Below are 43,711 nucleotides of genomic sequence, written 5' to 3' on the forward strand. Positions count from 1 at the left end.
TAATTTTATTTAGTTGAATATTTTTCCATACATATGTTGATTTAGCATGTTTATTACATTCTTTTTGATTAAAAGGAGTTATTGAAGGTGTCCCTAAAGATTCTACGAACTCATTAACACAAGAAATATTATGCTTAAGAATCTCTGCATCATTATCAAATAAGAAAGTCTGATTTGTTGATCCAGAAAAGTCCCAATCTGTTTCTTGTGCGGCTTTCATTTTATTTTTTGCAGTAATTCTAATGAAACTACAATCAGGGGTATTTTTAACCCGAGGTCCATAATGGCTAGGACTTAATCCCATATTTTCCATATTTGAGATTTCTTCGCGTAGTTCGTAATCTAAAGTTGATAAGAATTCAAATTGGTCTTCTGTTCTCGGAGTAATCCATAAACGTTGTAATAATTCATAATTTTTTCTATATCCAAACCAACGCCCCATTTGCATAAGAGTATCTGCCTGGTTAGATGATCTAAGAAAATATGTTGTTGTTAATCCTTGTAGTGTTAATCCTCTAGATAAAGTTGCTCCTCCAACTACAATAAAAACAGTAGCATAATCAAGTTTTGTCTTTGTTTGGTCATTCTCTTCTGGATAAGCTAACCTTACATGAAATCCATCCTCAGTAATTCTATTATTCTTACAGTTATCAACACATAAGTGTATTCCTTTTGTATAGGTTAATTCCTGCGATTCGTCATCTAATTTTATATATGAAATACCAGTGGAAAGCATACTTTTTATTTCATTCTGTACATTATAGAAGTCTGGATAATCATGAATTTCAGAATCTGTTCTTCCATATTGTTTATATTCTGATCTAAAAATCGTTTTATCAAATTTTCTGGTTTCTACTTCCCAGATTTTTTTACAATACTTTAAAATCTCGTCTTGTGAAGTTTCATCTAACCATGCTTTTATTGCTTCTGATACATTTTTATGATGTTCTGTTTTTTGACTTGTATGAACAAGCATGCTTACTGGTTTTTTAATATTCCAAATTCTATAACAAGCCGCACTACACAAAAACCAGCACAAAGAATCTTTTAAGGAACCTGGAAGAGAAGTTGTTTTCCCATCATGCAAGTTAGTTAATTGAACAATATCATTATTTTGATTCTCAGGATTAGTATCTACTGTTCTGACAATACTTAATCCTTCCATATCTTTTCCTTCAAGACCAAAAATTTGTTGAGGTCCAAAATACTCATTTGAAACTTGTAGAGTTGTAATAAAATCTTTTGGATATAAAGATTCTCTTTCTGCTTCATTCAGAAAATTTGCATAAGGAGTGGCTGTATAACCAATGTAATTCATTGATTGATATTGATATGGTGCTTTATTATGATTTTCATCATTACCATTCACTAAGGAACAGATAAATCTATTTATTCTACTTCTTTCAGCAGCATTGATTCCTGCAGAATTGATACCAGCCTGATCGGCCTCATCATCAATTAAAAGTATTCTTAATTTCTGTTGATTACTATTATCAGACTGAAGCCATTGTATTAATTTCTTTAATCTGGCAGAATTTTTCAAACAAACATTAATATATCTTTGAGAAGAATCGTTACCTAGGTGTAAATCAGATAGTTTTTGTCCTCTTGGAGAATTCTTTTGTAAATGATCAAAACTTATCCAACATAAATTGCCAGGATTATTAAGTTCGGTAAACAATCTTTCCTGGGTTTGTTTACGTAAGTTTTCAATTGTACCAGACAAAACTATAAACATATTCCAGCCCCAATCAGCCGCCATTGCGATTAAAGCTGCCATATTTGCTGTTTTTCCAGATTGAACATTTCCTATTACAAGACCTTTGACAGCATCTTTATCAACAGTATTATTATTTAACCTATGTAGGATTTTGATTGACGTAGATTCAATATTATCAACTGAATCTTTCTTAAAACCTTTTTCCAACAAACATTTTTTATATAATTGCCAAGATGATTTTGGATCTTTTGGAATAGTTAGTGAATTGTCTTCCGTATCACTTGTAAGTATCGCTTTCGCAGGTTTTATAGAATCTTCAATATTCTTTTTTTCAGCTTCTTCTTCTAAATCTACAAGAGCATACCAGTCATCTTCCGTAATATTCCAATCATTAAATGCTTTTTGTACTTCTAAAAATTCATTTACAGCTTTTCCTTTCGGTTTATTCTTTATATCGTCGTAAGGAATACCATCTTGTCGTTGATTTCTAATCCATTCTTTGTATTTAAAATATTCAGGAGTATCGTAGCCCATTAGTAAGTCCTTAAGAAAAATTATTCTATAATTATATCACTATTTATTAATGTTTGTATATTTTTCTTTTACAGTTTTCCAAACACAAACCAATTTCTTTCCCCTCCTAGCTTCGCTTTCCCGCTCTCCCAGCTATGTTAAGCACCCTCTCCTAGCTTGCTGTTAAGGTCCCTCTTTGAAAAGTGTGTCATTTTGACCTAACTAAACTACTAGATTTTTTCTTCTCTCGTTGCTGTATATTCAGAACTAAGGGAAAGAGCTGATGATTATATTTCATATCAAATTTCTGATTAGAAATATAATCATTTTCCGCGGCTTTTTTCCTGCTATCTTTATTTCACAAGGTCGTTGGCCTTGAAAAATCCGGGACTTTGGTTTCGGAATCATCACACACAAGGAGTTTTTATGAACGATAAAAACAACAATCTTACGGACACAGTGAACGTCATGTTTCATGCCAGCTCAATGACAGACAAAACGGTTTCTTACGCTAAAGTGCAGCGCAATACGGCTCTCAGCGGGAACATCGCGACGGAAATTCTCAAGAACAACAAGGTCTTTGACAGGGAGACTCTTCTTTATGTGGCGGGGCTTTACAGGAATGCGGTTCTGAGTCTTTTGGAGTCGGGGAAGGCGGTCGAGGTTCTGGAGCTTGGAACGCTCTACCTTAAGCCAAAGAAAGGCATGAACTTGCAGAATCCGACTCTCGATGATGTGCCTGAGATGTCTCTTTCTTTCACGCCGTCGGAGCTTGCTTTGGATTCCGTGAAAAATGTCACTGTTGGGGCAGAGGTCACTTCAAGAAGCGAGCCTCTCATTGAACGCCTGTACAATGTAAGCGAGAGAGTGGAAGGAAACCTTCTTTCAGTGGGCGGAACTGTAAGAATCAAGGGGCAAAAGTTGAAGGTTGCGGGAGACTCAGAAGACACGGGCTTGTTCTTCGCTCCCTGCAACTCGGACGGCTCTTACAACAATGATATGTCCGACTGGCTTCAGGTAAAGCCGAATGAGCTTGTTGACAACAGTGCCTCTTCGATTCTGTTCAATATGCCGCAGTCAGTTGCTTCTGGAAGTTACCGTCTGATTTTGCGCACGGCGTACGGTTCGGGTTCCCGCCTGAACAAAACTGTGCGGTGCGGTGTCTATGATGATGTCGTCACTGTAGCGTAAAAAATAAGGCTGTCCGATTTTGAAGCGAGTTTGAAGTGAACTTCAGTTTGAAGGACAGCCTTTTTATTGAAATGTCACCAAGAATATCTTTCCTTACAACTTAGAATATGTATAATTATCTCAAAGGAAAGACAACATGAAAACCATTTCTGGATAAGGTGGAAGAGCTTCTGTAAAGCGGAGTTCTTTTCAATCAGTTCTCGCATTTTCTTCGCATTCCTGGCTCCGTTGCCGTTGGGGTGATTATTAAAAAACATCTGCACACGCTTTCCCTCGCTCAAAGCCTGCCTCACGACAGGAACGAATTCCTCAAGTTCCGAATCCGAGTAATCATAGCAATATCTCGCAGAACCATTGTTTTCCGCATCATGTGCGTACGCCGCTTGCGCGTCGTTTGCATGAGTGGAAGTTATTGACATTTGCGCCCCAGGCGCATGCGCATACGCCGCTTGCGCGTCGTTTGCATGAGTAGAAGTTATTGACATTTGCGCCCCAGGCGCATGCGCATACCAAGCACCCGCATTCCGACCATGCAGTCTGATATAAGCGTTCTTCCCCACGAACGTAGTCTGCAAAGTCTTACCGTCTGGCAAGTTTTTAAGTCTCGGCATATCACAGAACACAATCCCAGCTTTTCGCTCTTCCAGCCCTTCAAAAACGCTCGGCCTTACCCATTCCCTGTGGCGGAACTCAACCATGACCGGGAAGCCCTCAAAATCTTCAATCAGTTTTGCGAGATAGATTCTGTTCTCCTTCGTGTAGTGGAAGCTCTCCGGGAACTGAAAAAGAACGGCACTCAGAGCATCTTTTTCTTGTAGTGGTGTGACTGCATTTTTGAAATCATCAGCGGCAGCTTTCCAACTCGCGGAAATCTCGTGAGTCAGAAGTCGGTTCGCCTTTACGCTGAAATTGAGCCGCCCTTCACTCCGTTCCCAAAAAGAAACCAGCCTTTCGCTCGTGGGCATGTTGTAAAAAGTGTTGTTCAATTCCAGAGCATTGAAAACCGTGGAATAATATAGAAGAAAATCTTTGCGTTTGAGGTCAGCAGGGTAAAAAACGCCCTTCCATTCAGGGTAATCGTAACCGCTCGTGCCAATAAGAAGTTCGAACATGAAAATATTTTACCGTATTTTGCAGATTTTTCCTGCTATGGACTAGCCTTGATAACCTTCCACCAGCTCAAATCGCCATTTCTGCTTCACATCGGGATATTTTTCGTGGTCAACTTCGCTCAAAAACATATTTTTCTCACGAATCCAAAGCGAATTGTCACCGTAAAGCCTGCGGTACACGACATATTCTTCCTGAGTCTCCGAATGAAACGCCACATCCTCAACGAGGTAATACTTGTTCTTAAAATGCCTGTAAATTCCATGAATCTTCAAATCACGCTTTTCTGCCATTTTTTTTGCTCCTGTGGAAAGTATACCACAACTCCCACATTTGCGATATAATCACCTCATGGCAAACGGAATCGAAGACCTGCACGAAAAAAACAAAGATTCAAAACCAGTCTCAACCAAATACGACGAATGGCGTGTCTTGCAAGGCCGTGAGGATGCCCAAATGCTTCAGGAAAAATCGACAAGCTGGCAGAGCAAAAAGGACTGGAGCGAAAAATACGACAGGGCCTACGATGACTGATTCCCAAAAGTGCGAAAGCCGCACCTACTCCGTCTCACTTCTACTCGACCAGCCTTCCGCAGAAAAAATTCTTTCGGCACAAAAAGAGCTTTCCCAAGTCATCAAAAACGACCAGCTTACAAAGAATCCGCCCCCGCCCCACATCACCCTGGGCTTTTTCCACGCGACTGACGAAGATTTTCCCAAATTAAAAGCAGCTTTCGAAGATTTTGCCAGGTCAGCCGGCCACAGTTTTGAAATTAATTTCGGCCAGCCAGACTCATTTTTGGACAAAGTGATTTTTCTTCCAATCAAAGAAGATTCCAAGTCGTTCGCCCACCTAAAAGCCCTAAACGCCATCCTTCACGAAAAATTAGCGGACTTTGAAACCGGCGGCAACAGAAACTACACTCCAGAACGATTTTTCCCCCACACCGCCCTGGCAGTCAAACTCACAAAAGACCAGTTTGAAAAAGGAATGAATTGGGCACAAGGCAATATTCCTCTCGCTACAAAAATCATCGCCGTCTCTTTGGCTACGACTCACCCATACAAAGAACTTTCCCGCATCACACTATCCACCGACACGCTTTCGCTAGAGCAGCGGCACAAAAACATGTCCGCAATCCGAAGCACCGGCGGAAAACTCGAAGTCGCACTCCGCTCACAGCTTTTCAAATTCGGCTTCCGCTTCCGAAAAAACGACAAACGCCTCACCGGAAGCCCGGACATCGTTTTTCCGCATTACAAAGCCGTGATTTTCATAAACGGCTGCTTCTGGCACGCGCACGGCTGGCTTTTAGCCACAAGCACAAAAGTCAAAAAATCCCAAAAAACAGACATGATAAAATCCAGTCTCCTCGAAGAAAATGTCCTCTACTCGCTCAAATGCGAAAAGTTCCGAATGCCTAGGACAAATCCCGATTTCTGGCTGCAGAAATTTACCCGCAACCGCGAACGCGACATCCGTGACATAGAAAAGCTGCTGGAAGAAGGCTGGCGGGTCGGAGTCGTCTGGGAGTGCTCAATCACCGGCCGAGGCCGAAAGCAAAAAATCATCTCCACCGCCGAAAAAATCTCCCTCTGGCTGGAAGAAGGCCAAAGCGAGATTTTCAGGGAATTTTAGCGGGAAACGCCCAATTTCTAACACCTCTCCCCCATCTTCAAGAACGCCCCTTTATCAATCGCCGGGCTGTACAAATATCCCTGATACAGATTGACCCCGATAGATTCAAGCGCCTCCTGCTGTTCCCTGGTCTCCACGAATTCTGCGAGAACCTTGAAGCCAAGCGACTTTGACAGGTACACAATCGAGTTGATGATTTCCTTCGTGCGGACATTTCCTAAAAGTGACTTTACGAGATTTCCGTCGAGCTTAACGAGGTCGAACTGATTGTACTGAAGGTACTGAAGGCTCGTGTGCCCCATGCTGAAATCGTCGAGGGCGAAGATGAATCCCATTTCCTTAATCGAGTTCATAAGGGCTGAAGTCTGCTCCGTGGTCTCAAGTGCGGTTTCCTCAGTAATCTCAATGCAGACCGAGCCCTGCTTGAAGGGATATTTTTCCGTGAGAGACTTTAAGAACGGAAGAAGCCTCTTGTCATTCAATGAAGAGACCGTGATATTCACGCTGAGCTTAAAGCTTTCGCCGAAGACTTTCTTTAGTTCCACCGAATCCTTCACGGACTTTTCGATAATCGCCATCTCAAGGTCAAAAAGCCGTCCGCTTTCCTTCGCAAGATGAACGACCAGAGGCGGATAGACAATCCCGTACTGTGCATGATTCCACCTCAAAAGCGACTCCGCCCCGATGCATTTTCCGTGATTGTCGAACTGAGGCTGATATTTCATAAGAAGAGAACTTTCGCCCAAAGCAGGCGTTTCCACAAAGCCCATCTTCATGCTTTCTTCAAGGTCATTTGCAAGATGTTTCGCAAGCCTGCCCTCGTTTCCCTCACATTCGGTTAAGGTGACTGGTTCAGTCGTCTCCTCGCTGTGCTTCAAAATCTTCACGAGCGAATCCATCGAATTTGAGAGCCTGTTCACAAATTTCTTTTCGTAGAGAATTATAAATGGCGTGTAAATTGCGACGGAAACTGCGATATTCAAAACCTGAACGAAAATCGCCCTCACGCTTCCTGTAGCAAGGAAACCGCTCAAAAATATCGGAGTCGTCCAGTTCACCTCGCCCACGACCTGTGGCAAAAAGCCTGTCTTTGTAAAAAAATAAGTGAGCAAATAGCAGACTTCCGGGGCGATGATGAACGGCACAATCAGATAAGGATTAAAAATCACCGGAAAGCCAAACACTACCAGTTCCCCGATGTTAAAAAGAGATGGAGCAAGGGCAAGCCGGGCAAGTTTTTTAGAATTTGAAGTTCGGGCGAAAATGAAAAGCGCAATCACAAGACCGAGAGTCGTTCCGGTTCCGCCCATGAAAGAGAAAGTGTCGATGAAAGTCTTTGAGACCGTCTCGCCCGGAATGATGTCGGAGAACGTCTCCACCGCAACGCTGTCGAGAACCTTGTTTCCGTGAATGCCGATTCCCCATAATGCCGTGCTAATCAAAATGAACAAAAATCCGCTGGCATAAGAGCGCTCCATCTTCGAGAAAAGAAGTGTGACCGCCTTGATGAACAAATCCTGAATCCCCGCAACCCCAAAAATCACCGTGATAAGAAAGTTTGCAAAAAGGAAAACAAGAACCGTGCAAAGATAAGGAAGCATGAGCCCAAGAGCGGAAGTGAAAGCAGAGTCAGCCCCCTCGATAAAAAGCCCCGTCCTCTTTTTGAAAAGTAACTCGAACTTCTGATAAAGCACCGAAGCAAAAACGCCCGCTAAAAGGGAACTGAAAAGCCCCTGACTGCTAAAATCCAGAATATTGAAGCCAGAACTAAAAACCCCAGTGATGATGAAAAAACAAGTGAGAGCAGAAAGAAGACTTGAAACCCGCTCAGAAAGCCTCTGCCCGTCCTCGGTCAAAGCCGTGAAACTAAGGTTGATGGAAGCCGTCATGTAAACCGGCAGAAGCCCCAGCGTAGAAAGCTGAACCATAAAAAGCAGGTTCTGAATCGCCCCGCCCAAAAAAGTCGAGATAAACTTCTGATAAGATGGAATCGGGAAATAGACAAGCAGAACCGAAAAACTTCCGACAAGAAGCACCGGAAGCACCATCACAAGCCCGTTCCGAATCGTCCGAAAAACAAGAGTCCAAAAATAAGCAAATCGTGTTTTCATAAGAACAGTATAACGCAAGTTCTTGGATTTGTTAAAGGAAATGTTAAGAATACAAAAAAAGACCTGTACCTTAAAAAGATACAGGTCTCAAAAAAATCAGTTTACATCACCCAATCTCACCATTGAGTGCCTTTGTTGTCTTGATTTCCTTGCCGTCCGCAAGCAATTTTTTGCCGGCAATCTGAACGAATCCGTCCTTAGCCTCGATTGCGACTGAGAAGAACTCATCGCCAGAAATCTCAGCTTTTTTGACTGCGTTTACATCTGCGCCCTCAAGAACGACTTTTGTACCGGGAGCTGCCCAGGAAGCGTCAAGAACCTCAACACACTCTTTTCCGTCCTCGGTGTAGTCGCCTGCAAGAAGCATACCGTAGCTTTCGACTCCACGCATCTTTCTTGGTGCGAGGTTTGAGGCAATTACGACATGCTTTCCGAGAAGCTCTGCCTCTGTAAGATATTTTCGTAAGCCTGACTGAATTGTGCGAGGTGTTCCGCTTCCGTCGTCCATTGTCTCAATGTAAAGCTTGTCTCCGTCCGGGTTCGGTTTAATGTCAACGATTTTTGCAACTTTAAGCTCGATGTTTGCGTTGAAGAATGCAATCTGCTCTTCTGGAGTAAGTGCCGGCTTTTCTTCTTTTGGCTCAGCCTTTTTCTCAGCTTTCTTTTCTTTTTTCTGCTGAGACTTTGCTTTTTCTTCTGTGTTTTCGCCCTGTTTGCCGCTGAATTTTGCACGGAATGCGTCTACGGCCTTGTTATCAAGCGGTGTGAAGTAAACTGCTGTCTCTTTGATTGAGTCCAGGCCTTCCATTTTGCCCAAATCGCTCCATGTAAGGCTTCCTTCTTTTGCAGGAGTGCCGTAGTGAGCGTCGTAGATTGTGTGGCCAAGATAGCCTGCGACAATCTGAGAATACTGTGGCAAGTATGGCTGAATCATAATCATCAGGTCTTTGATTACATAAGCCAGGTTGTAGAGAATATTGTCAGCGACTTCCTTATTTTCTTTAACAGCTTTCCATGGCTCTGCTGCCTGGAACGCCTTGTTACAGATGTCGGAAATAGCGAAAATCTCGTGGAATGCGTCCTTTAGCTCTGCCCATTCAAGATGCTCAGTGGCCTTCTTTTCGTGCTCCAATACCTGTGCCCAGAGAGCCTCGTCCTTCTTGCCTGCCGGAATCTTTCCGCCGTAGTTTTTGTTGATGAACAAGAGAGTTCGGTTTACGAGGTTGCCCAAGTTTCCGATAAGTTCCTTGTTGTATTTTTCCTGGAAGTCCTTCCATGTGAACTGGTAGTCCTGATTTTCAGGGCGGTTGTAGTAGATGTAGAATCTCCATGCGTCTGCAGGAATTCCGCTTTCTTTTGCGTCAGAACCGAATACGCCGACTCCCTTTGACTTAGAGAATTTACCGTCCTCGTAGTTAAGGAATTCAGTTGAAGACATGTGATAGAGCTTTGTGTAGTCTTTGCCTGTTCCGATTTCAGAGCATGGGAAAACTACAGTGTGGAAAGGAATGTTGTCCTTTCCGATGAACTGGAACAAGTCAACTTTCTCGTCGAACTTTTCGCTCGACTCGCTAGGAAGCCACCATTTTTTCCAGTCGAAAGTCTCTTTACCAGCCGCTTTCATCTCATCTGCAAGTTGTTTTGTAATTGACATGTATCCGATTGGTGCGTTGAACCAGACATAGAAAACCTTGTTCTCGTATCCGGCCTTTGGAACCTGGATTCCCCATTTGAGGTCTCGTGTGATTGCGCGCTCGTTGAGACCGTCACGGATCCAAGCCTTTGTCATCTGGATGGCATTTGCGCTCCATTTGCCCTCGACGCTCGCCTTCTCCATCCATTCCTCAAGGCGCGGAGCAATTGAAGGAAGGTCGATATAAAGGTGCTTTGTCTCGCGTACTTCCGGGGTTGAGCCGCAAGTGTGGCAGCGTGGCTGTAAAAGCTGTGTCGGGTCAAGCAAAGTGCCGCATGAGTCGCACTGGTCGCCGCGGGCATCGGTTGCGCCACATTTCGGACAAGTGCCGTCAACATAGCGGTCTGCGAGGAACATATTGCATTCTGGGCAGAAAAGCTGCTTTGAAGTGTGCTCCTTGATGAAGCCGTTTTTTTCGAGGTCGTTGAAAATGCTCTGAGTGATTTCAGTACATTCCTCGTTTGAAGTGCGTCCGAATTTATCAAAAGCAATGTCGAACCACTCATAAATGTCCTTGTGGATTGCGTAGTAGTAATCGCAAAGCTCGCGCGGAGTCTTTTTCTCCTGCAAGGCCTTTGTCTCAGTTGCAGTGCCGTATTCGTCTGTGCCGCAGACATACATTGTCTCGTAGCCGCGTGAACGGCAGAATCGTGCGAAGACATCTGCGGAAAGCATCTGAATCAGGTTTCCGAGATGAGGAATATTGTTTACATAAGGAAGTGCTGATGTGATAAGTCGTTTGTTCATTTTGATATTGTTCATAAGTAGATATTATATCGAAAACAAACGACTTATACAATGAATCGAATTTAAGGAAAAATTTTAATAACCCAATGCATACAAACACAACGGACAAATTTCATCAATATGCTGACAGTCATTTGCCTGGCAGCGAGGCCGTTTTGAATTGTCATCAGTAAACAAGTCGCAGTGCTGAAGATGCATTAAATCTCCTTCCCTATACAACTCTCCGAGCAGTTTCCATGGAAGACAGCCAAGACTTGAATTTTTCAAAAGTTCCGAATTTCCGACTCGATCATCATCATACCATTTTAAAACGGCGAATTTCTTGTCTTTTACGCTTTCATAAACCGCAGGTGCAGAAACTTTGAGCGCGTCAAGCAGATTATCTCCATTTACAAAACTTCCGTCAGAATACTTAATCGGAACCTCAGCCATGTAAAATACCGTTCCATTCCGCCGGCATAATTATTCATAGATTTTATATAATAACCATCAACTCCATGCCAGCTTATGTCGCCCGTCACAAGATTTGGATCACAACCAAGTTCAGCAAATCCACGCTACGAAGGATATCGGGCCATATTAATATAGAAGAGAACTGTATCTGCAGGAACACCGCGATTTTTCATCCATGCAACAAAATCACTGAAATCCTCGTCGTTTTGCCAGTCATAGTTTTTGAAAGCTTCAATTTTTGGTGTAATCTCATCTTTTCTGCTCAGAGGAACAACGAAAATATTAAAGTTTGTGGCATAATCCGGAGCATCACGCGAAACATCAATCGAATCATCAATTTTAGCAAAAACATTCTTTATAATGTCAGGATTATCCATGTAAAAATTGCCCTGGCCTTTTCATTGTCAGTCACAGCAGTCGCCGTAATCAGTCTTGCCGCATCAGCGATTGACGAAGAGGTAGAAATAGAAAGATTTTTTGCATATCCGTCAATATCAGTGTAATCAGCACGGCTGACCGTCTGCTTCTTAGGCTGGAACTGAATTCCATTTGTCTCTGACGGAGCAGAAAAGTTAACCTGCCTGACTCCTGAAAACGACTGTGATTTTATGGAAAATTCCCCTATTTTATCATTTTCAAGAATTCCTCTTCATTTATGACTGGAATTCCGAATTTTATGGCTTTTTGATTTTTGCTGGAACCTGATGATGTGTCATTCGTGACGAGATAGCTCAAATCCTTTGTGACAGAAGATTTGCAGCTTCCTCCGGCCTTTTTGACAAGATTTTCAGCATCCGCCCTCTTCATTGAATGAAGCTCACCCGTAAAGCAGAATGACTTTCCTTCTAATATACCGCCGCCGATTTCTTCAAGAATGATTGTTCCGCCCTGAGTAAGAGAAAGCATTTCTTCCTTATTTTCGGCAAGCCCTTCAACAAAAGTTTTAGCGGTAATTTCAGCAAATCCGTAAACAGAAGCAATTTCTTCTTCAGTGGCAGAAAGCATTTTTTCAAGCGAATTGAAACCTGCATCAATGATTTTTTGAACCATCGTCTCCCCGATTCCTTCGATGTCAAATCCACCGATAAAAACGGAAAGTGCCATGCGCCGATGATTCTGTATGCTTTCGTAAACTTTTTTTGCCCCCAGCGAGTCTTTCTGACTTTCAATTGATTCCTCGTTCAAAAAGTAAGGAACCAGCTTTTCAGGCGTGAGAGCGTAAATATCTGAAATCGATTTGACTTCACCATTTTTGAAAAGTTCACGGAGCAAAGTATCACCAAAATCACGGATATCAACAACACCCACCCATTTTTGCAGCTGATGAAGCACCCGCTTTTCACATGATTTGTTCGGGCAGAAAAGGCGGCTTCCCTCATCAACAAGTTCCGAACCGCATGAGGCACACTTGTGAGGAAAAACAATTGCACTTGTTACCTGCCCTTCTTCTTCGGTCAAAACGCGCTCAATCTTCGGAATGATTTCGCCCCTCTTAACGACAACGACATGACTCCCGATTTTAACACCGAGTTCGCGCATTGTGTCGGGATTTGCCAGGCTTGCCCTCTGAACCGTGGTTCCGTTGAGCTGAACTTCATCAAAAATAGCGACCGGCGTGTAAGTGGCTCCAGATTCGCTCCACTCCACTTCACGCAAAACAGTTACGGCCTCTTCCAGAGAGAATTTGAACGCAATCTGACGGTCTGGCCTAGCACGACTCGCATCCTCCAAATCGATACGCCGCTCTTTGATTACAAGACCGTCAATGTCATAATCAAGATTCTTGCGGATTTCCATGACTTCGGCGCGATATTCGATTACATCATCAGCAGACTTGCAGATTTTTAAAGGGGAAGTGTTGAATCCGCATGATTTGAGCCAGTTGATTTTGCCCTCTTCGTCTTTGAACGGACTTTCGCCCTCGGTTGCAAGCGCATCGTAAGTCATGAGGCAGAGATTTTCGCTGCCAGTTCCGTCCTTGCGCTTCATGAGACCATTTGCGGCATTGCGACAGTTTGCCTTGTCGGAATAGAATTTTTCGTGAACCGTGTGAGTCATGATGACTTCGCCACGAATTGCCCCAGTAAAATCGATTTTGTTGTTTGATTCATCAAAAAGAGCGATTTTAACGCCCTGCATTTTGCGAGCATTTGCCGTGATGTCATCGCCGATTGTACCGTCACCGCGAGTGACCGCACGCACAAGCTCACCATGAGAATATTGCAGTTCCAAAGAAGCACCGTCAAGCTTGTACTCAACAAGATATTCGTCGTAAGCGTGAGTCTTTGCCCAAGCCAAAAACTGCTCTGGATTTGCGGCCTTTTCCTGACTTCCCATCGGCATAATATGACGGATTTTCGCAAAATTGCCAGAATCCGCCCCAACCCGCTGCAAAACAGGATTCTGCGGGTCAAGAGATTTTAGTTCATCCCAAAGTTTGTCAAATTCAGCATCGGAAATTTCACCCTCACCATTGTAATAAGAGTCCTGATATTTTTTAATCAAAGAAGCAAGCTCATCAATCCGAGCCAAATCAAACAAATCTGCCATTATTAAATCCTTTTAATTAGTATAGCACAGATTTACGGGATTGTCGCGAGGTTGGGCGTGCCCGCGACTTCCATGTCGTAACGACAACCTAAAGGTTGTCGCGGATTTTTCTCACTTTTTAGGCAATGCGACATCCATGTCGCACTTACCCGAACAATTTTCTTTCTGTGTCGAGGGCCGGGCTTTGCGGGGTTCCGTGCTAACCGCACTCCATTGCTTCGCAACGGCTTCGCCGCCCCTACAATCCCTCACGCATCGGATTTGCAGGATTCACTGTCTAATTCAACAGGATAAAATGGATAAATTTTCATTTTTTTTCGCCAGAGATTGCCGAAAAGTGACTTTTTTTCAAATCCTACTTACCCCCAAAGGAGAACCCCCGGAGTCACTGTGAACCGACCCCATAAATTAGGACACCCACGGAGGTGTAAAAATGGGGAACAATCAAAAGTACAGCATTGACTTCAAATTGCTAGTTGTAGGAAAATACAGGCAAGGTTCCTGCGGCTACAAAAAACTGGCTCGCAAATTTAATCTCGATAGAGATACTGTGCGAGCTTGGTGTTTAAGTCCAAAGCTGCAGTCTGCAACTCAGATGGGTGAGAAAAAATTAGGGATTTTAGTAAAAATAGCGTTTGAGAATAAGTCTATTACAGCTTTTCAAACATGAGTTCGGAAATTACGCGGTTGGCATCCAAGCCTTTCTGTTCAAAGCGTGTTTCCGGCCGCCATTCTTGATGCGGTGCGTAGCCTTCGTATCGGTTTTTCAAGCCTTCTGTTGCCATTAGCTGTTCCATGCCGAATTCAGCGTATGGAAGCCAGTCAGTCACAAAATAAAGATAGCCGCCTTTGACAAGTTTTTGAGTCATCAGGTCTGTACGCGGACGCTGAACAAGTCTTCGTTTGAAATGGCGTTTTTTCTGCCACGGATCCGGGAAAAAGATATGGAACGCAGAGACGCTTTCATCTGCAATTTGATTTTTGAGAACTTCAATTGCGTCATGCTCAATTATTCGAAGGTTTTTCAAGCCTTTGTCGCGGATTTCGCCAAGCAATTTTCCGACACCAGGCTTGTGCACTTCAATTCCAAGATAGTTGATTTGAGGATTGTTCTGAGCGATAATCGCAGTGGCCTTTCCCATGCCGAAACCAATTTCTATTACAACAGGATTGGTATTCCCGAAAATCTTTGCAAAATCAAGTTTTTCTTCAGTATAAGGAACGCAGAATTCATCGTGCAGTTCTTCATAAGCCGCCCTTTCGCTGGCCGTAAAATGCCCCTGTCTGAGCACAAATGTATGAATCTCGCGGTGAATTCCATCAGATTTTCGTTCTTTTGACTCGTTTTCAGTTTCCATTTTAATTTTCCGTTTTCAATTTTTCTAAGGGCATCATGCAGACGACAGAATTTCCGCCAGTAACATAACAAATTCGCTTACTGTCAGCAAGTTTATAATCCTTTAAGATGGCCGCATTCGTTGTCCAGGTCTTTTTTGCCCTTCCCATGTAAAGAAGCTCACCAGAATCATCATAAACAGCGACATTTTCATTTGCATTCGGAAGAAGTTCGCGGCAATTTTCACTTTTGGCCGTAAGAAGATCCTTGTTGTAGTGGACAGAGAATTTTATTTCATCCTGATTGCCCGCCGCATCTTTATATGTGACCGAATACAAACCGATTGGGATTTCAGCGCCTTCCGGAGCCTTGAGGTTTGCCGAATATGCATAATTCTTATTGAGCCCGCTGAAGATTCCAGGTTTCGCAACAGTCCATGAATATCCTGAAGATTCATTCGAGATTGTAAAACTTTCGGTTCGCTGAACTTCATTTGTAACCTGAAGAAAAACTGCAAGCCTTACAGAAGGATTTGATTCATTATCCGCAAAGTCAAAAACCGTGGAAACCGATGCAGAAACAACATCAGCTTCAGTCTCAGAGCATGAAAAAAACGAGAGAAGAAAAATCACATAAAGCAGACAGAGAAGCCGTAAATGAATTGATTTCATGGCCGCCTAGAAATTGAAAATCAGGTTGATAACAGTAAGATCCTGATTTGCAAACTGGTTAACGATTGATTCGAATTTGACATTGAGCTTTTTGCAGGCATCATCAAGATAAGAAAGATAGTACAAGCCCAAGTCAGTGCTGCCCTGCCCGTCAGGAATTTCGCGGTAGAAATCGATGAGGGAGCGTTTGTTTGTATCGGCAGCCATTTTGTCCTCGATGTTGGCCTTTGTTTCCTGAGTTTCGTCGTTTTTGTTCAAGACCATAATCTGAAGACGGCCCTGCTTACCGATTGCAGTTGAACCGCCACCAAGTTTCCATGAAAGAGAAACCAATTCGTGCTTACGCTTTAATTCCGCGATGATTTTTGAACGGATTTCAGGGTCAAAAAGAAGGGCATCAAGGTCATCGACCCCGTTGTAAAGAACTTTTGCTTCTTTTTTGAGGTTCTGATTTTCGGCATTGAGAGCGAGTTCCATGAGAAGGATTGAAATGTATTCTGCAACCCGCGATTTTTCCATATAAATTTGAAGAAGATGACGGATTGCAATGTTAATCTGTGAAAACCCTTCTTTATCTTTAAAGAATTTGATGATGATGTACCAGTTCATTAGGGAAAGACGGTTGAGGAATTTTTCTGTCATGAGAAGATAGATGTTGCGCTCTTCAAGAGAATATTCCTTGTTTTCCATGATTGACTTCCAGACCGGATCAAGGATTTCTTTTTTGGCCTGTCTTACGAGGGCTTCTTTTTTAGAAATCATTGCACGAAGCTGCTTGTCTTCGATTTTTGTGCGCTCATCGATAAGTTCACTAGGATTTGAACGGTTATGCTTACGGACACAATCACACTTGATTAAATCAGAAAAAAGCTGACGGTCAAACTGCTTATAAAGGATGGAATAGACAACGACCTTTGCCAAATCCATGACTTCCTGACGAACAGAAACGAATTCTGACATGGAAATCTCGATTTTGGAGATGTAGTCTACCATAATCATGTTCTGAATTGACTGGGGAGAAAAAGGATTCAAGGAAATTCCGTATTCTTCAAGATTGTCTGCAAGACGGATGCGGAGCAGCTTCTTTTTATTGCTGATAAAATGTGATGTGCCCTCCTCCGTCAAGATTACCTTCAGTGGCAAGTTCAAAATAAATTTTTTTTCTGCAGGCATGAAAATCTCCCTTTTGATGCAATAATATAATTGTACACTAAGGCACTTGAATTGTAAACTGACAAATTATATTCTTATTATAATGATTTTCCGAAAAATCGCAGTTTTCACCTTACTTTTATTTTCGGCACAGTTTCCATTTTTCTCGCAGAAAATTTTAAGGGGCAATTCCCTCTCACAGGCAGTGAGCAAAACCCTTACAGACAATGGTTTTACGGCGATTTCTCAAAATCTTTCAGACACAGGTCAGGATGAATTCGCATACAATATTCTTCTTAGTTTCGGCTCAAATACCGGCGACGGAGAAAGTTCTTTCCGAAACGAAGTAATTTTCTGTTTTACCCAGGAAGATTTTTCACTTTATCAGAACGACCTTCTTGATTTTCTTTCATACATCCGTGATTTAAAGCGTTCATGGCACGCCACTGTTCTGTTTTCAGCGCTCGACAAAAGCAGTTTTCCCGGAAGACCTGGTCTAAAAGGCTCCTATGTTTTTGCCTCTTCCGTTGACAACAACGATTCCTGTTGTGCCGTTGCCGTTACGCTCAATTCTTCTGATAAAACGGCAATTTTCACAGGAAGCCGAAGATACACAAGTCCTCTCTGGCTCACTCAGCGCATTTCCGACGCATTTTTCTATGCACGAACGAATTTTGATTTTGATGACAGACTTTCCGCAATCTACCGTCTCGGAATCGTCAACGGTCAGGAAAGACTTGCCTTTTTCTTTGCGAACAGCATTCCGGCAATCGAAATCAATTTTTCGAATCCAGAACAGCTTAATGTCCTCAAAAAGTTTTCCGAACTCTACACGCCGGAAGGTACCGCAGAATGGGACATCCACTATCTCTACATCGACCGAAGGAATATTTTCAGGGCAATTTTTATCGGTGAGCGGCCCATCATAATCAGCTGTCTTTCAGTCGGTCTTCTGACTATCCTGATTCTCTGTATTTTCTCTTTCACAGGCATTAACGGAGAAAGACACAAATATGAGTTCATTAGATCGAGCTACATGATTCCGGCAACAATCTTCATCTCAATGCTGTCACTTTATCTAGGCCAATACATAGCATCACTGCTTTCAAGCCTGCCTTTCATGAATCCAATCATACTTTATGGAATCAAAATCATTTTTTCGATGATTTTGATTTCAATGCTCTTCATAACACAGGGAATCTTCAGAATCTCCCTTACGGCATTCATGTATGGCTATCTTATTCTTATAGTTGCAATCATCAACATCTTCATATTCGCTACCCGCGACTTAAACCTTTTCGTCATTTTCGCCGCAGAATATATCATCATCTATCTTTCAAGAAGTTCCCGTCGGCTTCTATCCATGATTATTTATTTTCTGCTAATGCTCATGCCATTTCTTCCCTACGGCTATACAATCATCAGAAATGCCGAAGACAGGGAGCTGATTCGCACCGTATTCTGTAACATGAGCAGCAATTTAGTCCTTGCCTTTGCAATTTTCCCCTTCCAGATTGCATGGCTTAGAATCATGGTTCTGCAGAATGTTTACTCAAAAAGAAAAGGCTACTCTCTCAAAAAAATCATTCTGAACGGAATTTTTTCTACTATAGCAATTCTTGTATTTATCTTCATATTGATTTTTTCAATTTCGCACTTCATTTACAGGCCGGAATTCAGAAAAGCACAAAAAATCGAAACAAAAATCACGCGAGATGAAAAATTCACTTTATCCGCAAAACTCAGCAAAAACGAGTTTTCTGGCATGAATACAAACCACATCAAAATCGAATCAGAAAAAGAAGCACTACGCTACGAAGTCACGCTCAAAGGAATCAACACCACGCATCCAATTTACGACTCAATTTATGACTACAGAATCATTACAATGCAGGACGGCTCGGATTTATACTCCTTCACGATTCCAGATTATCCGCCTAAAAAAATAACAATCGACTACGCATCGGCTGTAAGCACCAGGGCAGAAATCGAAATAACGGCATATTACGAAACAGAAAATGAAAACTCATTCCGCATAGAAAAGAGAGTGCTGACAGTTGAATAAAGTCTTTCTTCATGTTGATTTGGATGCATTTTTCGCCTCTGTCGAACAGCTCGACCATCCCGAATACAGGGGGAAACCTGTTATTGTGGGTGGATTACCCGGAGACCGCCGTTCTGTCGTTTCAACAGCTTCATACGAAGCAAGAAGATTTGGCGTTCATTCAGCTATGCCGACTTACCAGGCCGTAAAGCTTTGCCCTCAGGGAATTTTTGTGCGGGGCAGAATGAAACGCTATCATGAAAAAAGTGAAGAAGTGATGGCGATTTTTAAGGAATATTCTCCAGACATACAGCAGATTTCAGTAGACGAAGCTTTTATTGATTTAACAGGAACGGAGCGTCTTTTTGGAGACCCAGTTCAAACTGCAAGAAAGCTCAAAGAAGAAGTCCGTGAAAAAACAGGCCTCACGGTCTCAGTTGGACTTGCCTCCACAAAATACTGTGCAAAAATCGCTTCGGGATTGCAAAAACCTGACGGGCTTACAGTCGTTCCATTTGGAAAAGAAACGGATTTTATGCTTTCCCTTCCAATCGAAAAAGTCTGGGGAGCAGGCAGCAAAACCCTTCAAAAGCTAAGGAATTACGGAATCAAAACGCCCCGCGACATTTACACAAGATCGGAAAGTCTTTTAAAAAGCCTTTTTGGAAACGCGGCAGGCACCTTTCTATACAATGCCGTTCGCGGTAATCCTGGGGCAGATTTTCATGCGGAACCAAAATCCCGCTCAATCAGTGCCGAAACGACTTATGACTACGATTTGACAAGTCCTGAAATCATAGAGACAGCCCTTTTGTCTTTATGCCACACGGTCATGTTCAGAAGCCTTAGGGAAAAGGTCAGAAGCTCAACAGTTTCAATAAAAATCCGCTACGAAGATTTTACGACGGTCAGCGTTCAGTCGACGAGCGAACGCTATGTTTCATCGATTGACGACCTGTTTGAAAGGGCAAAATCTCTTCTCGAAAAAAAACGCGATTCGCACCTTGGAATCCGTCTTCTTGGAGTTGCCATGCAGAATCTTGAAGACGAAACTTCCCCAAGGCAGCAGGAACTTTTTGATTTTGGAGAAGAAAAAAAACGCAAACTGGAAAACGCAATCTTAAAGGCGCAGGAAAAAAATCCTTCATTAAAAATTACAAAAGCACGCCTTTTAGGGACCAGTTCACTGATTCTGGCAATTCTCGCCTTTCCGCTTCAAAAAACCGCTGCATCTCCATCATCTTTTACAGAACGGGAAGCTGATGGGGCTGCAGGAATTGTCTTTGACACTTCAAAATTGCCTCTTGCAGATAGTTCTGGCTTAGTTTCTCTTTTCAATACCGATTTTGCAAATCAAAATGTCGAATTCTTTGCAGAAGGCTATTGGAAAAGCACTGTCACAAGCAGCGCCGCTTACTCTTTTGGATTTGGCACCACTCCGACACTCTCAACTTCATCGCCTGTTTTTGCACAGAATGTTGACCTTTCGCTTTACTTCATGCTGAATCATCACTGGTATTTTGAGGCCGCCTTTGCTGATGAATTTGCAAAAAACACCGTTGCGGCAGGGTATGTTGGAGAAGGCTACTTAAAATCAGCACGACTCTCAAACCGGAATATTGTTTTCCCTGATTTTTATTCCGTCAATGAAATAAACCGTGGAATCGGCGGCGGAGAAAATCAGGCACCGGGCATTTGCTTAAACTGGGCAGGCGAAAACTGGCAGGCAGATGCGGCTTTACGCTACGACTTAATCGAATCGCATGAAAAAAGCTGGTATGGCAAAAATTCCGTCACAATTAATGAAATCGCTCTTTCTTCTTTCAATACTGGAAATCAATATATTCTTCCAAAAGCAGAGCTTGTCAAAAATGTAAAGGCAGTTTATGTCGAATCGGCCAACGGAACCTATAAAGATTCAAAAGGCCGCAAATACAAAAAGCTCGATGAAAGCCAGTATCTTCTTCTCGCTTCTGAAAGGCAGATTCTTCTCTCAAAAGACGCACGAGCATTCAGACAGAACGGAAGTCTTCCATGTGTAGCATTGACATTTTGGACAGTAGTGAATCCAGACGATTTCGGTTCCTATGATGATGAGACAACCTTTCTCGGAAAGATTCAAAAATGGTTCAATCAGGGGCAAAACAAAACTCTAAAACTCGAAAAGTTTTCATATCAAATTTCAGGCTCGATTGAAGGTGAAGACTGTCTTTTCGTTCAACATTCAGGCGGATTTTCACCATTTTCATCAGCTTACCGCTATGATTGCGGCACTTCATCCGCCACAGACGCACAGGTAGCATTTTTTGGCTCAGGAACCGCAGATGCAGATTACAGCGTCGTGATTGATGAAGACAGGCTTTCTTTCGCACAGTCGGATTTTTTCTATTCAAATCATCTTTACGCAGACATTTACCTTTCAGAAGACAATACGGAAGATGAAATTGAAAAACTGATTCATTCTTCATTTCCTATGGCGGCCGAAAATCCTCAGATTTACCTCGGAAGTTCATCTTCATCCCTTTGCGACAAAGTTCTTCAAGTCCGGTCATTTTCTCCTGTTAACCGCTTTGAAATCGGCACAAATGCCGTAGCGGGAGGAATTACCGTCTACAAAAACGGAGTAATCGATGCAGGTGCAAAATATGACCCGGAATCTGGAACAATCACTCTTTCAAGCTCCGTCACAAGCACCGATCACATTACGGCTCGCTGGTATGAAGAAAGCGAAGATTCAGAATCAGGCTCTGTTGCATGGGGCACGGGCTTCAAATACGATTTTTCAGAAAATCTCTCAGGAAACATTTCATCTTCAGGCCGATGGGCTTATTCAGGCGAACAGGCTTTTGCCGACGCAACGAATGCTCAGAGCGGGTTTGCCAGTCTTGCAGGTAATTTTACTTACGCTGGAGAAAATTTCGGTCTAAAAAACACAATTGCGGCAAGTTATGAAAATAAAAACACAAGCGGGCTTTTCAGGATTTTGGGTTGTGACGACATAAAAAGCGAAACGGCCTATCTTTCCAAAAAAGCCGCAGTCGATTTACCGGCTGGCTTTTGTCCGACACTTAATATTAAGACATCAGGTGAAATCAAACAAATCGAATTAAAATCAGAAAAAAACGGCTCGATCGAAGCAAAACAAGGCATAAGCGATTCAGAGATTTCAGGTTACGCTATCCCCTTAGAATGGGATTTTTCTGGCATGGAAGCTGGTACCGAAGAAAACCTGCTCTGGGCAGCAATTTCACTGTACACGCCCGCCCTTTCACCACAAATCATGAATGTCTCAACTTTTTCAATCGCGCTTAAAAACAGTGATTTTGACAATACTTTCGATGATTCAAAAACTGCCCTATATTTGCAGCTTGGAGTTTCTTCTGATGATGATTTTGATGTTGAAGAATCTCAAAAGATTCCGACATGGAAAATTTCTGACTCCGGAGCATGCCAGATTCAAAAGCACTTTATTTTTTCAAAAGCAGGCTGGCAAACCGTTACAGTCACGATTTCAGACGAAGACAGAAGCGCGATTTCCTCACTTCAAAATTTCAATGCGAGACTGATTATTGCAACAAATGACGAAGGAGCAATGCCCCATTCTGGAACAATTTACGCAGGTCCATACGAAGCAGGTGAACTCACTTTTTTATGCTCAACCGAAGCCGATGTTCTTTGCTCAAATTATGAGCTTAAAGATTCAAGTCTCAGCTCAGAAAAAATCAAAAAATTCAACAAAAGCGGCATATCTTCGGCAAATTATGTTCAATATTTCGACTGGCATTTCAATTCTGAACCACTGGCAGACGAAGAAATCAAATTCACACGCTATTTTTCTGAAATTGATTTATCTGAATACAAAAAGCTTTCGTTCTTCATGAAGGCTGAAAATGCGGAATCAATAACAATCACTCTAGCACGAACAAAAAGCGGCCAAAATGACGAAAAATCAATCGTCTATGAAATCGAAAATCCCTCTTCAAACTGGAATGAATTTACAATCGATTTAACACGCGGAAAGACTTCAAAACTTTCGGTTCTTGACACGGACATCCTTCCGACAAAGCTCGAAATTTCAGTCAAAACAAGGCAAAACGGCTCCCTTTCATTCGATGAGCTTCATCTGAGCGAAAACACGCCTTTTTTGACCATGCAGGACAAAATCGAAACCTCTTATAAGCGCGACGGAAACATAATCGAAAGCAACAGCCGTGCGATTCTAAAGGATTTTAGAGTCAATGCCGCAGGGAATGCATCAGGCTCAATAGAAACCGAAAACGGAACCTCTAAAGGCAACAGCATTCAATCAACAGGAACCATGGGATTCACGCTCACAAATTTAAAATTCTCAGGTTCAGCGAAAATCTCAAATGCTTACCTAAATGTAAAATCTTCAGATGTTAATCAGACAAGCCCGTTGGATTCAGCAAATCACTCGATTCAAAGCGAAAAGCCATTTTTCGGACTGCTTTCATTTGCCGAAAACTACAATTTTTCCGCCGCAGAAGAAAGTCTTGAAAAAACAAACTCTGCAAAAATCGATTTTTCATCACTTTCCGTTCCATTAGAAATTGCAGCAGAAACAAAGGCCACCTCAGACTCATGGGCACTTGCGTCAAAAGCAAAAGGAAGTGCTAATTTCAGTGCCGGAAGATTCAAATTTGAAAGCTCTGCCAAAGCTGAACAGAAAATTCCAGTAAGCGCGTCAAGTTCAGTAAATGCGAGCCGAAAAGAAAAATTTGAAACAGAAAACTACGCCTCTTCATGGAAAAAAATCACGGAATTCAGCTTCGATACGGGAAGTTCAAAGGCATCCAGACGCAGTATTGAAGGCAAGGCAGACGCACTCTGGCAATTCGACAAATTCAATTTTGCGCCGAAGGTTTTCATTGACTGTACAGGAGACTACAAATCAGCTTCAAAAGTCACTTTTACAGACAGCACGAAAGCAGGGCTCGAACTTCCCTTCACGATTCCAAAAAACAATTTTTCATTCTCATGGAAAAAAACAGGCGGAAGCACGCAATCCTCTGAAAAAGGCGGAAATTACGGCACAGACGCAGAAGAATTACAAAAATCGCTTTCAGAAAAATCATATTTTTTATATGCCATGCCGATTTATGACCTTCTGAGCACAAATCTTTCAGAAAAAATCTTTGAAACCGGCAGAAATTCAAATTTCTACACTGGAAGTTACACGCTCAACTGGAAACGGGCATTTTTTGCAAACAAATACGATTTTTTTATTCCAAATTCAGCAAAACTTGAAGCCACCCGTGATATCCGCACAGGAGAGAACACAACAGACTTCTATCAGCTCAAAAGCACCGTACACCATACGGCACTAAATATTTTTGGAAAGACTGGCACCGTACCTCTTTTCGCATTTTTTTCCAATGATGAATACAATTCTTCATTCTCAGCCGCAGTTAAAATTCCGCGCACCTCACCTTGCTCATTCTCATATCTTCTTAACACTTACTTACAGGCGACACTCTACTTTTCATCACAAAATTACCTGAAAAACGGATTTGAAGGCACCTTAGAAGGAAAAACTGACTGGAAAGCAAAATATACAATAATCTGGAAAAGAAACGCAAGCTCTTCACTCGCAAAAGGATTTGTGGAACTTTTCATAAAAGAAGATTCAAGAAAGCAAAATCGCATACGGAAAGCAGACAGCCTCAACATTTCTGCAAGCAGCACTTCTCCATCCTCTTCAAGTTCTTCACCCACAAGAAAATACAATGTTGATTACACTCATACAACAGAAACGCAGGTCAATAAATACATATTCCTGAACAGTGATGTGGGATTCAGCTATTACGCAAACTGGGGAAAAAGCGCCACTCTTACAGCTAACGCAAGCCTCGGTGCAACGATAAAATTCTAGAAGGTTAAAAAAAAGCCCAGACAGAAAATTCCGTCTGAGCGTATTTGATTTACATCTCGATATAATCTCTAAGTCCGCTTGCACGGCGCGGGTGTCGGAGCCTTCGGAGAGCCTTGGCTTCAATCTGTCGGATTCGTTCCCTCGTTACATTGAAGTAAAGACCGACTTCTTCCAAAGTAAGGCTGTATCCGTCATCAAGACCGAAACGCATTTTAAGGACTTCCTGTTCACGAGAAGGAAGCGTGTTGAGGACCATACGCAACTGCTCCTGAAGCAGAGTGTATGCGGTCTGATTTGCTGGATTTTCAACATCCTTATCCTCGATGAAATCTCCGAGCTGAGAATCTTCTTCCTCACCGATTGGAGTTTCGAGAGAGATTGGCTCACGGGCAACATTTTTGACCTGCTTAACACGAGTAACAGGCCAGCCGAGCTGCTGTGCGATTTCTTCATCGGTTGGTTCACGGCCCAGTTTTTGCATAAGCTGACGGCCTTCACGCACTACTTTGTTGATTTGTTCAATCATGTGGACAGGAACACGGATTGTTCGTGCCTGATCAGAAATTGAACGAGTAATAGCCTGACGAATCCACCATGTTGCATAGGTTGAAAATTTATAGCCCTTTCGGTACTCAAATTTTTCGACAGCCTTAATAAGACCGATGTTTCCTTCCTGAACCAAGTCAAAGAACTGAAGACCACGGTTTGTATATTTTTTAGCGATTGATACGACGAGACGAAGGTTCGCATTAATCAGCTTGTTCTTTGCCTTTTCAAGCATTCTACGACCGCGTTCAATTTCATCAGCCATAGTAAGGATTTCTTCTACATTGTTCTCGAAATCGTATTCCATGCGGCGGAGTTTTCGGTCAATTTTCTGAATCTGAGTATAAATGTCACGGATTTCATCACTCTTTAATCCGAGCTCATTTTCAAGTTTGATTGCCTCAGAATGAATTGCCAGACGGCGACCAAGACTTCTCAACTCAGCAGGATTTGAAATGCGGAGTTCTCGCATTTTGTGCTCCTGCTTATGGCGGAATTCTTCGATTTTTTGAGTCGCTTCAACAAATTTTGCACTGAATTTTTCGATTTCTTCTGACTGAATATCGATTTTCTGAAGTTCAGGTAAAATTTTTGCCCGGAGTTCAATAATCTGCTCATTCTCAAAGATTTCACGAGACTGATTTGCCTCAAAGAGCTGCTTTTTAAGGTTCATATAAGCCTTCATGCTCTCTTTGCAAGCCTTGAGGTTTTCTCCATAGCAGCTTTTTAAACGGCGCTTTTCAGCCTGAGCCTCATTGATTTCTTTGCGGGCTTTTCCAGGCTCATGAGGATCGATTTTAGCAAAAGCTTTCTGACAGATGGCAAAGAATTCAGGAATCATCATGCCGGACTTTTTAATGACATCCTTTATGATGTTCTCTCCGTCTTCCATCTGCTTTGAATATGTAACTTCCTGTTCTGCTGTAAGAAGTTTTTCTTTGCCGATTTCACGCAGATAAAGACGAATCGGGTCATCAACATTAGAGTCTTTATCACCGTTTACAAGCCGGGTAGCAGCAAGCTCATCTTCCGCTTCGCCAACGCCTTCTGCGTCCTCGTCATCAAGCAAGTCCTCATCGTCATCAGTCCCGTCATCCAAATCAGTGTCTTCTTCCATGACTTGAATGTTATTCTGGGTTAGAAGTTGAAGCACATCTTCCATTTTTGGTGAATTCACGAAATCCTGACCTAAAATTTCATTGATTTCATCCCAAGAAACAATCTGCTTATCCTTAGCATATTCTAAAAGTTTTGCAACTTTAGGATCCAGTTCCTGATCCATATACCAGTCCTTTTTTGTTAATTTTTTCGTCTATATACTTTTTTTGTTCAAAGAGCCTTGTCATAAGTTCCTGATTTGCAGGAATACTCAACTGCGATTGAAGGGAGTTAATCTGCTCAAGAATGGATTTTCGCTTTCGTTTGAGGCTGTTTATTTCCAGCTGCTCAATGCTTTCCGCAACTGACTGTGCCGTGAACTGAGAAAATTCCCCTCTGGAAACAGACTCAGTGATTTTTTGTTTTATGCCGTCATGATTGCAATGATTCAACACAGAAACAAAAGACAAATCTCCTGCCTTATAGCACTCCTTCAAAGTTGAAAACAAAGTTCTAGCAAAAGGATTCTCGAAATCGTCTTCCGTCAAGCGACTCTGCATCAGTTCAAACTGATTTGTATCGGACAGAACAGCCAGAACAGCCCGGAATTCAGCGTTGATTACAACTTCGCTTCCAACAGGCGCCTGTGACTCCGTTTTTGTGGCAAGCCGCCGCTTATTCAGATTCTCACGGTTGAAGAAATCCCTTTTAACTGCTTCCAGAGAAATGTTTAGAGTCCGCCCCAGAAGATTCAGACTTGATTCTTTCTGTATGTCAGTCTGTAACGCATCTACATAAGGGAAGAAATCCAAAGCGAACTTAGCCTTGCCTTCTGGTGTATCCTTCTGGTACTTTTGCGACAGAAAACTCAACAGATAATCACTATCCAATATAGCGGAATTGACTTCATTTGTCAAGGTTTCCGCACCGAAATTCAGCATAATTTCTGCAGGATCTTTAGCGTTATGAAGACGGATTATTTTTACCGTAAGCCCCTGTTTCCTGCACATAAGGATTGCACGCATCGTAGCCGCCTGACCAGCGCCATCTGAGTCAAACGAAAGAAGAATCGTGTCCGCAAATCCCCTCACGATTTTAATCTGATCTTCAGTAAGGGCAGTTCCCAACGGAGCAACCGCATAATTTATTCCGCACTGATGATAGGCAATGCAGTCCATGTATCCTTCACAGAAAATGACCTTTTTATTCTCACGAATTGCCTGTTTTGCAAAATTAAAGGCATATAAGGTCTCACCCTTCTTATACTGAATCAAATCCCCAGAATTAAGATATTTTGGTGATTTTTCAGGATCTCCCCGCAAAAAACGCCCCCCAAAAGCAACCGCTTGACCACGCCTGTCAAAAATCGGGAACATAAGCCTATCTGAAAAAAAAGCGATATCCGGATAATTTCTGCTGAAAAGCCCGGATTTTGCGAGGAATTCATCACTGAAATTTTTAGCGCGAAGGAATTTTTTAAGCCATGTTCTGTCAGACGGCGAATAACCGAGCTTAAATTTTTCAATTGTTTCAAGCGAAATTCCGCGTTTCGTAATGTAATCAAGGGCGAATTTTCCAGCCTCAGTTTTCACCAGGCCGTAATGAAACATATCTGCAACACGGTTATACAAATCGATATAAAGTTCTTTTGTGTTATCAGTTTTTTCAGCATTTGGAACGAAATTGTTCGTATATTTGATTTCAACGCCAAATTTTTTGGCAAGAAGCTTCAATGCCTCAGGGAAGCGGATTTTTTCCATTTCCATCACAAATTTAATCGCATCCCCGCCCTCATGACAACCGAAACAATAAAACATGTTTTTTTCAGGAGTCACAGAAAAAGACGGGGTTTTTTCATGATGAAAAGGACAACACCCCCACCACTGATTACCTTTCTGTTCAAGCTGAACATAATCACTTACAACAGAAACAATGTCCGCAGAAGAGAGAACCGCATCTTTGGTTTCGGGGGAGATAATTCCTTCCATAATCGCCTATACATTATCGGCAGATTTCTTGAATTTCACCTTCAAATTTCAGTTTTTCTTTGTTTTGAAATTTGTTCCAGCCTTAACATGAGCATTAAAAGACTTGGAGAAAGTGTGGCTTCCAGAAGCTGAATCTGTGAGCGTGAAGTAGAAATAATCGGTCTGAGGCGGATTTGCCGCAGCTTTAAGCGCAACAATCCCTGGATTTGAAATAGGTGAAGGTGGAAGAGCAGCCCACTTATAGGTGTTGTACGGGCTGTCAATTTTAAGGTCATCATAAGTAATAATATCAGGATGAGGCTTTCCCTGAATTTCGGTAATGATATACTCGATTGTGGCACAAGAATAAAGCCCTACACCAGCATCAATTCTGTTCTTAAAAACACTGGCAATCAAAGGGGCTTCTTCCTGAACACGGTATTCCCGCTCAACGATTGAAGCAAGAACAAGAGTATCATAAAAAGCTGACGGTGACTTGCCTGCGAAATACGGAATTTCTGAGATTTTGCTAAAAAACGAATCCAGCATCATCTCAAGAGCCTTTTCTGCTCCCATACCAGGTGCGAAGAAATATGTATCGGGGAAAAGAAATCCCTCAAACGAGTGCGACGGAATTCCGTATTTTTCAAGCAAAATCGGATTCTGGCAAACCTCAATAAAATCATCAGCATTACAAACTTCGTTCTTTTCAAGAAGAGCGGCAATTTTTCTTAGAGTAAATCCTTCGGGAACAGAAACCCGCGTATAATCCTGAACGCCAGACTCAAGAACAGCCATTATCTGAAGTGCATCCATAGCTGAATTCAAATTGTAAAACCCTGACTGAAGCACAGGAGCCGTATTTCTAAAGGAAAGGAAAGGAAATCGGGCCGCAAGATAAAAAGCCCTGTCTGAACGGATAAGCCCCTTTTCAACAAGAATTTCAGAAATTCTTGCGACGCTTGAACCGCTTGGAATTTCGACCCGGAAGGACTTCGCTTCAGATTGAGAATCAGGAGCAGAAAGCGAAACCCTAAATGCAAGGAAACAGGCAAGAAAGGCCAAAACAACACAAGCAAAAGCTGAGAGTACAAAAGAGATAAAAGTGTTTTTTTTATTTTTCATGAGTAAAAAGCCGCAGCCTCGTCAATCGACATTGAATTGTAAATAGTCCGCTCTATTTTTGAAGCAAAACCAAGGAGCGCATCGGGAATAACTTCCTGATGATTGCGGAAAAAGCGGGCAAGACTCCGAACCTCGCGCTCCGAAAAATGATAATCAAGCACCAATGAAGAAGGACGCAAAGAATCATCTGAATCCATCATAATTCAATCACAGCTCCCTCGCAGGCGATGTCAATCTCCATGGCACTTCCCGAAACATAATTCGCGTACCATTTGGCAGATTCTAGAATCGTGTTAAGCCTTCTGTCATCGTAAGTAGGTTCATGATGGAACATAAAGACTTTTTTTGCCTTCCACATAAAAGCAAAATCAATGGCATAACAGAAAGCAGAATGCCCCCAGTTAACCTTACGAAGTGATTCTTCGACCGTATATTGAGAATCAATCAGAATTACATCCGCATTCTCAAAAATAGCAGCCTTTTCTTCAGTACGGACAAAATCTTTGCTACCGATTTCGATGTCGGTAGCATATACGAATTTCTTTCCGTCTTCGACTACAGCATAACTGTAAGAATCACCGGGATGCCCCATTTTGGTGCAGGAAATTTCTGCAGTACCGATATTTAAGACCTGACCAGGTTCAATTAGATGAAAATTAAAATGCTTTTCGATTCCAGAAAAAGGCACAGGGAAAAACGGAGAAGACATCTGCGTTTCAAGATATTCCTTCATCTGAGGATAAGGAGAATAAACATCAAAGATAATATTGGGATTGTATGCCGCATCAAAAAAAGGAAGCCCCTGAATATGATCCCAATGGAAATGAGACATAAAAAGATGATAATGAGAGTGTGCCGGAGGATCAGCGAATTTCCCCATGACACGCATTCCGGAACCAGCATCAAAAATGATGTCAGAACCGTCTTTAAGGACAAGTTCAACACAGGGAGTATTGCCACCCGCAGTGCCTGAAATCCACCAGGGAAGTGACGAAATGAAATTTAACTTTGCTTCGTCAGACTCAATATCTTCTGATTTTATGCGTTGTAATGCCGCGTAAAGCTTTGTGCGAATCTGCTGTGCTGACAACGGGGTCGGAATTGAACCCCGAACCCCCCAAAAATGAACATTCACCGATGTGACCCCATCTGCTCCATGACAGACATTTTAGCCGTACATGGATTAAAAATATGCAGATAAAGTATAAACCGATAACGATTCTTTGTCAAAAGTTTAAATGATTTTAAATGATTTTTATGCTTCCACTCCGCCCTTTTGTGAAAGCTGAAGGTACATCTGATCTGCAAGACCGAATCCTGCATTTTTCGTCATCATGGTAGCATATTCATCATAAAGCATATCTTCATACATGTTTTTGGCATAATCATTCTGAGAATCAGCCTTCATTACGGTTTTACGCATAGAAGAAAGCATCATTTTGACGATATATGATTCCATTTCGAGAGATTTTTCGTAGAGTTTTGATGTGCGGTCGATTGTCCCCTGCACGACATTAGGATTTGCCTGATTTGCGGCAGCGCCCTGAGGCAAAGCAGTTTTATCACTTTCAGCCATAAAGGCACCAGAAAATCCAGAAGTCCAGTCACCGTTAATCCGGCCGTCATAAGAAGTCTGTGAAGAAGAAAGATTTTTTCCGACAACGCCAGATTCAGCTTTAGCAAGAGATTTAGCCTCATTTACAAGCGCATCAAATTTTCCCTTTTCAGAAGAAATTTTTGCACTGAGAGAAGCCCCCTCACCTTTAGTAATTGCACTGATTCCACCGATTGTCATATAAAAAACTCCGTTTTTTTTAGTTAGCAGTTAGCAATGAGCAATTTTTTTTACTGCTAACTGCTACTCGCTAACTTTTTATTATCGTTTAAGATTTACTGCTGTTGAAAGCATTGAGTCTGTTGTCTGGATGGCTTTTGAATTGAATTCGTAAGCACGCTGAGCAACAATCATCTGAACCATTTCGTTTACAACAGAAACATTCGACATTTCGACAAACTTATGTTTTGTAACACCGAAGCCCTCAAAGCCCGGCCGGCCGGCGATTGCCTCACCAGAAGCATTTGTGACTTTATAAAGATTATCACCAACTGCTTCAAGACCTGCATTATTCGGGAAGCGGTACAACTCAAGCTGTGCAACATCAACAGGATCATCCTGTCCGAAAATTTTAACTGTTACACGGCCTGTGTCATCAATTGTAAGGGTGTGGATGTCGTATCCTTCCGGCATGATTACTTCCGGCTGAACGCGCAAACCATTTGAGTTTACGAGCTGACCGTTCATATCAATTTTGAAAGAACCATCCCTGGTGTATGCGAAACTTCCGTCATACTGCTGAACGCGGAAGAAACCGTCACCAACGACTGCAACATCTGTATCAACACCAGTGTTCTGAAGAGAGCCTTGTGTGAAAACGCGCTGTGTAGCTGCAACTTTTGTACCTGCACCCTGCTGGATTCCCACAGGAGTGACTGTATCCTCAGTTGCTGGTGTACCTGCCAGTTTCACATTCTGGTAAATCAAATCCTCGAACTCAACACGCTGCTGCTTGAATCCAGTTGTGTTGACATTTGATAGGTTATTTGAAATCGTGTCGAGATTCTGCTGCTGACCGTTCATTCCTGTCGCTGCTGTCCAAAGGCTTCTTACCATTTTTTACTCCTAAAAACACATTTGTCTTACAGTTTTATTATCGGAATCAGATAAAAAAATTTAACAGGAATCTTTTTTGATGATAAAAACTTTTGAAGGAAAGAATGCGAAAAGAAAGTTGGAAGAAAGCGATTTAAAATAAAAAACGGCCTTGCTTTCAAGACCGTAAAACTCATGGGGAGTGAGGGACTCGGACCCCCGAACCCGAAAGGGAGCGGATTTACAGTCCGCCGCAATTGCCGCTATGCGAACTCCCCGGTTAACCTTAGCGGTTAAAAAAGCTGCTTGTAGGACTTGGACCCACGACCCCGAGATTACAAATCACGTGCTCTACCAACTGAGCTAAAGCAGCATTTATTTTTTTTAGTGTTTCACAGTAGTGCGCCGTGAACGAATATGATATTATTCTTTATCAAAAAAAATGTCAATAGCAAAATATAAAAAAAATTAATTTTTTTTATATTTTTTTTGCAAAGTCAGGACGAAGCTTTTCTGCACCATTGATGTAAACTGGAACAGGTGTAACGCCCTCCTCAAGATAAGCCGTAACCAGAAGGCGAATCATTTTTTCAGGAGAACCTTCGATTTTTGGTTCCTGAGAACAGAAAAGCGGGATGGCAGAAACATCAAATTCACTCTGCCCTTTACGAAGTGCCGCAGCAGGATTAAGCTTGTCCAAATCATCTGTAATTGTGAACTGAATCGAAACAAAATCAATCGGTTCAAGTTTATTCTCGCTGAAAAGTTTAAGGCACATCTCGCAGACATTCTTACGGATTGATTCAGCTGTATTTTCAGCCCCCGTTGCACCACGAATCGCAAAAAGTCTCTTTGACATTTTTCCCCCATCTTTTTTAATAAAAGAAATTCTGTTAATATAAAGGCATCCCAAAACTGAAATTTCAGATGTTGCCAAAAGTATATATTTTTACAGGAGACGATTCAAGGAATGACGGCAGAAAACACGGCTGACAAAGAAACGGACATACTTCCGGAACCAGCGCCGCAAAAAGAAACCGAAACTGCTCCCAGGCATCAAAAAAAATCCCGCCGCCTCCCTCCTCTTTTGCGCCTCACACGAAGAACTGTCGTTTTTCTTTCTCTTACGCTCATAGCAACGATTCTTTTCTTTATGACAGGGAATCAGCAGCATTTTCTTGACTCAAATTTAAATATCATTTTAAAAATAATTGCATGCAACGCAATTGCCCTTTCCTTTATCACTTTCGCCGCAATTTTTGAATGTATTTTCTATGTGGCAAAAATTAAAAAACTCCGGCTGATTATTCATCTAATCTGCTACATTCTTGTACTTGCAGTCAGCGTGGCAGTTTCAATTCTCGCACTTTCAATAAACATGCTTTCAGAAGGTATTTTTTTCTGATATAATAAGCGCATGAAATCCATAAAGATTCCCGAAATTCTCAAAAAACTCAATGCAATTTTTGCTCAAAACGGCTTTGAAGCATATCTCGTCGGAGGCGCAGTCCGCGATGTTCTTCTCGGAAAAAAAGCGGCCGACTGGGACATCACGACAAACGCAAAACCAGAGCAGATAATGAGTATTTTCCACAGGGTAATTCCAACGGGAATCGCTCACGGCACCGTAACGATTCATTTCATGGGAAAAGAAATCGAAGCAACGACATTCAGAACCGAATCCGGCTACACCGACGGCAGGCACCCTGACAGCGTTAATTTCAACGCCACCCTCGAAGATGATTTGTCGCGCCGTGATTTTACAATGAACGCAATTGCGGCCTCACTTGAAGACGGTACAATCATCGATCCGTTTGACGGCCGAAAAGACATAAAAGCCAAAAAAATCCGCACTGTCGGAAAAGCCCGCGACCGCTTTCTGGAAGACGGTCTCAGGCCAATCCGGGCAATCCGATTCTCAAGTCAGCTGGGCTTCGAAATAGAAGAAGAAACCTATGCGGCCATCAAGCTGAGCGAAGTTCAGGAAAAAATAAAATCCATCTCAATGGAGCGATTCCGGGATGAATTTGAAAAAATAATGAAAGCAGAAGAACCTTCACGGGCTCTCCACAGAATGGAAGAAACAGGCATCTTAAAGGTTTTCATTCCTGAACTGGCACAGTGCCGTGGTGTTGACCAAGCAGATGTCCGTGGATTTCACGAATTTGATGTTCTTGACCACAATCTCTATGCTTGTGATGGAGCCCCACGCGACAACCTTATCGTAAGGCTTGCGGCCCTCTTCCATGACATCGGCAAAAAAGATGCCCGCTCTGTCGAAAAAATCGAATATCCGCCGCATTCAGGCAATATCGTTGAACTCCTTCACTTCCACAGGCACGAATTTTACTCGTCAAAACAGACAAAAGAACTTCTTACCCGGCTCAAGTTTCCGAATGCGGTCATCAATCAAGTCACGCACCTGATTGAACAGCATATGTTTTTCTTTGAGGAACACTGGACCGACGCTGCAGTACGCCGATTTCTCGTCAGGGTTCAGAAAGAAAATGTTGAAGACCTCTTTGCCCTCAGAATGGCAGACATTTACGGAATGCACAGGGTAAAAGTTGACCCAATGAATGAGGGCGTGCAAAAAATATTCAATCTCCGCCAAAGAATCGAGGAAGTCAGTTCAAAAGAAAATGCACTTTCCCTAAAGGATTTGGCCGTAAACGGAAACGACCTGATTAAAATCGGAATTCCTGCGGGGAAAAAACTCGGTCTCATTCTCGGAGAGCTCTTCCAATGCGTCCTCGATGATCCCGAAATGAACACAAAAGAAAAACTCCTGACAGTCGCAAAGAATCTTAACGAAAGATAATCATGTTGCAGAAGACGCGATTTTATCTTCTAGGAAGCGGCTGTCTTCTTCACGCATTGAAGAAAAACTTGCACAGGCACAGAGCCTGTCACATTCAAAATTCTCGTAAATACGGTTTATGATACAGCTGGCGTAAACCTTTCGCTCTTTGACTGGGCCCGCAATCGGAAAACGCATGAGGAGAGCATATTCAGAGCCTGAAACGAAAGGCATATCGGTCTTTTTTGAGGCAAAAACTATGACGCTGGAATCAAGGTAAATAACAGATGGAGAATGAATTCTGCCAGCGATTGACTCAGCGGCAGTGCTTAAAGGAAGAGGCTCAGAAAGAAATTTTTCGATGAGCGAATTGTAATCAGAAACCTTAAAGAGCGGGAATCTTGAATCAAACTCGCAGTTGATTTCAGCAGGTCTGGCAGCCTTTTTGGATGGAGTTGTTTCATAAAACACCGTGACCGCAAAATCTTTTCGCTCAGATTCTTTTTTATCTTCAATTTTGCTGATAATCTTAGGAATCACAAGGGCAAGTCCTGCAGAAGAATTCTGGGCTTTTGTCTCAAAATAAAGGGCAAGTTTGTTGAAATAAAACATAACCTGAACGCTTTTTCCGTCAAACGAAAGAATTTGCCCGTTCGGTTTAGGAATAATAATGATTCCCTGTTCAAGCACTTTCATCTGCTCGCCACGCACGGCAACAGGAAAGGCAGGAACAGAAGATTTTTCGGATTTTTCGGGAGATAAAGAAGATTCTTCCGACAGGGAGATGGTAAGCGGAACATTACCATCAGCGAGATATTCAAGGACAAGCTGCCGTTCGATTCCAGTCAGTGCCTTGCCAGCCATCAAAAAATCTCCCAATCGTCAATCTGAACCTGATCGATTTTCCAGGCCCCTGCATTCTCAAAACAAAATACAGAAAGCGTAAGAGATGCCTTGTCGCTGAAAAATTTTACAGGAACTTCATAATATATGCCGTCAAGAAAAGGCTGACCGAAAACAAATGAGCTGAAATAAGATTTTTCTGGAACAGGCTTTTCTGATTCCTCAGATTCATTTTCTGAGGAAGGATTTTCTGATTCCTCAGATTCGTTTTTTGAAGAAGGATTTTCTGCATCGGCCGAGTCTTTGCTTTCTGTTGCAGTTTTAATTTCTGAAGTCTGAGAGTCTTCTTTTTTTACATTTTCTTCGATTTTATCAAGTTCAAAGCAATCGCCAAAAATCCGCTTGAAATCACTACAAAAAAGAGCAAGGGAATAAAGTGAATCTTTTGAAAAGAAAGAGTCGGCATCCTTGTTTTTTGCAATGCAGTCTGAAAAAGAAGTAAGAGTCTCGCGAAGAGATTTTGAAATCAGTGTTGTATCCAGAGAACCAAAAGCACTAAGCGTAGGGAAAATTCTTGATGAATCAGGCTGAGTTCCCGCAAGAACAATCAGCGGAGAAAGATTGAGTTTTGAAGAGATTCCGAAAACAGAAGAAACTGGTGTAGAAAGCCTGTCCGTTTCGATTTCTTCAGTCCATATCGTAGACTCATAGAGACTGTTTGCAGTGTAGCGGAGAGTCGGAGTTTCATCAGCAGGAGCGGCATCCTGATCGGCATTTGAGCATGAAAGCAAAAAAGCTGGAAGAGCCGTAAAAGAGAACAATAGAGCTGAAAATCTGAAACAAGATTTCATCCGCATAACTCAAGAAGAATAACAGAAATTTAATTTTTTGTTAAGGGAATGAGCAAAACAGAAGGCTTGGAATCACTCACGGAAAGTCAGAAGCTTCTTTTCCATTTGAGGTACAGGCAGTTCGATTGTGAAAGTAGTGCCCTCGCCCAAAACAGATTTTACGCTTATGTCGCCGGAAAATTCCTTTATGATTTTATAACTCATGGCCATTCCAAGCCCGGTTCCGTTTGATTTTGTTGTAAAGTATGGCTCAAACACGCGGGAGGCCGTTTCATCACTCATACCGATTCCGTCATCCTTGAAAGTAAGAATGTACCTTTCGCCAGCTATTTTTGACTTTATGCTGATTTTACCACTAATATGCCCGGATTTTTCTGAACACTCATCAACATCAAATTTCTTTTCAATGGCAAAAATTGCATTCTGAGAAAGATTTACGATTACTTCACGGAAAAGCTTCGAATCAAGAAGAAGACGCACATCGCACCCGCAGAGATTTGACTCAAGTTCAATCTGTTTCTCAGAGAATTCTGGAGAGAAAAACGAAATGAAATCTTCAAGGATTTTATCAGGATTAACCAGCTCAAGTTTAGCGGAAATGGGACGCACGGCCATCAGAAAATCAACGACAATTTTGTTCAGCCGCTCAATTTCCTGAGTCACGACATCAAGATAATCCTCAGCATATTTTGCCGGTGGAAGAAGCCCGTCCCCCTCACGCTTTTTTTTGATTGCCTTCTGCATCAGCTGAATATGAATGGAAATCGCACCAAGAGGATTTTTTATTTCGTGGGCAACGCTTGCGGCCACATTTGTAAGCCCTGCAAGAGTTTCCATGCGGTGAAGAAGCACTTCCTGATTGCGTTTTTCGGTCACATCATCGATTCGGATGATTGAGCCTATGAGATTTTTATCAAGATTCTGTTTTTTGACCAGCGGAGTAAGATAAACATCGATAAAACGCACTGACCCGCCGGCCGTACTGACAGTGTATTCGCCAGAAATATTTGTTTTATCGGCTTCATACGCTCCCTGAAGGAATTTTGCAATTTCATCGTCATCAATCAACTTCCAGACGGCAAGGCCTTCAGATTTTGAATCCTCAGGATTGATTTTGAAAGGAAGAAATCGTTCAGCTGCCTTATTGATTTTTAGCAGGCAGAAATTTTCATCGACGATAATAAGACCAGACGGAAGGCTCTGAAAAATCGAGTCGAACATCTCGGTCTGGGCATAGCAGTCTTCAACAAGATTCTGAATTTGAAGCGGAGTGAGCTTGTCAATTTTTTGTGACACGCGGCGGGAAAACTCTTTCATTGATGAAAAATTATAGCACTTTCCCTAAGTACATGCTATACTTGCTCCCGAAATTTTATGCATAAGAAAACACTTGAACAACTGGACTATTACAGGCTCCGTCAGACAATCGCGGGCTATTGCGTCAGTATGGAAGGCAAACGCTCCATTTTAAGCCGCGAACCTTACACGCAGGAACAGATTGAAAAAATCAATCAGCTGAAAACCCTTTCCTCACAGTGGCAGAGGGCAATCACCTCAAAAAATCCGCTGCATCTCAGCTCATGGAACGAAATCGCATCGTTTATAAAACTTCTGCAGGCTGATGGCACAACACTTGAACAGGAACAGCTCTATTCTCTATATCTTTTTGCTTCTTCGGCGAGCAGCCTTTACGCATCTGTAAAAACAGCGGCATCTTCTCTTTCCTTAAAAAATCTTCTGGACCTTGCAGAAACACTTCCCTATTCTGCAATCGAACAGACGCTTTCAATCATCTCACGAATTATCGACAAAGACGGTAATCTCAAAGACCTTCCGTCTCTGCGCGAAATCAGGGCAAAAATCGCACAGATACAAAGCGAAATAAAATCAGCATTAAAAAAATACACAAGCGACACAAGCCTTAACACGGTTCTCGAAAGCAATGTTCCGGCGTTCAGGGCAGACAGGCAGGTTCTGGCCGTAAAAGCAAGCCAGCGAAACAGAATTTCCGGCATCGTACATGAAGTATCTGCTTCCGGGCAGACTCTCTTTATTGAGCCAGAAGAAGTTGTACGCAAAAACAATGAGCTTTTACAGGAAGAATCACGACTTGCTCAGGAAACCCGCAGAATTTTCAGGGAAACGACAGCCCTTCTGCATCCGCTCTATGATGACTTAAAATCGGCACTCAAAACGATGACCCTTTTTGATGAAACTTATGCCGCCGCAAGATGGGGTGCCGAAAATCTCTGCAACTATGCCATGGAATGCAAACGGACCGAAGAAGACGCACCTCTTCTGATTCAGGCACGACATCCTCTTTTGGGCGAAAATGCCGTTCCAATCGACATAAAATGGCTTCCCGGAAAAAACATTCTCATCATTACAGGTCCGAATACAGGCGGCAAAACTGTCACGCTAAAAACCTTCGCGCTTTTTTCAATGCTCAACCAGTCAGGATTTCCAATTCCGGCGAGTGACAGCACCCGTCTTCCGATTTTCAATTCGATTTTTGCTGATATCGGCGATGACCAGTCAATAGACAATTCTCTCTCAACCTTCAGCGCACACATGAAGAATATTGCCGCAGCTGTAAGGCACGCTGATTCCCATTCACTTGTTCTTCTTGATGAATTTGGAGGCGGAACCGACCCTCAGGAAGGTGGAGCCGTAGCAATGGCCTGTCTTGATTCATTAATCGAAAAACAAGCATTTGTCCTTGTTACGACGCACCACGGAAGTCTCAAGAACTACGGTTACACAACGCCGTCCTGCATCAACGCAAGCGCAGAATTTGATTCTCAATCCCTCGCTCCCACATACAAAATCGTCATGGGAGTTCCAGGTGAAAGTCATGCCCTTGATATCGCAAAACGCTCAGGTCTTCCCGGTTCGGTCGTCGCAAAGGCAAAATCCTACCTTACGAATCAGCAAGCAGATGTTTCAACCTTAATCCGCGGACTGACTAAAAAACATGCTGAACTTGACAGGCGTGAAAAAGAATTTGCAGATAAAGAAAACCGCCAGAACGAAAAAATTCTTAAACTCGAACAGAAAGACCTCAAGCTCCGCCAGAAAGAAAATGAGCTTAAAGAGCGTGAAAGCCGAAACGAATCCCGTTTTTTAAGAGAAACCCGAAAAACGCTTGAAAATCTTGTCCGAGAGCTAAGAGAGGGCGAAATCACACGCGAAAAGACCCTCAAAATGCGGAAATTCTTAAATGATTTGACAGAAGATGTAGAACTTCAGGAACTGGAGCTTGAAGAAGAAAAAGAGAGACTCGAAAAAGAACAGGAAGAACTTCAGAAAAGACTAGAATCAGAAGAAATCATCTCGGAAAACGGCATGAGGATTTCAAAATCATCAGATTCACGCACGCAATCCAGCAAAAAAACGAAACGAAAGCTGAGCAACAAAGAAGCCCTCAAAACAGCAAAAGCGACCTACACTGACGAGGAAGTTTTCAATCTCACTCCAAGGGCAAAAAATCAGCCTGCACCAAAATTCGAATTTGCAGAAGGTGCAGAAGTTCTTGTCGGTTCTAGCCGCTCAAAAGGAATTCTCCTGCGCGAAGAAAAAAAAGGCGTCTGGCTTGTCCAGCTCGGCTCAATCAGAATGAGCGTAAAGCAAAAAGAAATGCAGCTTATTTCACCAACAAAACTTTCAACTGCTGATTACACCGTAGAACTCAACAAAGATGAAGGCAGCGGAAGTCCAGTCTTCGAATTGAGGCTTTTGGGAATGCGTGAAGAAGAAGCAATCAGGGCACTGCAAAAGCAGCTGGATCTCTGTGCGATGACAAGTTTTAAGAGTTTCAGCGTAATTCACGGAAAAGGCAACGGAATTTTGCAGCAGGCGGTCCAGGATTATCTTTCAAACTATCCGGGCGTAAAAAGCTTCTATTATGCCCGTCCTGAAGACGGCGGCTTTGGAAAGACTTATGTTGAAATGAATTAGCGGCGCAGACCGAGATTTGCCTTGTCTTCTGTTGTAAGAAAATCTGAAAATAGGTATAATTTATTTATATAAAAATTTTCAGAGGTACTAAAAATGGCTCTTACGCTCGCAGAAAAAATTTTGCAGGAACACATAGTTCCAGAGGCATGCCCAAACATCAAATTCAACAAGGGCACTCCAATCCCGCGTGGTGAGGACATCGCAATTAAAATCGACCAGACGCTCACTCAGGACGCAACAGGAACAATGGCATACCTGCAGTTCGAGACAATCGGTATTCCACGGGTCAAAACAGAGCTTTCAGTTTCATACATCGACCACAACACTTTGCAGACTGACTTCAAGAACATGGACGACCATCGTTATCTTCAGTCTGTAGCCGCAAAATACGGCCTTTATTTCTCACGACCGGGCAACGGTATCTGTCATCAAGTTCATCTTGAATCATTCGGAAAGCCGGGCAAAACTCTTCTCGGTTCTGACAGCCACACACCAACAGGCGGCGGAATCGGCATGATTGCAATCGGTGCGGGCGGTCTGGATGTCGCAGTCGCAATGGGTGGCGGTGCATTCCACACTCCGATGCCAAAAATCTTCGGCGTCAAGCTCACAGGAAAGCTCAAAAAGGGCGTCGGTGCAAAGGACATCATCCTTGAAGTTCTCCGCCGCGAAACAGTTAAGGGCGGAACAGGCGCAATTTACGAATATTTCGGCGAAGGCGTTGAAAAGCTCACAGTTCCACAGCGCGCAACAATCACGAACATGGGTGCAGAATTGGGCGCAACCTGCTCAATCTTCCCATCAGACGCATCTACAAAACGATTTCTCGAATCAATGGGCCGCGGAAGTGACTGGAGCGAGCAGAAGGCAGACGAAGGAGCCGTATATGACAAGCTCATCGAAATCAATTTGGATGAGCTTCATGCATTGGCTGCCTGCCCACACAATCCTGACGTAATCGACACAGTAAAAAATCTTGCCGGCAAAAAAGTCACACAGGTCGTAATCGGTTCATGTACAAACTCTTCTTTGGACGACTTGGAATCTGTTGCCGCAATCGTAAAAGGAAAGCATATCGCACCGGGAGTTGAAGCTGGTATCGCTCCGGGAAGCCGCACTACTCTCCTTATGGCAAGCAAAGCCGGCATCCTTGAGGACTTAATCGAAGCTGGTTTCCGAATCCTTGAATCAGCTTGTGGTCCTTGTATCGGTCAGGGCTTCGCTCCAAACAGCGAGGGCGTTACTCTCAGAACTTTCAACCGAAACTTCAAAGGCCGAAGCGGTACAGCCGACGCAAATGTATATCTCGTAAGCCCTGAGACAGCCGCAGCCGCAGCAGTAACAGGTGTTTTCACAGAGGCAGAAACTTTGAGCTATGAAGATCCAGCATACAAAACAGGTGTCCGAATCTCAATGCTCGAAGGAAACGACCCGCGCTTGTCTAGCCCGATGGTTCTCAACTGCGCGACAAACCGTGCTATGGTTATCCCGCCGCTCCCAGAATCAGAGGCTGCTAAAGTCGAAATCTTGCGTGGACCGAACATCAAGCCGTGCCCGGCATGCCGCGAATACAAATCAAATCTCTCACTCCCAGTACGCCTCAAGGCAAGCGACAATGTTTCGACAGACGATATCATGCCGGCTGGAGCAAAAGTTCTTCCATTGAGAAGTAACATCCCAGAGATTTCAAAATTCACCCTCACCCGTCTTGACGAAACTTTCTACACACGAAGCGAAGAAGCAAAATTCGCTGACTGCTGTGTAGTCGGTGGCGAAAACTACGGTCAGGGTTCTAGCCGTGAACACGCTGCATTGGGACCGATGTATCTCGGCGTTCGAGCCGTAATCACAAAGAGTTTTGCCCGAATTCACAAAGCAAACCTCATAAATTACGGAATTATTCCAATGACATTTGCAAATTCTGAAGATTATGATAAAATTAAGCAAGGGGATACGCTTGAGCTCAAAGATTTGGACGATTCCCTCAAAAACGGAAAACCGTTCAAAGTGCTCATCAACGGCAAAACAGAGATTGAGTGCGTGAACGATATTGCTGCTCGTTCAGCCCAGATTATTATGGCTGGCGGTCTTGCCGCTTACACACGAAAAGGCGGCAACTAAGACAAGCTCTATATAAAAAACGGAGGAATACTATGAATGTACATAACATGATGGAGGATTTGGTAGCGGCAGAAGTTAACAGCCTTTACGAACAAGTCAAAAAGGCAAAGTCCGTATGGCTCACCTGTGACTGCAAAAACTGCCGACTGGATACAATCAGCTATGTTCTGAATAGGATTTCTCCTAAATATGTAGTTTCAGGGCGGGGAGTCACCCACTCCAATGAGATTTTTGCCGACCATCAGCTTATCGCAGACATATCTGCCCTGGCAATGGAAGGATTAAGAATCATTTCTTCTACCAAAAGGCCTTTTCATTCACTTCCACGCGAAGAATGTATGGCTCAAAAAGAATCAAACCCAAGCTACAACTTTCCGACTTTTACAGGCACTGTTCTTGACGGCAGCACCTTTGAACCTATTTCAGGGGCAAAAATTTTGCTAAAACTCGATAGAAAGCCTGTCAGCATGGTAGACATGACCTGGGCCAACCCTACCCAAACTTTCCAAAGCACCAAGGGAGCTTTTACTTTCTGGGCAAAGTCACTTCCTGCTGAAAAGCCCGGTGAAAGCCGAAAATTCGAATTTGAGCTTGAAATTGAAGCAGATGGATATGAAAAATCATACCACTACTTTGATGTACCGATTATCAGTGATGACGAAACAAAAACAGAGCTGAACACAGCCTGTTCCGTCAAAATCCGAGACATCGTGCTTTTCAAACGCGAAATATTTGAAGAAGAAAAAAAAGCAGAAAAATAATTCATTTTTTGAAGTAATTGCGCAAAAGTTCGCCAAAAGACTTGACACAATTACTTCAACCTGCTAAACTATTATCACTTTTCGGGCAGTTAGCTCAGTTGGTAGAGCCCCTGGTTTACACCCAGGTTGTCGGGAGTTCGAGTCTCTCACTGCCCACACTTTTAAGACT

33 protein-coding genes and 3 tRNA genes are annotated in these 43,711 nt (G+C 42.7%); 12 read left to right on the forward strand and 24 right to left on the reverse strand.

Annotated elements, in window-relative coordinates; translation table 11 throughout:
- On the reverse strand, window positions 1–2,254 hold a 2,254-nt coding region (locus Q0Q74_RS09095; protein ID WP_294430144.1), incomplete at its 3' end, for a Z1 domain-containing protein.
- Between the two features lie 405 nt (window positions 2,255–2,659).
- On the opposite strand from Q0Q74_RS09095, the gene Q0Q74_RS09100 reads away from it, so the two are divergent.
- The gene (locus Q0Q74_RS09100) at window positions 2,660–3,424 is read left to right on the forward strand and encodes a DUF4469 domain-containing protein (RefSeq protein WP_294430145.1); all 765 of its coding nucleotides are present in this window, start codon (window positions 2,660–2,662) and stop codon (window positions 3,422–3,424) included.
- A gap of 74 nt (window positions 3,425–3,498) precedes the next feature.
- Here Q0Q74_RS09100 and Q0Q74_RS09105 read toward each other — a convergent pair whose 3' ends face one another.
- Together Q0Q74_RS09105 and Q0Q74_RS09110 are read right to left on the reverse strand one after the other, a co-directional pair.
- On the reverse strand, window positions 3,499–4,536 hold the full coding sequence (locus Q0Q74_RS09105) for a DUF72 domain-containing protein (RefSeq protein WP_294430147.1): 1,038 nt from the start codon (window positions 4,534–4,536) through the stop codon (window positions 3,499–3,501).
- Between the two features lie 42 nt (window positions 4,537–4,578).
- Window positions 4,579–4,827: a DUF1653 domain-containing protein gene (locus Q0Q74_RS09110; RefSeq protein ID WP_294430149.1), complete on the reverse strand. Its 249-nt coding sequence runs from the start codon at window positions 4,825–4,827 to the stop codon at window positions 4,579–4,581.
- A 58-nt stretch (window positions 4,828–4,885) separates the two neighbouring features.
- Here Q0Q74_RS09110 and Q0Q74_RS09115 point away from each other — a divergent pair, with 58 nt between their 5' ends.
- Window positions 4,886–5,068, forward strand: a complete 183-nt coding sequence (locus Q0Q74_RS09115; RefSeq protein ID WP_294430151.1) for a hypothetical protein — start codon at window positions 4,886–4,888, stop codon at window positions 5,066–5,068.
- Entirely contained in the window at window positions 5,061–6,173 is a 1,113-nt protein-coding gene (locus Q0Q74_RS09120) for a 2'-5' RNA ligase family protein (RefSeq protein WP_294430153.1), read from the forward strand. The genes Q0Q74_RS09115 and Q0Q74_RS09120 overlap by 8 nt, the downstream gene beginning before the upstream one ends.
- 17 nt (window positions 6,174–6,190) lie before the next feature.
- On the opposite strand, the gene Q0Q74_RS09125 is transcribed toward Q0Q74_RS09120, so the two are convergent.
- The 5 genes from Q0Q74_RS09125 to ligA all read right to left on the reverse strand — a co-directional run bounded on the left by Q0Q74_RS09125 (window position 6,191) and on the right by ligA (window position 13,727).
- On the reverse strand, window positions 6,191–8,284 hold the full coding sequence (locus Q0Q74_RS09125; RefSeq protein WP_294430154.1) for an EAL domain-containing protein: 2,094 nt from the start codon (window positions 8,282–8,284) through the stop codon (window positions 6,191–6,193).
- A gap of 106 nt (window positions 8,285–8,390) precedes the next feature.
- Window positions 8,391–10,724: a methionine--tRNA ligase gene (gene metG / locus Q0Q74_RS09130; protein WP_294430191.1), complete on the reverse strand. Its 2,334-nt coding sequence runs from the start codon at window positions 10,722–10,724 to the stop codon at window positions 8,391–8,393.
- A 75-nt stretch (window positions 10,725–10,799) separates the two neighbouring features.
- The gene (locus tag Q0Q74_RS09135) at window positions 10,800–11,156 is read right to left on the reverse strand and encodes a hypothetical protein (protein ID WP_294430156.1); all 357 of its coding nucleotides are present in this window, start codon (window positions 11,154–11,156) and stop codon (window positions 10,800–10,802) included.
- A 125-nt stretch (window positions 11,157–11,281) separates the two neighbouring features.
- Window positions 11,282–11,554, reverse strand: coding sequence for a hypothetical protein (locus tag Q0Q74_RS09140; RefSeq protein ID WP_294430157.1), 273 nt, complete (start codon window positions 11,552–11,554; stop codon window positions 11,282–11,284).
- 244 nt (window positions 11,555–11,798) lie between these two features.
- Window positions 11,799–13,727: an NAD-dependent DNA ligase LigA gene (ligA, locus tag Q0Q74_RS09145; protein ID WP_294430158.1), complete on the reverse strand. Its 1,929-nt coding sequence runs from the start codon at window positions 13,725–13,727 to the stop codon at window positions 11,799–11,801.
- Between the two features lie 433 nt (window positions 13,728–14,160).
- Here ligA and Q0Q74_RS09150 point away from each other — a divergent pair, with 433 nt between their 5' ends.
- Complete coding sequence (locus Q0Q74_RS09150; RefSeq protein WP_294430160.1) at window positions 14,161–14,397, forward strand: hypothetical protein; 237 nt, start codon at window positions 14,161–14,163, stop codon at window positions 14,395–14,397.
- On the opposite strand, the gene trmB is transcribed toward Q0Q74_RS09150, so the two are convergent.
- Genes trmB through Q0Q74_RS09165 form a run of 3 tightly spaced genes read right to left on the reverse strand, consistent with a single transcriptional unit; the run spans window position 14,378 to window position 16,907 of the window.
- Window positions 14,378–15,085: a tRNA (guanosine(46)-N7)-methyltransferase TrmB gene (gene trmB / locus Q0Q74_RS09155; protein WP_294430161.1), complete on the reverse strand. Its 708-nt coding sequence runs from the start codon at window positions 15,083–15,085 to the stop codon at window positions 14,378–14,380. The two genes, Q0Q74_RS09150 and trmB, sit on opposite strands and share 20 nt — an antisense overlap.
- 1 nt (window position 15,086) lies before the next feature.
- The gene (locus tag Q0Q74_RS09160; protein WP_294430162.1) at window positions 15,087–15,734 is read right to left on the reverse strand and encodes a hypothetical protein; all 648 of its coding nucleotides are present in this window, start codon (window positions 15,732–15,734) and stop codon (window positions 15,087–15,089) included.
- A 6-nt stretch (window positions 15,735–15,740) separates the two neighbouring features.
- Entirely contained in the window at window positions 15,741–16,907 is a 1,167-nt protein-coding gene (locus tag Q0Q74_RS09165) for a hypothetical protein (protein ID WP_294430164.1), read from the reverse strand.
- 82 nt (window positions 16,908–16,989) lie between these two features.
- On the opposite strand from Q0Q74_RS09165, the gene Q0Q74_RS09170 reads away from it, so the two are divergent.
- Window positions 16,990–18,951, forward strand: coding sequence for a hypothetical protein (locus Q0Q74_RS09170; protein WP_294430165.1), 1,962 nt, complete (start codon window positions 16,990–16,992; stop codon window positions 18,949–18,951).
- Window positions 18,944–24,823 carry a DNA polymerase IV gene (dinB, locus tag Q0Q74_RS09175; protein WP_294430167.1) on the forward strand — a complete coding sequence of 1,960 codons (5,880 nt, stop codon included), beginning with the start codon at window positions 18,944–18,946 and terminating at the stop codon, window positions 24,821–24,823. Before Q0Q74_RS09170 ends, dinB begins: the two co-directional genes overlap by 8 nt.
- Before the next feature lie 49 nt (window positions 24,824–24,872).
- Here the strand turns inward: dinB and rpoD are convergent, their stop codons facing one another.
- The 10 genes from rpoD to Q0Q74_RS09225 form a co-directional block, all read right to left on the reverse strand.
- On the reverse strand, window positions 24,873–26,651 hold the full coding sequence (gene rpoD / locus Q0Q74_RS09180) for an RNA polymerase sigma factor RpoD (RefSeq protein ID WP_294430170.1): 1,779 nt from the start codon (window positions 26,649–26,651) through the stop codon (window positions 24,873–24,875).
- Window positions 26,629–28,455 carry a DNA primase gene (gene dnaG, locus Q0Q74_RS09185; RefSeq protein ID WP_294430172.1) on the reverse strand — a complete coding sequence of 609 codons (1,827 nt, stop codon included), beginning with the start codon at window positions 28,453–28,455 and terminating at the stop codon, window positions 26,629–26,631. Before dnaG ends, rpoD begins: the two co-directional genes overlap by 23 nt.
- A 48-nt stretch (window positions 28,456–28,503) precedes the next feature.
- The gene (mltG, locus tag Q0Q74_RS09190) at window positions 28,504–29,559 is read right to left on the reverse strand and encodes an endolytic transglycosylase MltG (protein WP_294430174.1); all 1,056 of its coding nucleotides are present in this window, start codon (window positions 29,557–29,559) and stop codon (window positions 28,504–28,506) included.
- The gene (locus Q0Q74_RS09195) at window positions 29,556–29,759 is read right to left on the reverse strand and encodes a hypothetical protein (protein ID WP_294430176.1); all 204 of its coding nucleotides are present in this window, start codon (window positions 29,757–29,759) and stop codon (window positions 29,556–29,558) included. Before Q0Q74_RS09195 ends, mltG begins: the two co-directional genes overlap by 4 nt.
- Complete coding sequence (locus tag Q0Q74_RS09200; protein ID WP_294430177.1) at window positions 29,756–30,694, reverse strand: MBL fold metallo-hydrolase; 939 nt, start codon at window positions 30,692–30,694, stop codon at window positions 29,756–29,758. The genes Q0Q74_RS09195 and Q0Q74_RS09200 overlap by 4 nt, the downstream gene beginning before the upstream one ends.
- A 120-nt stretch (window positions 30,695–30,814) precedes the next feature.
- Window positions 30,815–31,354: a rod-binding protein gene (locus tag Q0Q74_RS09205; protein WP_294430179.1), complete on the reverse strand. Its 540-nt coding sequence runs from the start codon at window positions 31,352–31,354 to the stop codon at window positions 30,815–30,817.
- 81 nt (window positions 31,355–31,435) lie between these two features.
- Window positions 31,436–32,230 carry a flagellar basal-body rod protein FlgG gene (gene flgG / locus Q0Q74_RS09210; protein ID WP_294430180.1) on the reverse strand — a complete coding sequence of 265 codons (795 nt, stop codon included), beginning with the start codon at window positions 32,228–32,230 and terminating at the stop codon, window positions 31,436–31,438.
- Between the two features lie 175 nt (window positions 32,231–32,405).
- Window positions 32,406–32,487: transfer RNA gene (locus tag Q0Q74_RS09215), tRNA-Tyr, on the reverse strand.
- A 22-nt stretch (window positions 32,488–32,509) separates the two neighbouring features.
- A tRNA-Thr gene (locus tag Q0Q74_RS09220) sits at window positions 32,510–32,582 on the reverse strand.
- A 105-nt stretch (window positions 32,583–32,687) separates the two neighbouring features.
- The gene (locus Q0Q74_RS09225; protein ID WP_294430182.1) at window positions 32,688–33,068 is read right to left on the reverse strand and encodes a chorismate mutase; all 381 of its coding nucleotides are present in this window, start codon (window positions 33,066–33,068) and stop codon (window positions 32,688–32,690) included.
- A gap of 111 nt (window positions 33,069–33,179) precedes the next feature.
- Here Q0Q74_RS09225 and Q0Q74_RS09230 point away from each other — a divergent pair, with 111 nt between their 5' ends.
- Both Q0Q74_RS09230 and Q0Q74_RS09235 read left to right on the forward strand, forming a co-directional pair.
- Window positions 33,180–33,614, forward strand: coding sequence for a hypothetical protein (locus tag Q0Q74_RS09230; protein WP_294430183.1), 435 nt, complete (start codon window positions 33,180–33,182; stop codon window positions 33,612–33,614).
- Window positions 33,615–33,626: 12 nt separating this feature from the next.
- Window positions 33,627–35,030 carry an HD domain-containing protein gene (locus tag Q0Q74_RS09235; protein WP_294430184.1) on the forward strand — a complete coding sequence of 468 codons (1,404 nt, stop codon included), beginning with the start codon at window positions 33,627–33,629 and terminating at the stop codon, window positions 35,028–35,030.
- Here the strand turns inward: Q0Q74_RS09235 and Q0Q74_RS09240 are convergent, their stop codons facing one another.
- From Q0Q74_RS09240 to Q0Q74_RS09250, 3 genes are all read right to left on the reverse strand, one after another.
- The gene (locus Q0Q74_RS09240) at window positions 35,031–35,873 is read right to left on the reverse strand and encodes a hypothetical protein (RefSeq protein ID WP_294430185.1); all 843 of its coding nucleotides are present in this window, start codon (window positions 35,871–35,873) and stop codon (window positions 35,031–35,033) included. It lies immediately after the preceding gene.
- Window positions 35,873–36,703, reverse strand: a complete 831-nt coding sequence (locus Q0Q74_RS09245) for a hypothetical protein (RefSeq protein WP_294430186.1) — start codon at window positions 36,701–36,703, stop codon at window positions 35,873–35,875. The genes Q0Q74_RS09240 and Q0Q74_RS09245 overlap by 1 nt, the downstream gene beginning before the upstream one ends.
- A 72-nt stretch (window positions 36,704–36,775) precedes the next feature.
- On the reverse strand, window positions 36,776–38,020 hold the full coding sequence (locus Q0Q74_RS09250) for an ATP-binding protein (protein ID WP_294430187.1): 1,245 nt from the start codon (window positions 38,018–38,020) through the stop codon (window positions 36,776–36,778).
- A gap of 57 nt (window positions 38,021–38,077) precedes the next feature.
- Here Q0Q74_RS09250 and Q0Q74_RS09255 point away from each other — a divergent pair, with 57 nt between their 5' ends.
- The 4 genes from Q0Q74_RS09255 (at window position 38,078) to Q0Q74_RS09270 (ending at window position 43,698) form a co-directional block, all read left to right on the forward strand.
- Complete coding sequence (locus tag Q0Q74_RS09255; protein ID WP_294430188.1) at window positions 38,078–40,660, forward strand: Smr/MutS family protein; 2,583 nt, start codon at window positions 38,078–38,080, stop codon at window positions 40,658–40,660.
- Window positions 40,661–40,753: 93 nt separating this feature from the next.
- On the forward strand, window positions 40,754–42,781 hold the full coding sequence (locus Q0Q74_RS09260; RefSeq protein WP_294430189.1) for an aconitate hydratase: 2,028 nt from the start codon (window positions 40,754–40,756) through the stop codon (window positions 42,779–42,781).
- A 32-nt stretch (window positions 42,782–42,813) separates the two neighbouring features.
- Window positions 42,814–43,542, forward strand: a complete 729-nt coding sequence (locus Q0Q74_RS09265) for a late competence development ComFB family protein (RefSeq protein ID WP_294430190.1) — start codon at window positions 42,814–42,816, stop codon at window positions 43,540–43,542.
- Between the two features lie 83 nt (window positions 43,543–43,625).
- A tRNA-Val gene (locus tag Q0Q74_RS09270) sits at window positions 43,626–43,698 on the forward strand.
- The last annotated feature ends 13 nt before the right edge of the window (window positions 43,699–43,711 follow it).

The organism is uncultured Treponema sp. (assembly GCF_946187725.1).
Classification (GTDB): Bacteria; Spirochaetota; Spirochaetia; order Treponematales; family Treponemataceae; genus Treponema_D.

What these genes read in the sequence shown, in the direction of transcription:
- Q0Q74_RS09100 (WP_294430145.1), top strand. Translation starts at nt 2,660, where the DNA reads ATGAACGATAAAAACAACAATCTTACGGACACAGTGAACGTCATGTTT.
- Q0Q74_RS09105 (WP_294430147.1), bottom strand. Translation starts at nt 4,536, where the DNA reads ATGTTCGAACTTCTTATTGGCACGAGCGGTTACGATTACCCTGAATGG.
- Q0Q74_RS09110 (WP_294430149.1), bottom strand. Translation starts at nt 4,827, where the DNA reads ATGGCAGAAAAGCGTGATTTGAAGATTCATGGAATTTACAGGCATTTT.
- Q0Q74_RS09115 (WP_294430151.1), top strand. Translation starts at nt 4,886, where the DNA reads ATGGCAAACGGAATCGAAGACCTGCACGAAAAAAACAAAGATTCAAAA.
- Q0Q74_RS09120 (WP_294430153.1), top strand. Translation starts at nt 5,061, where the DNA reads ATGACTGATTCCCAAAAGTGCGAAAGCCGCACCTACTCCGTCTCACTT.
- Q0Q74_RS09125 (WP_294430154.1), bottom strand. Translation starts at nt 8,284, where the DNA reads ATGAAAACACGATTTGCTTATTTTTGGACTCTTGTTTTTCGGACGATT.
- metG (WP_294430191.1), bottom strand. Translation starts at nt 10,724, where the DNA reads ATGAACAAACGACTTATCACATCAGCACTTCCTTATGTAAACAATATT.
- Q0Q74_RS09135 (WP_294430156.1), bottom strand. Translation starts at nt 11,156, where the DNA reads ATGGCTGAGGTTCCGATTAAGTATTCTGACGGAAGTTTTGTAAATGGA.
- Q0Q74_RS09140 (WP_294430157.1), bottom strand. Translation starts at nt 11,554, where the DNA reads ATGGATAATCCTGACATTATAAAGAATGTTTTTGCTAAAATTGATGAT.
- ligA (WP_294430158.1), bottom strand. Translation starts at nt 13,727, where the DNA reads ATGGCAGATTTGTTTGATTTGGCTCGGATTGATGAGCTTGCTTCTTTG.
- Q0Q74_RS09150 (WP_294430160.1), top strand. Translation starts at nt 14,161, where the DNA reads ATGGGGAACAATCAAAAGTACAGCATTGACTTCAAATTGCTAGTTGTA.
- trmB (WP_294430161.1), bottom strand. Translation starts at nt 15,085, where the DNA reads ATGGAAACTGAAAACGAGTCAAAAGAACGAAAATCTGATGGAATTCAC.
- Q0Q74_RS09160 (WP_294430162.1), bottom strand. Translation starts at nt 15,734, where the DNA reads ATGAAATCAATTCATTTACGGCTTCTCTGTCTGCTTTATGTGATTTTT.
- Q0Q74_RS09165 (WP_294430164.1), bottom strand. Translation starts at nt 16,907, where the DNA reads ATGCCTGCAGAAAAAAAATTTATTTTGAACTTGCCACTGAAGGTAATC.
- Q0Q74_RS09170 (WP_294430165.1), top strand. Translation starts at nt 16,990, where the DNA reads ATGATTTTCCGAAAAATCGCAGTTTTCACCTTACTTTTATTTTCGGCA.
- rpoD (WP_294430170.1), bottom strand. Translation starts at nt 26,651, where the DNA reads ATGGATCAGGAACTGGATCCTAAAGTTGCAAAACTTTTAGAATATGCT.
- dnaG (WP_294430172.1), bottom strand. Translation starts at nt 28,455, where the DNA reads ATGGAAGGAATTATCTCCCCCGAAACCAAAGATGCGGTTCTCTCTTCT.
- mltG (WP_294430174.1), bottom strand. Translation starts at nt 29,559, where the DNA reads ATGAAAAATAAAAAAAACACTTTTATCTCTTTTGTACTCTCAGCTTTT.
- Q0Q74_RS09195 (WP_294430176.1), bottom strand. Translation starts at nt 29,759, where the DNA reads ATGATGGATTCAGATGATTCTTTGCGTCCTTCTTCATTGGTGCTTGAT.
- Q0Q74_RS09205 (WP_294430179.1), bottom strand. Translation starts at nt 31,354, where the DNA reads ATGACAATCGGTGGAATCAGTGCAATTACTAAAGGTGAGGGGGCTTCT.
- flgG (WP_294430180.1), bottom strand. Translation starts at nt 32,230, where the DNA reads ATGGTAAGAAGCCTTTGGACAGCAGCGACAGGAATGAACGGTCAGCAG.
- Q0Q74_RS09225 (WP_294430182.1), bottom strand. Translation starts at nt 33,068, where the DNA reads ATGTCAAAGAGACTTTTTGCGATTCGTGGTGCAACGGGGGCTGAAAAT.
- Q0Q74_RS09230 (WP_294430183.1), top strand. Translation starts at nt 33,180, where the DNA reads ATGACGGCAGAAAACACGGCTGACAAAGAAACGGACATACTTCCGGAA.
- Q0Q74_RS09235 (WP_294430184.1), top strand. Translation starts at nt 33,627, where the DNA reads ATGAAATCCATAAAGATTCCCGAAATTCTCAAAAAACTCAATGCAATT.
- Q0Q74_RS09240 (WP_294430185.1), bottom strand. Translation starts at nt 35,873, where the DNA reads ATGGCTGGCAAGGCACTGACTGGAATCGAACGGCAGCTTGTCCTTGAA.
- Q0Q74_RS09245 (WP_294430186.1), bottom strand. Translation starts at nt 36,703, where the DNA reads ATGAAATCTTGTTTCAGATTTTCAGCTCTATTGTTCTCTTTTACGGCT.
- Q0Q74_RS09250 (WP_294430187.1), bottom strand. Translation starts at nt 38,020, where the DNA reads ATGAAAGAGTTTTCCCGCCGCGTGTCACAAAAAATTGACAAGCTCACT.
- Q0Q74_RS09255 (WP_294430188.1), top strand. Translation starts at nt 38,078, where the DNA reads ATGCATAAGAAAACACTTGAACAACTGGACTATTACAGGCTCCGTCAG.
- Q0Q74_RS09260 (WP_294430189.1), top strand. Translation starts at nt 40,754, where the DNA reads ATGGCTCTTACGCTCGCAGAAAAAATTTTGCAGGAACACATAGTTCCA.
- Q0Q74_RS09265 (WP_294430190.1), top strand. Translation starts at nt 42,814, where the DNA reads ATGAATGTACATAACATGATGGAGGATTTGGTAGCGGCAGAAGTTAAC.